Raw genomic sequence first — 57,671 nt, forward strand, 5'->3', positions numbered from 1 at the left:
TGAGAGTTCAGAGCGAGTGACAAAATTGTGTTCTAGGGATTGGGCAAGTGTGACCAGTTAATTTTCCAGTTTGGTATAACTTGATGTCGACGATTACTATCATCTTTCCATTACTTTTTATGGCGAGCTTAGGCTATTTTCTGACGGCGAAGGGGCCGTTTACTAAAGAAAGTATCGGTGGCATAAGCCTATTTACCTTTTATCTGTCCATACCGGCTTTTTTGTTCATTAATATGTACCAAGCCGATCTGGCTAAGAGTTTTGAGCTTAAAAACTTAATGGCTTTTTATCTGCCTGTGCTTGGTGTCTACGGGGTCGTTGCTGGATTATATTGCTGGCTAATGCGAGGGCGTAAAGCTTTACTCACAAGTAGTGCTGTTTATGGATTAGGATGTAGCTATTCCAACACGATTCTTGTTGGTTTGCCAGTTATCGTAGGCGCGCTGGGTGAGAAGATGATGGGCAACGTGTTTGCAATTATCACCTTTCATAGCGCCATGCTTTTTTCATTAACTTTTCTTTTGAGTTATAAGCAAAATACCTCTGGATTCAATGGATGGCAGTTTATAAAAGGCATAGTGTTAAACCCGATTGTATTGGGGATTTCTGCAGGATTACTGTTAAATTTACTCGCGATTAAAGTAGAAGATAACTTATTTAATGGGTTGCGCCTGCTCAGTGAGCCGGCTTTGGCATGTGCCTTGTTTGTGCTTGGGGCAAACCTGAGTTTTTATAAGATAACCAGTCATTGGCAATTAGCGCTTGTCGCTTCCATGGTCAAACTCTTGCTACTGCCATTTTTAGTATTTTTATGTGGATCTAAGCTGTTGTCGATCGATGGTGATAATTTAGTGGTCTTGGTTCTACTCAGTGCTTCACCTTTGGGGGTTAATGCCTATCTAGTTGCTATGCAAGTTCAAGCGCAACAGGCTGTAATCGCCAGTACCGTAGTGTTATCTACGGTACTGTCTGTATTAAGCATGAGCTTTTGGTTGGCGGTGTTACTGTAATCGATTATTAAATGTTGCTAAACAGCATTTCTAGGTCGCGACAGCTCTGCAGGAGAGAGGATATAAACATCCTCGCAATAGAAGTCTTCTGCTTGAGCCGTACGCCACCATTCATTCCATGGACCTGCAACTTTATTCTCGTTAACGAGATCATTCATTTGTAGCGGTTGGATTAAACTGCCTACCGACATTAATAGACCATAGGGAGTACGACGCTTGAGCATATGCGGCTGTAACTTTTCTGGATTGTCTAGCCCCATACTGCCGACTAATTCGAAAAAACTCTCGAGCGTGTTGTGGTGATAATTTTTGACTCGTTCGCTTTTATCTACAATATTAACCGCTCTACTGCGCGCAGGGTCTTGTGTTGCAATCCCCGTAGGACACATGTTGGTGTTGCACTGTCTCGACTGAATACAGCCTAAGGACATCATCATGGTCCTGGCCGCATTAACGGTATCTGCGCCCATCGCAATTTTTGCCAGTAGATCAAAACTTGAGGCTGTTTTTCCTGAGGCGATAATTGTGATCTTGTCTCTGAGTCCTGCACCCGTTAAGGCGTTATCAACGAAATAAATGGCCTCAAGGCACATCATGCCCAATCTATTAGTAAACTCGACAGGAGCGGCTCCTGTGCCGCCTTCTGCACCATCAACGGTAATAAAGTCTGGGGTGATCCCCGTTTCAATCATCGCTTTACATAAACCTAAAAACTCGACAGGGTTACCTACACAGAGTTTAAAGCCAACAGGTTTCCCTTCACTGAGCTGCCGTAATGTCTGAATGAAGTTAAGCAGGTCTTTTGGCGTTGTGCATTCAGGGTTTACAGCTGGAGAGACGCAATCTCTATCTTTGGGGATGTGGCGAATGGCTGCAATCTCATCGGTAATTTTAGCGGCAGGTAATACCCCTCCATGCCCCGGTTTTGCGCCTTGAGAGAGCTTTATCTCAATCATTTTAATTTGCGGGCGAGTGGCCATTGCTGTAAATGTGTCGGGGTTGAAATTACCTGCATCATCACGGCATCCAAACAAACCTGAGCCAATTTGCCAAACTAGGTCGCCATGATGTTTAAGGTGATAGGGACTCACGCCACCTTCACCGGTGTTGTGGTAACAACCCGCTTTTAATGCGCCAAGATTAAGGGATTCGATGGCATTAGCACTCAGTGAGCCAAAACTCATGGCCGAGATATTAAAGTAAGATGCTTGATAGGGCTGTAAACAATCGGGCCCACCAATTTGAATGCGTTTGTTATTTTTATCAACCTCTTTAGGGTGCAGTGATTGCCACAGACTGAGGTAGTTATCTTCTAATAAATTTCTCTGTGTGCCAAAGGCGATGGTGTCGCGCACGTTTTTTGCACGTTGGTAGACTAAAGAACGTTGTTCACGGTTAAAAGGGGTCTCTTCTGTGTCGTTAGCGATGAAGTACTGTTGGATTTCGACTCGATAAGACTCGAGAAAGTAACGCAGATAAGCGACAACAGGGTAGAGCCGGTTAAGTGTATGTGAGCTGTGGTAGATATCAAAATAACCGACAGCAGTATAGAAAAGGGTAAACATCAATACTAAGCTTGGAAACAGCCCAGTGTTGTTAAGCATATAATTGATGGCAATTAGGTTACCTAAGGTTGCAATAACCCAATAGACCTTTTGCATGATAGTCATAAAGCATTCCTTTGTTATTGACTCTAATCTAGCATTGCTATATTGAACGCGATTGGTACGATTTAAGCAAACATGTTTTAATACTTTCTAAACTAAACAAATAACGAGTATATTAGTTACCTAGAAAGGAAGTTGATTAAAAGGAGTTTATTGTGATTATTACTGAGACAGACAGGCTGATTTTGCGTTGGTTTGAGCCTAAAGATACTAAAGCTATCTTTTTGTTGAACAGTGTCCCAGAAGTCCTAACTTATATTCCTGGCGCTCCTATGACTTCAATGTCTCAAGCGACGCAGATTTTAGATAACGTTATTTTACCCAGCTATCAAGAGCGAGGCTACGGCCGCTGGGCTGTAGAGCATAAGTCGGATGGGAAAGTGATTGGATTTTGTGGCCCGACTTTTATTACTGAGTTTAACGAAGTGGAGCTGGGGTACCGATATCTACCACAATATTGGGGGCAAGGTATTGGCTTTGAGGCCGGCGCAGCGGCACTTGAACGCTTTCAGGATTACGACATTCATGAGGCTATTGCGTTAATTTTACTAGGCAATAAAGGCTCGGAAGGCGTTGCGCGTAAGGTGGGGATGAAGCAAAGAAACCGTGATAAATTTATGGGCCATAAAGTGAATGTGTTTCATAAGTTTCTATAGCGGTTACCTAAACAAAAAAACCAGCGACTAAGCTGGTTTTTGTCTCGAGGCGCAGTATTACGCGACGCCGTGGTCGCACTCATCGTTAGTACAAACACCGTATAGATATAAGCTGTGGTTAGTTAGCTTAATGTTATGCTTCATTGCGATTTCATCTTGACGACGTTCAATCATTTCGTCAGAAAATTCGATAACCTTACCGCACGATAGGCATACTAAGTGGTCATGGTGATGCTGAGACGAAAGTTCGAAAACAGCCTTGCCACTCTCAAAGTGGTGGCGAGTAACAATACCTGCATCATCAAACTGGTTAAGTACGCGATATACAGTAGCAAGACCAATCTCTTCACCAATATCCAGTAACTTCTTATAGAGATCTTCAGCACTGATGTGTTGATTCTCTGGCGCTTGCATCAATTCTAAAATTTTGACTCGTGGTAAGGTCACTTTCAAACCGGCTTTCTTTAGCGCTTGATTTCCATCTGTCATTATTGTTCTCTTGATTGCAGAACGATTAGCTATAAGTTAATCAGTTCATTTGTGGGTATTCAATCCATTATATGTGTACAAATTGAAAACTTAAACCTTTGATCTAGCAATAAAGCCTCATATGCAAATAAAAGCCATTAACTAGATATAAAACAAACAATTTAAACGTACTTTTTGTATTGTTATTGCCCATTTATACTAACGCCTAATGTCATCCACGCCGACAAAAAGGCAAGATAGTAACAAAGACTAATAATAAGGACTGTAGATGTACCAGCAGATTGTAATATTGACCGGGGCAGGGATCTCTGCTGAATCTGGGTTACGTACCTTTAGAGATCAAGATGGTTTATGGGAAGAGCATAAAATCGAAGAGGTCGCGACCCCTGAAGGCTATGCCAATAACCCATTGTTAGTTGAACGTTTCTATAACGATAGATGGCAACAGTTTCATAATGGCTCTATCGAACCCAATGCGGGCCATATTGCACTTGCTAAGCTTGAGCAAGAGTTTGAGGGCGAGTTGTTGGTGGTTACACAAAACATAGATGATTTACATGAGCGAGCAGGCTCTCGACGTCTTTTACACATGCATGGAGAGTTATCTAAAGGGCGTTGCCCACGCTCACAGCAAACCTTCGTATTAAGAGAACCTTTTGGACCAGAACATACTTGTACTTGCTGCATACCAGCTCAAAGACTCAGGCCGCATGTTGTTTGGTTTGGTGAAATGCCTTTTGGTTTAGATAGAATTCAACATGCGCTAGATACATGCGATCTGTTTATTGCGATAGGCACATCAGGAACGGTGTACCCTGCGGCAGGCTTTGTTGATACAGCTAATCACCATGGCGCACAGACGGTTGAGATTAACCTTGTGGCTGCAGATAGGCACAGCCAATTCCAATATCATTTAGAAGGGAAAGCGAGTGAAGTGGTACCTAAACTTGTGGATGATATTCTTAGTGGCAAAATAGTGAATAACCTACTTTAGCCTTAGTGCTTGGGTGTCGTATACCAATGGGTATTAATAATGTCCTCGTAATGAGGCAAGTAAAAGGTAATTGTAGATGAAACAAGATACTGATGTTGGCGGCATTGCAATCATTATGCGTGGACTGCCGGGAAGTGGTAAAAGCTATTGGGTTGAACAATATGTAAAGTCATTACCAAAGTGTGATGATAGTGGATCGGTTAAGGTTTGCTCTACAGATGAGTTTTTTTATCTTGATGGTGAGTACCACTTTAATCCAAAACAATTATCTAAATATCATCAACTTAACTTAACGCGATTTATCCACGCAATTGCTAATAAAATACCTGTGGTTATTTGCGATAATACCAATATGGCTCTATGGGAGTTTGAGGGATATTATGCAGCAGCGAAAGCGGAAGGCTATCAAGTGCAGATCCAGCAGATTGGTGAGCCAAAGGATAAGAATCATCAGCTATTATGTGCCGACCGTAACAAGCATCGGGTACCGTTAAATAGTATTATTCGCATGGCAAAAACGTTTGAAGCCTAATGATTATACATATTCTTATATCCCTTTCTTACAATTAGTATAACTCGCTCTTGTAGTCTAAATGGCGAGTTTTAGCACTTCCAATCAGTGTCATAACCGAGTTCAATTAAAGTCCTTGCCTCACAAGCGCTAAGCCCTCGCTGAGCGAACACATCTTGATACTGATTGCTTTACGTAAGCAATGTTCATAACGTTTATGATTAGGCAGGCAATAAAAAAGCCTATAGACATTCATCTATAGGCTTTTATGTTAAAGCTTAAAACTCTAAAGAGTCATAACTAAATTAATAGTTACTTCTTAGCGTTTCTTTCTTTAACTTCAGCGATAACTTTCTCAGAAACACTGTTTGGACACTGGCTGTAGTGAGCGAATTCCATAGAGAATTGGCCACGACCAGAAGTCATAGTACGTAGTGAACCGATGTAACCGAACATTTCTGAAAGCGGTACGTCAGCCTTAATACGAACACCAGTAACACCAGCGTTTTGGTCTTTGATCATACCACGACGACGGTTAAGGTCACCAATAACGTCACCAACGTTGTCATCTGGGCTGAATACGTCAACGTTCATGATAGGCTCAAGAAGTTGCGCGCCAGCTTTTGGCATAGATTGACGGAATGCGCCTTTAGCAGCGATTTCGAACGCGATAGCTGACGAGTCAACTGCGTGGAAAGCACCATCTTTAAGTTCAAGTTCAACGTCTAACACAGGGAAACCAGCAACAGTACCGGTGTTCATCATGCTAGCGAAACCTTTCTCAACTGCTGGCCAGAATTCCTTAGGAACGTTACCACCAACAACTGAAGACTTAAATGTGAAGCCAGTGTTTTGCTCACCAGGACGGATAACATAGTCAATCTTACCGAACTGACCAGAACCACCAGACTGCTTCTTATGCGTGTAGCTATCTTCGATTTCACGAGTAATAGTTTCACGGTATGCAACTTGAGGCTCACCAACAATTAGGTCAACGCCGTAAGTACGCTTAAGGATGTCTACCTTAATGTCTAGGTGAAGCTCACCCATACCTTTAAGAATAGTTTCACCTGAATCGATGTCAGTCTCTACACGGAAAGATGGATCTTCTGCAATCATTTTACCGATAGCGATACCCATTTTCTCAGAGCCGCCTTTATCTTTTGGTGTTACAGAGATAGAGATAACTGGCTCTGGGAATACCATTGCTTCAAGAGTACAAGGGTGCTTAACATCACACAAAGTGTGACCTGTTTGCACGTTCTTCATACCAACGATAGCGATGATGTCACCAGCTTGTGCGTAATCAAGCTCGTTACGCTCATCTGCTTGCATTTCACACATACGGCCGATACGTTCAGTCTTACCAGTTGCACTGTTAAGAATAGTATCACCTTTACGTAGCTGACCTGAGTAGATACGTACGAATGTTAGTGCACCGAAACGGTCATCCATGATTTTGAATGCTAGTGCTTTTAGTGGCTCATCGATAGAAACTAAAGCGAACTCACCGTTTTCGTTACCTTCTTCGTCAGTAAGAGGTTGTGGATCAACTTCAACTGGGTTTGGTAGGTAATCAACAACAGCATCAAGAAGAAGCTGCATACCTTTGTTCTTGAAAGCAGAACCACAGTATGTAGGGAAGAAGTCCATTGTACGAGTACCAGCACGGATACAACGCTTAATGTCTTCCATAGATGGCTCTTCGCCTTCCATGTAAGCTTCTAATAGGTCATCGTCTTGCTCTAGAGCAGTTTCGATTAGCATTTCACGGTATTCTTCAACAAGGTCAACCATGTCAGCAGGAACGTCTTCTACTGAGTAGTTCTCAGCTTCGCCAGTGTCATCCCATACGTATGCTTTACGAGTAAGTAGGTCAACAACACCACTGAACTCGTCTTCGATACCGATTGGCAGTACCATAACAAGTGGGTTAGCAGCTAGAACGTCTTTAGTTTGCTTAACAACACGTAAGAAGTCAGCACCCATACGGTCTAACTTGTTTACGAAGATGATACGCGCAACTTCTGAGTCGTTAGCATAACGCCAGTTAGTTTCTGATTGTGGTTCAACACCACCAGAACCACAGAATACACCGATACCACCATCAAGAACTTTAAGAGAACGGTAAACTTCTACTGTAAAGTCAACGTGACCAGGGGTGTCGATAACGTTGAAACGGTGTTCTTTCCAAAAACAACTAACAGCAGCAGACTGAATGGTAATACCACGCTCAGCTTCCTGTTCCATGAAGTCAGTTGTTGATTCGCCGTCATGCACTTCGCCCAGTTTATGGATCTTACCGGTAAGCTTTAGGATACGCTCAGTTGTAGTAGTCTTACCCGCGTCAACGTGAGCAAAGATACCAATGTTTCTGTACTTTGATAAATCAGTCATTTTTCTACTCTATTGGAGTTACGTTCTAAAATTCCGCGCAAGTATAGCAATACTTTTCAATTTATTTTATCGATTTTTATCATTCAGGGCTAAATTAAACGAAATATCATAAAAAAATCACATTTTATAGCCAAATCTAAGGTTGTTACTTCGGCTGTAAAGGCAGGGGGTTAGCTAAAAGGCATATTTATAGGCTCTTAATGTGACCAATAGTAATGACGCAATCTTGGCGTTTCAGATATTTATGCTGGTCAGTGGCACCAACTGAGCCGACCGTTACGAATTGAAACGCCAACGGTCCCAGAGCAGAGGTGTTGCGAAGCGGACATATTTATAGTTGTTGGTTACCTTAGCTTACCCATGACTGATAAACGTATTTGAGTCCTTTGGAAGATGAACTTGTTTAGCTACGACTTTCATCGCATGAGTCAATTTGCTGAGCTGGCTTGAGGTAATGCAATAGGGCGGCATGATATAGATAAGATTAGCAAAAGGTCTTATCCATACGCCTAAATCGACAAACTGCTGTTGCAGCTCTGCAGTATTAACAGTGGCATTCATCTCTAACACTCCTACGGCCCCTAATACGCGTACGTCTTTGACATTTTGGTAGTCTATAGCGCTTGCCAGTTCGTGCTTTAACTGAGTTTCAATAGCACTAACCTGTTGTTGCCAATGATTTTCACCAATAAGCTCAAGGCTGGCGATGGCCGCAGAGCACGCTAATGGGTTAGCCATGAAGGTTGGGCCGTGCATAAACACGCCGGCAGGAGAATCACTAACACCTTTAGCCACTTCATCACTGCACAGGGTTGCTGCTAAGGAAATATAACCACCAGTCAATGCTTTACCTAAACATAAAATGTCGGCTTCAATATTGCTGTGTTCGTAGGCAAATAACTTACCAGTACGACCAAAGCCGGTGGCGATTTCATCAAGAATCAGCAGCACATTATATTTGTCGCACAGTTTTCTTACCGCGGTTAAATACTCTGGGTGGTAAAAACGCATACCGCCAGCACCTTGCATAATCGGCTCGAGCAATAATGCCGCTACCTGTTGATGATTATCTTCAAACAGGTTAGAAATGTCGCTCAGTTCCTCTGGGTCAAAGTCGTCATCGAAGCGAGACTGAGGAGCTGGGGCAAACAATTGTTTGGTGACTAACTCACCAAACATGGTGTGCATGCCACCTTCTGGATCGCACACGCTCATGGCTGCAAAGGTATCACCATGATAGCCATTTTTAATGGTGAGGATTTTTTGCTTCGCTGTATGTCCTCTACCTTGCCAGTATTGCAGAGCCATTTTCATCGCCACTTCTACCGCGATTGAGCCCGAGTCCGCCAAAAATACCTTGGTTAGTTTGGGGCTAGTCATGTCGATGAGCAGTCGTGCCAACTCTACTGCAGGACGGTGGGTGATCCCGCCAAACATAACATGGCTTAATTGTGCGGTTTGCTGCTGCATTGCTGCGACTATTTTGGGATGGCTATAACCATGGACACAAGCCCACCATGAACTGGTACCGTCAATGAGTTTTGTACCATCTTGCAACTCCAGTTCAACGCCATCGGCGGCAACGACTCCAAATGCCGGCAATGCATTGGCCATGGAGGTATACGGATGCCACAAGTGCTCTTTATCAAATTGAAGATCAACACTGCTTGTAGTAGATTGAATGTTGTTGCTCATATAATAACCGTTAGTAAACCTTTTAATTAGTATGACATTGACAGGTTACGACCTGTAGGTATCCTAAGCAAGATAAATATTACGTAAAAGCCTCCACTTTATAATGGTAAGTTATTGTTTTAATGGTTAAAAGTGTGCCATTCTTTAACTGGGTTAACGGCAGTTAGCATCTTTTTTATAAACTCAGATGCTAGCAGCAAACGCAAAAGAATCAGATTAATTGAACGTGTGAGCAAAAAGGGAACTGCATGTCTGAAGTACAGCTAAGAAATAACTGGAAGCGCGAAGAGATTGAAAGCTTATTTGCACTGCCAATGAACGATCTCCTATTTCAGGCGCATAGCATCCACCGCCAAGAGTTCGATCCTAATGAAGTCCAGATCAGCCGTTTACTGTCGATTAAAACCGGTGCTTGCCCAGAAGACTGTAAGTATTGCCCGCAAAGTGCACGTTATGACACAGGTCTTGAAAAAGAGCGCTTGCTCGCCATGGAAACTGTACTAACAGAAGCTCGCAGTGCTAAAGCTGCGGGAGCATCACGTTTCTGCATGGGCGCAGCGTGGCGTAATCCTAAAGAACGCGATATGCCATACCTTAAGACCATGGTGGAAGAGGTTAAAGCATTAGGTATGGAAACCTGTATGACCCTGGGTATGTTGTCAGCTGATCAAGCCAATACGCTGGCTGATGCGGGACTGGACTATTACAACCATAACTTAGATACCTCGCCTGAATATTATGGCGATGTGATCACCACTCGCACCTATCAAAGTCGTTTAGATACCTTATCCAATGTACGTGCATCAGGCATGAAAGTATGTTCTGGTGGCATTGTTGGCATGGGCGAGAAAGCCACCGACCGAGCAGGTCTTCTTCAGCAATTGGCAAACTTAGATCAGCATCCAGATTCTGTGCCAATTAATATGTTGGTAAAAGTCGAAGGTACCCCCTTTGAAAACCTTGATGATTTAGATCCATTAGAGTTTGTCCGTACCATTGCCGTAGCGCGTATTACAATGCCCAAGTCTAGAGTGCGTCTGTCGGCAGGGCGTGAGAATATGACCGATGAACTGCAAGCGATGTGCTTTTTTGCGGGAGCAAATTCAATCTTTTACGGTTGTAAGTTGTTAACGACGGCTAATCCAGAAGAAAATGATGATATGAGTCTATTTAGACGACTGGGCCTGCATCCTGAGCAGGGCGTAGCATCAACCAAAGAACAGGATGAAGCTATGTTGGCAAAAGCCGCGGCGCAGCAAGACAAAAAAGTGTCAGCATTTTATGATGCTGGCGCGCTTTAAGTTGCTGATTAAAAAATAGTTAATAGTTACAAGATGGTTAATGGTTACAAGATAGTTAATGGTTGCCGGGTGACTAATTAACAGAGAGCATCGTCAGTGTTGGTCAGTATCGCTCAATGCTGATAGTGCTCCCTTTTTCAAAGCGATTTTATACAAGTAACGATTAAAATACACAATTACCAAAGCCTGCCGAAAATAAAGCGGTGGGTTTACTAGGCTATTTTAGCCTTTTAACTGAGCATAACAATGTCAGAAAGTTCAAAAAATCAGCCGTTAGTCGAGTCCTTGAACGCTAGAGTTATCAATAAAAATCAAGCGTTAGAACAACAAGGTCTGCTTCGAAGACGCACTAATCTTGTGCTGGACCCTAATCAGTCAAATTACTTTGAAGTGGATGCACTGCCTTATGTTAATTTCAGTAGTAATGACTATTTAGGCTTATCGACATCTTCAGAGTTAGCTGAGGCACTTTACCAAGGAGCGAAACAACACGGTGTTGGGAGTACTTCCTCGCCATTGGTCGTGGGTTATAGCGAAGCGCATTTAAAACTTGAGCAAGCCTTATGCGAAGCCACAGGACATGAAGCTGCACTGTTATTTTGTTCAGGTTTTAGCGCTAATAACGCATTAATGAAGACCTTGTTTAATGAAACGGATCTGGTGCTTGCCGATAAGTTAATCCATGCCTCAGTGATCGACGGCGTTCAGGATAGTGGTGCTAAGCTGAAGCGCTTTAGTCATAACGACATCGATAGTGCTAAGAGTCATTTAGAGCGCTTTTCGCCAAGTGCATTATTGACCGAAAGTCTATTTAGTATGGATGGTGATATTGCTCCTTTAGCTGAGTTATCGGCGCTTTGTCAACAGCATAATGCTTGGTTAATCGTCGATGATGCCCATGGTTTTGGTCTGCTAGGCGAAAACGGATTGGGTGCCACAAGGATTGCAAACGACATTAAGATTGATGCTCAGTTGGTCACCTTTGGTAAGGCCATGGGGGGGCAAGGAGCTGCAATTCTCGGAAGCCAAGCATTAATCGATTTTTTGGTGGCCAATGCCCGTCATTACATCTACTCAACAGCGTTGTCGCCAGCTCATGCCGTAGCAGCATTGGCCGCGATCAATATGATTAAGCAGCAACCCGAACGTCGGCAGAAATTGAATGACAATATTGCCTGTTTTAGAGCTGCCTGCTTAGAAAAGAATATCGAACTCTCAGACTCACAAACTGCAATTCAACCGATCTTAATCGGCGATGCCGCTAAGACAATGGCGGTGGCTAAAAGATTGAAAGAACATGGTTTCTGGTTAGGTGCGATTCGAACTCCAACCGTACCCGTCGGAAGTGCAAGATTAAGGTTAACCATAAATGCTAATCACTGTCAGCAAGATATTTTGGCGTTAGTGGATGTGTTGGCTGTTATCTTAAATGATGACTGACATTGAGCTTTCTAATATCTCATTACGCTGTCTTTAAAGGTTCTTTAAAGGCTTTTATACCGCTATTTCAATTTTATTTGATTGATTAGGATCCAATGCAGTGAATACAGGATCAAGTGAGCTTAAACACCAAGTCGCAGCGCGGTTTTCCGCCGCAGCCGCGCATTACCATAGTTACGATATACTGCAAAAAAGAACTGCTGAGCATCTGTTACGTCAAGTGACCTCAAGCTCCCGCTTATTAGATATAGGTGCCGGTCCTGGTACTTGCTTTGATCATATTCCTAGCCTTGAGCAAGTACTCTGTCTCGATATTGCCGAGGGGATGCTCAAAACGCTTAGCGAAAACTTCCCGCAGTACATACCGATTTGTGGCGATGCCCAGAGTCTTCCTTTTGCTGCAGACACGATTGGTGGCATCTATTCCAATGTGGCATTGCAATGGTGCCAAAATCTTCCTCTAGCGATTAATGAAGCTTGCAGAGTGCTTTGTCGTGATGGTGAACTGAATATGAGTATCGTAGCTGCCAATAGTTTGTATCAGTTGGCTGAACTAGGTTTTAAGGTCAATACGTTTATCGATGAAAAAACACTGCTTGCTTGTTTTGAGCAAGATGCCTGGCATATAGCAGAGTTTGAAACTCAAGCGATAACGGTTCACTTTGCCGATCTTAGAGCTATGCTGCAGTCGATTAAAGGGGTTGGGGCATCAATTGTAAAACAAGATCAAAATGTTAACTTGCCTCAGGTCACATTGAGAGGACGTAAAGATTGGCAAGCTTTGCAAGCTCAGGCAGAGTTGAGTCGAGCCCCTGAGGGCCTTCCTTTAACTTATAATATTAGCTTTATTAAAGCGCGGAAAAAGCGCTAAACGCAGCTTGGAGTTGACATGACATTTTTTGTAACGGGTACAGATACCGATTGTGGTAAGACGTTGATCTCATCTGCATTGCTAACTGCCGCTAAAGGCGAAACAGTAGGCTTTAAGCCGATAGCATCTGGCTGTGAACAAACAGAGAAAGGGCTTCGAAATAGTGATGCTTTGGCATTAATGGCTGCTTCTAGTATCAAACTTCCTTACGAGGATATTAATCCTTTTGCCTTTGAAGCAGCTATTGCGCCGCACATCGCGGCAGCAGAGAAAGGCGTTCAATTAGCGCCTAATCGTATTGAAGCTCAGCTCAAGATGGCTGAATTTGTTGGTGCTGATTTTTGCTTGATTGAAGGTGCGGGTGGCTGGCGTTTACCATTAGGAGAAGGTCACTACCTTTCAGACGTTGTGCAATCGATGAACTTGCCAGTGATCTTAGTGGTGGGTATGAAACTAGGCTGTTTAAGCCATGCATTATTAACGGCTGAAGCGATTAAGGCTGATGGTTTGAACCTTGTAGGCTGGGTAGCGAATCAAGTCGATGCCGATATGGCAAATCAACAAGAAAATCTAGCCGCGCTAAAACAGATGATGACGGCGCCTTGCTTGGGCTATGTACCGCATCTTGCTAAGCCGACCGCGGAAGCTGCTGCCAGTCATTTAGATATGAGTGTTTTGTTATAAGCTAATCGTTAATATCTAATAGTTAGTGCGATGTAACATGAATTAGCTAAAGCTTGTACGCAAAATTAACGCCCAATTGGTGGAGAAATTATGCTTCCTAATTGGGCTTATCTTTATGTTAAGAAAGATTAATCCCACGTCTCCTATAATTATCCTGCTTTACCGATTAAATTAATCTTAGATTAATGAAACCGACCTAGACTTTGCCGACTTGATATAAAAGTGGAACTCAGCCGTCTATTATTGATGCTACAAGGCATGTATTTGAAGCGATAAGACATAAATTTTGCAGTCTCCCCTTGAAATCTCGTTTTTTGGACATATTATGTCTCTTATAGAGTGTATATCAGGTACTTTGTATCCTAACAGGAGCTTAAATGAAGCGTATATTTTTACTGATTGCCACTAACATGGCGATCTTATTGGTGGCATCAATTGTGATGTCTATCTTAGGTGTTAATACCTCAACCATGGGCGGATTATTAGTATTCGCTGCAATCTTTGGTTTTGGTGGCGCCTTTATCAGCTTGGCTATCTCTAAGTGGATGGCTAAGAAAACTATGGGCTGTGAGGTTATCACAACGCCGCGTGATAACACTGAACGTTGGTTAGTGGAAACCGTTGCTCGTCAAGCAGAGCAAGCGGGCATTAAAATGCCTGAAGTGGCTATCTATCAGTCGGCAGAGTTAAATGCATTTGCAACGGGTCCTAGCAAAAACAACGCATTGGTTGCAGTGAGCAGTGGTCTGTTGTATGGCATGAGTCAAGACGAAATAGAAGCTGTATTAGCCCACGAAGTAAGCCACGTCGCTAACGGCGATATGGTGACGCTGACTCTTATTCAAGGCGTGGTGAATACATTCGTTATCTTCGCTGCACGTGTCGTGGCTGGCATCATCAATAACTTCGTCGCGAGTAATGACGAAGAGGGTGAAGGCTTAGGCATGTTTGCTTATATGGCAGTGGTTTTTGTACTGGATATGCTGTTTGGTATCTTAGCTTCAATCATTGTGGCTTACTTCTCTCGTATTCGTGAATATCGAGCCGACGAAGGTGCTGCACGTTTAGCGGGTAAAGATAAGATGATTGCGGCACTTGAGAGACTGCGCCAAGGCCCTGAAACCGGTGCAATGCCAGCGTCAATGTCAGCGCTAGGTATTAATGGTAAAAAATCGATGGCTGAGTTGATGATGAGTCATCCGCCACTAGAAAAGCGTATTGCGGCACTTAGAACTCACTAATTGAAGCATGGCTAAATCAAGGCGGTTCGAGGTTCAATCTCTCGAATCGCTTTTTTATTACCCAAAATCAACGTGATAAATAGTTAGTTATACTGCATTCCAAGAAGTAATTTGATTAAGCGCACATTTTGAGAATTTCCACAATGATATGATCTTTTACTTAAATTAGTTGCGGATTAGTTAATGCTTAGCTAAATTAACCTAAGTCGTGCTAAAAATATTGTTCGCAAGATGAAAACAACCTGACTATTAAGTTTTCACTATGCGAACATCAAATGAGGATACAATTGTGAGCAATAAACTACTAAGTGCAATTTTTGGTGCGGCATTCGCAGCACTCGCTTTATCACCAACAGCTTTCGCTGAAGGTCAAGAACTTGCCGAAATGCATGCTGAAATGGACGGTTGTGAAGCGTGTCACGCTGACGGTTCACCATCTGCAGACGGTGAATACGAGTTCCAGCAGTGCCAAGCCTGTCACGGTACTTTGGCTGAAATGGACGCCGTTCACCAGCCACATGACGGCATGCTAACGTGTGCTGATTGTCACGCGCCACATGAAATGAACGTGGGTGACAAGCCAACATGTGACAGCTGTCACGATGATGGTCGTACTGCCGAGTCGACACTTAAGTAATTTTATTTGACTTAAATTGCTAAAATGAGCCAGCCTAGAGCTGGCTTTTTTGCATAAAAATTTTGACAGTGCAGGATCAATATTGGCTCAAAAGGTTTTCTGGTGGAACCAGCATTCAAATTCTTACTAGGGTTCAGATTATAGGTAAGAAAATTTTATACAAAATCTCATCACAGCATAAAACATACAATATTTTTCATCTTACATAAGAAATGACTTGTGACTCCTTTCGTATGACAAGCTTAGTTAACACCATCGATAATAATATTTGAGGGTTTGTTATTTATTACTTTTAAAATCAATAGATTGAATGTGTTTTTGTGAAATAGTTAATTGTTGTTAATTGAGTTATCCGTAGTAGTAAAGTCTAGTTTTTATTGAGCGAATAGATATTTGGATGCAGCGCTTTTAATACTCTAGATTGATGATGGACAAGCACTTTCCCGACATAATGGCCGCGTTAATTTCATATAGTCATTAAAGGTCGGTAATTGAGTATGGATACTACTAAGATGGCGGTTAACTCCTCTAATCTTCAAATCAGCAGCATATGGCGTTATACCCCAGCGCTACTCCTTGCCTTTTTGCCTCTGGTGCACGCTCAAGACCTTAGCCAATTTGATGAACTTAATGGCTATGATAACCGCGCCTCTATCGCCCAAAGTGGTGATAGTTTAGATGCAAGTGTGAGTCAGCAAGGTGTTTCAAACCGGGCAATAGTGAGTCAGTCGGGCTTATTAACAGTGGCGGATGTGAAGCAGTTAGGGGGAAGTAACCGCGCTGGCGTTTACCAAAATGGTGCAGAAATTGAGGCAAGCATTCTTCAAAGTGGCTTCAATAACATCGCTATCTCTTCTCAGCAAGGTGCCTATTTAAATCTCGATATTAATCAACAAGGGAACAATAATTTAGCTTCAGTCCTACAAATTGGCAATGAAAGCTCGGTGACAATATACCAAAATGGTACTGGGCATGGTGTTTCAGTTGTGCAATATGGGCAGGGACAATCAGCCCAAGTCACTCAAGGTTATATTTCAAATTAAGCCAACTTCAATTGTTGTTGTGTTTATGTGAATAATTCTGTCTTTATTTGTAGTCTGGGTGTATTACAATAAAAACACACGGATGGTGATATACAGTACACACGGAGTTAGCTTATGTTCAAAGTCACACATTGGGTTTTGGTTACCCGCTCGCATTTATTTGCCGATCTTCTCAATACCAGATGGCCACAAGAGTTCTTGGTCAAACTACATCGGATCTCTCCAGAGCATTTTAATGCTGAATTATTAGAAAGTCGCATTACTATCATTTTGATTGATCTGTCGACCGTAGATGTTCAAACCGCATATCAAATTCAAAAGCGCATTGAAAAAGGCAGCAACATCGCTCGAGTCGTCTTTTTGCATTTTCCTAAACAGGTTGACGCTAAATTTCTTATCCAAGCTTCAGTGACTGCCGGGGTATTTTATTCAGATGCTTGTTTAGAAACAATTGGTGAGGGCATGGCGGATATAGTAAAAGGCAAAGTGGTTCTACCTCAGCGTTTTACAGAGAGTAACAGCCTTAATGATAGTGCTATTGATGAGGTTGAAACCTTAACGATCCGAGAGCGTGAAGTACTGCAAGTATTACGCAGTGGAAGTACCAATATTGATATTGCAAATAAACTATTTGTCAGTGAAAGCACCATAAAAACGCATCTTTATCGAGCGTTTAGAAAAATTGGTGTATCGAGCCGTGGTCAGGCAATTGCCTGGGCCCAAACCAATATGCATGAAGTGACTCAATGAGTCGGTTCTGCTTATGTTTTCTCCTTCTGTCGTCAACGTTGACGGCAGGGGAGATTGTATTAGATAAGCAGCAACCACCGCTAGCCGAAAGTACCAGCGATAAACCCCCAAAAGTTGAAACAGATCTTATCGATGGGCTTATTCTTAATCGTGCAATGACTCGATTTGGTCATCGATTTTATCGAGAATTTGTCGCAGCTTATCGGGATATTGGTGGTGTGGCTCAACATTCAGGTTTGACCGTGGTTGAACAAGCGACAGCGAGAAGCGGTAGTAAAATTAGTATTCTTCACAATAGAAGACCTATCTATATCACGGTTGTCTCTCCTGCAAGTCGAAATATCGATGAGCAAGCTTTAGCTGCTGCCGGGCGAGTAAACCAAAAATTAAAACAAAATCAAAGGCAAGCAAACTGGGCCCAATTTTTAGATCCCGATTTGGCTCCAGATGAATTTTAACAAGGAAAGTTTATGAAAAGGGTTATTAAAATTGCGGGTGGTTCATTGTTGGCGGTGCTTATGGGCTCATCCCATGCAACTCAGCTGACTTACACTCCTGTTAATCCCAACTTTGGGGGCAGTTACCTTAATGGTTCATATTTACTGTCTAATGCATCAGCTCAAAATAAACATACAGGAGGGTCGAGTTATGTGCCGCCATCGGCGCTTGACCGATTAGCGAGTTCACTAGAGTCTCGTCTGATGAGTCAGCTGTTTAATGATGCGGCAAACGGCGGTGAAGGGTACTTAAAGACTGATGATTTCGAGATCCAGGTGGTGAATCAAGATGGTGCCTTATTGGTGCATATTACCGATGTTGTCACGGGTGAAACAACAATTATCGAAGTCGGTGGCATTATCGACACTAACACTGGAGAAGGTTAATGATTAACAAGCTAACCTTATTGTTTGCCTTATGCTTTGTAAGCGCGTGCTCTACTACGAGTGAATTAGAGCAAATAGTGCCTTCATCAAGTTTAATGCCAAAAGGTGAGACTTATTACGATCTAATTGGTTTACCCGCTCCGCAAGGAAGCATGGTTGCAGCCGTTTACGACTTTAGAGATCAAACCGGTCAATACAAACCTATTCCATCGAGTAACTTTTCCACCGCGGTACCTCAAAGTGGTACAGCATTTTTAGCCCAAGCGCTGAATGACTCTAGCTGGTTTATCCCTGTTGAAAGAGAGGGGTTACAAAATTTACTGACTGAGCGAAAAATTGTGCGTGCAGGACTAAAGGGCGATGCTGCAAGTTTAAGCCAACTTAATTCTGCACAGATCTTGATGGAAGGCGGTATTGTTGCATACGACACCAATATTCGTACCGGTGGCGCTGGAGCTCGTTATTTGGGCATTGGCGCGTCAAGTCAATTTCGTGTTGATAGTATTACGGTAAATCTTAGGGCTGTAGACATACGTACAGGAAGACTGCTTAGCAGTGTCACCACAACTAAATCAGTATTGTCTAAAGAACTGACGGCAGGGGTATTTAAATTTATCGATGCTCAGGAGTTATTAGAGTCTGAAGTTGGTTATACCTCGAACGAACCCGTTAGTTTGTGTGTGGTACAGGCGATTGAAAGTGCAGTGGTGCACATGATTGCTGATGGCATTTGGAAACGAGCTTGGAACCTTGCAGATACTCAAGCTGGTTTAGAAAATTCAGTGCTTAAAAAATACTGGTTAGAGGCTCATTCGGTTGACAGAGTCCAAGCTAGGCTAAACCAAGGTTAATATAGCGATATTAAAAAAGGCGCTATGTATAGCGCCTTTTTTATGGTGTCAGTTCACGTCCAACTAAATTGTTACTCATTTATGTGTCGAATGCGTGTTATTTGAGTGGTTTCGTATTTTATATGTTCATTACTTTTAATACTGTTTAGCTTTAGATTGATTTGCAAATAGAGCTGATTATGCAGTCCATTTAGCTTGGCGCTTGCCAAGCGCTATATTGAGTTTTTATTCTTGGCTACTTATTCATTTCTCGTTCTTTGCTTAAAAACTCAAATCCACTTTTCAAGTAGCTAAAGCGATCGTCATCTGGCAGTGAGCGAACCTGTGCCAACATTAGGCCAAAAGCTGAATCAATCATCAATCTGTCAGATAGTTTCAAATAGCGATAAACGACGGGCCTGAGCACAACGGTGAAATGCCCTGTAAATTCGTTGAAGCGTTGCTCTTCAATAGCTGTGGTATTGTTCACCAGTTCACGCATACACAAAGCGGCAAGCAGAGCATTTTTATCACTAAAAGACTGATATTGTGCAGCACGGGAGTACCCGGCTCGCTTATGAACATCAGACATATTAAGTGCAATCATGCCTTTTTCTTGTACTAATTCAGTTGCGGCATCTAAGAGTGCGGTTTCTTTTTCCGTAAGCATTGTCTAATTCCTGCATATTTTTTTTCATTAGAAATCCTAAACAGCGTAAAGTCAACCACATTGTATATACATCTGTTTAATGCAGGTGCAAGTCAACACGATCCAATCATGTGATTTACTTCAGAAATCGTCCATCGCCTTGTCAATATTTTCGCGTATACTATGGCTAATAATTTCCTTTTGAGGGCAGACAAGTGGCCGAAGAAACCATATTTAGCAAAATTATTCGACGTGAAATTCCTGCAGATATCTTATATCAAGACGATCTTGTGACAGCCTTTAGAGATATCACGCCCAAAGCACCTACACATGTGTTAATTATTCCAAATCATCTGATCCCAACAACTAATGACATTAAGGCATCAGACGAAAAAGCATTAGGCCGTATGATGTCTGTGGCTGCTAAGTTGGCTCAAGAAGCGGGGATAGCTGAAGATGGCTACCGTTTAATCATGAACTGTAATCAGCATGGTGGCCAAGAGGTTTTTCACATTCATATGCATTTAGTGGGTGGCCATCCACTAGGCCCGATGTTGAGCCCGAGTGAATGAGTTCAAGCAGTCAGAGCTACTCGCTAACCGATATGGCGAGCCGATTTGTCGCGCAGCTAACTCAATGCCGTAAGCTTAAATTAAAAGTGCTAGAAGGTAGCGGAAAGCATGTTTTACTGGAGCTGCCTTACGATACACAGCTTGTTGGTTACCCTGACACGGGGGTGATCCATGGTGGTGTGATCACAACATTGATGGATACTGCAAGTGGTTGCGCGGTGGTGTGTTCAATTTTTGATAAACACCGCTTGCTTGAGATCTCTCCGACTCTCGATTTGCGTGTCGATTATATGAAGCCAGCAGCGCCGCACAAACCTGTTTACGGTTTTGCCCAGTGTTATAAATTGTCTTCAAGTGTTGCCTTTACCCGCGCTATTGCTTACCAAGATTCAATAGATGATCCCATCGCTCATGCGGTAGGCTCGTTTATGCGTATCAGCCCTGAGATGGTTGGTGAAGAGTTTAGGCAGGCATTGATGGGAGGTGCTGAATATGAATGATGAATCGTACTTTTCTATTGAACCATCGTTGGACGACAGTGCTAAGCTTGACGTTAAGGGCATCGTAAAAAAGGCCACAGAGCTAAATGACTTTGGCCATCTCTTGGAGCATGTTCCTTACGCAAAATTTATCGGAATGGCGGTAGACAGATTTGGTGATGAACTGGTTTTCAAGCTGCCAGCAAAAGATGACAACATAGGTAATCCTATCTTGCCTGCGCTACATGGCGGCGTGATTGCAGGATTTATGGAGATGTCGGCAATAGTACAATTGATGGTGTTTATGCAAACGACAAAAGTACCTAAAGTTGTTGATTTTTCAATTGATTATTTAAGGGCTGGTTACCATAAAGATAGCTTCGCCGAGTGTAAAATCACGCGCCAAGGCCGCCGAGTGGCCAATGTAAGCATTAATTGTTGGCAGACAAACCGTAAGCATTTAATTGCAACTGCAAGAGCGCACTTTTTGATTGATTAGTCGAGCTGGCTAACTTTAGTTTATTTAAGTTACGCCTATTAGCTTATGCTTAAACTCAAGCTTATTAACTCAAGCTTATTAACTCAAGCTTATTAACTCAAGCTTATTAACTCAAGCTTATTAAGTTAGGCTTATTAACTTACGTTTATTCGCTTAGGCTAATAATCGGGCATGTTAATTTAACTTGCTACTTAACTCATGGTTTGTATCAATAGCGTATGTGTTGCAGCTAAGAAGGGGATAGAGATGAAAAAGGTTTTATTGGGACTATTTACCGCATTGGTTTTCACTGCATGTGCTCCACATACTGCCGGTGTGATGGCGGGGTTAAATGGGGATGCTAGGATTGATAACAATAGCTTTGCTAAAGAGGTACAAGTAACCAATATCATGGCTCGCCCTGAAGGCGGATTCTTACGTGGTACGGGAACCATTGTCAGTCAGGTATCAACCGATTTAAGGTTGCAATATAAGTTCACCTGGTTTGATTTAAACGGAATGACAATTGACGATGAAGGCGTAAGCTGGAAATCGGTAAAGCTACACGGTAAACAGCACCTGCAAGTTAGCGCTGTGGCTCCTAATGCCACCGCAACTCGTTTTGAGCTATACGTGAGAAAAGCCTTTTCAAATTAGCCTGTCGACACTCTTGGTTAATATTGGTTAGTTAAAGTGGTAAGTTTAAGTTGTTGGCTAAAGCCTAGCGTAAACCAAGTTTATATCGCACCTGTTAAAAAAACGTCAGCTAAGCTGACGTTTTTTCATGCAAAAAGTACCTGTTTTTAAAGAAGTCTGTCATCGAGTTGTAAATTTCATGTATAATCGCGCTCGCCAAGGGGTGTTAAAGTCTATAAACCGAAAGTCGGATTTATCTGCTTTGACTGAGATGTTGAAAAACGAACCCTTTGAACCTGATCCGGCTAATACCGGCGTAGGAATGGGCCACAATTCATTTCCCGATCGCTTCTTTACTGATGCCGGATCTCAAAATTTTACTTTGAGGTCCTATGTTAAATCTAAAATCTTATTCGCCAATAGCACTTGCGGTTATTGCAGCCATCTCATCTACAAACGCCTTTGCTAATGGCGATGCATCCACCACTCACGATGATATCGAAGTCATGGTGGTGACCTCTGACTTTCGTGGTTCAGCATTAGAAACAATGCCCTCCAGCGTTACCATTATTGATCAGCAACAAATTGAAGATGAAGGTGCCCAACACTTTGAAGATATCTTAAATACGGTTGCCAATTTAAATTGGTCTGGTGGTAGCTCTAGACCTAAATATTTCCAGATCCGTGGTGTGGGCGAGCAAGAAGAATACCAGGGCGCACCTAACTCTTCGGTGGGGTTTGTTGTAGACGATATCGACCTATCTGGTTTAGGCATGGTCTCAAGCATGTATGATCTACAACAAGTAGAAGTGCTACGTGGGCCACAAGGAACTCGCTATGGCGCAAATGCCTTAGCAGGTCTAATTTATCTCAAGAGTAACGACCCTACCGATGTGTTTGAACATGGCGCAGAAGTCTCTCTTGGCGATGATAATCTACAGACTTTCAGTGGTTTCAGCTCAGGTCCTATTACAGACTCAGGTAATTTACTTTATCGTGTTTCGTTACAGCAGCATCAACAAGATGGCTATCGTGACAACCTCTACCTTGGCCGAAGTGACACCAATAATCGTGATGAGTTTACAGGCCGCGGTAAGTTACGCTGGTATGCAACCGAAGATCTAGAAATCGATTTAACTTTCCTGCACGCGAACTACGACAATGGTTATGATGCATGGACACTGGATAATAATGGTTTTGACACATTAACCGATGCTCCGGGTGTCGATAAGCAACGTACAACAGGCTCGTCACTTAAGTTCACCTATACTGGCGCCGAGAATTTTGATCTCACTTCATTAACCTCGTTGGCGCAATCAGATACGCGCCATAACTACGACGGTGACTGGGCAAACCCTGACTACTGGGAAAGTCGAGATTGCGGTGGTATTCCATGTGAGTACGAGTATAACTGGGACAAAAAAGGCGAGAGAAAAACGCTAACCCAGGAGTTTAGATTATCGTCCACAGAATCTGGACGTATTTTTTCAGATAGTACCGATTGGCTGATTGGCGTGTATGCCATGGACTTACAAGAAGATAACGACACGGTTGATACTTATAACCAGTTATCAGCCGAGTATGAAGCACAAAATTATGCATTATTTGGTCAGTTAGATTCAGACTTAGGTGCAACTTATGCATTATCTGTAGGTTTACGGGTTGAGCGTCGAGAAAGTGATTACAGTGATTCGGCAGGCGACAGTTTCGGCCCAAGCGAAACTATGTGGGGCGGACATATCGCATTAAGCAAGGCGTTAAGCGAAAACCATGAGTCCTATATCCGTGTGGCGCGTGGCTACAAAGCGGGTGGCTTTAACATGTCGCTGCCAGTTGAGTTAGCAGACAAAAAAGAGTACGACACCGAAATCCTTTATAACTATGAATTGGGTTTAAAATCGACTTGGTTTGACGGTCAGGCGAGCACCAACCTTGCTGTGTTTTATATGGATAGACAAGATCAGCAAGTTGCAGCATCACAGCAGTCAACAGTTCCGGGTGAAGAGGGTAACTTTATTTTATTTACCGAGAATGCAGGTAGTTCACACAACTACGGTGCGGAACTCGAAGGTAATTGGTATGCAACAGACAACTTGAACTTATACGGTAGCCTAGGCTGGTTAGAAACGGCTTATGGCGATTATCAATATGAAGATAAATATGGTGCTGTGGTCGATCTTTCAGGCCGAGAACTCGCCCATTCACCTAACTATACCTTTAGCATAGGTGCGACTTATCGCAGTGATAATGGTTGGTTTGCCAACGTCAACGCTAGCGGAAAGAGTGATTTCTACTACTCTGACAGTAATGAGTCAAAGTCTGATCCTTATCAAATTTTTAACGCCAAAGTGGGTTATGAAGCCGACATCTGGTCTGTGTATCTGTGGGGACGTAATCTACTTGACGAACAATATGGCGTTCGTGGTTTCTACTTCGGTAATGAACCAGATTTAGATTGGGCTGATAAGCAATATATACGCTATGGCGATCCACGCCAACTAGGTATGACATTTAACCTTAAGTTCTTGTAAGTAAGAGATCATCACGCGTGTAATTACAAGTGTGATTCAAGATTTTTAAAGCATAAGTGAAGAGTGATTAATGGTTAAGTTAATCACCCATTTACTGAATACCGATTTACTTAATATAGTCAAATTGAGCCACCATAGGGTGGCTGAGGTCAATACAATGAAATTAACAGCAGAAATTAGTTGCTACCCGCTTCAAGATAACTATTTAGACCCGATTAAATGGTTTATTGCGCGAGTGGATTCTTACGACAACATACAGCGAGTGACGAATGCAATGGCAACTCAGGTGGTTGGTGAGTATGGCGATGTGATGTCTATGCTTGCGGTTGAGATGCAAGCCGCTCATGAAAAATTTGGTAAAGCCGTATTCGTTTGTAAGTTTATTGGTGGCGAACTCAATTTAAGTCATAGCGAATAATTTTATTTAGATGAGGTGGTCTAGAGATAGGGAATGTCTTTTGGCCACTGTTGAGCTTAACAATATCTGACGATTATTTAGGGCAAGAACTTCTTGTGCTAAGTATCTTGTGTTAAATACAGGGCACCATTTATGTCTGAGTTTTGGCTAGCGTTAGTCAATAGTTTTACTGCCGCTTTTAGTGAAGCAGAAGCGTTGACGGGCTGGGAGGCTGTAGCGGTCTTACTGGCTTTGGCCTACCTTATTTTTGCGATGAAAGGTAGCATTTGGTGTTGGGCGGCAGCGTTTATCAGTACCGCGATTTATACCGTATTGTTTTGGAAAGTGTCGTTGTTGATGGAGTCCGTGCTTAATATTTACTATATGGCGATGGCTGTTTATGGCTATTGGATGTGGACTCGAGGCGGTAAAAAGCATGATGGGGTGAACATTGTTTCATGGCAGCTGAGCACGCATTTGAAATTAATAGGGCTCACGAGCTTGATTGCTGTTTTAATCGGTCATTTCATGGCAACTCAAACTCAAGCCGCTTTCCCCTATTTAGATGCTGCGACGACCTGTTTTGCGGTTATGACCACTTACTTGGTGGCAAAAAAAGTCCTAGAAAACTGGATTTATTGGTTTGTTATTGATGCGGTTTCTATTTATCTCTATGTCAGTAAAGGCTTGATGTTAACCGCCATTTTGTTTGTACTTTACCTTGGGATGGTTGTATTTGGCTACTACATGTGGCGCAATAAAATGTACGTGCAGCAAACCACGCAAGAGATTGACTTAGCGGCAGGAACCGCCTAAATGGCTCAAGGTTTAACTCAAATTCTGGCGCCTTATCTTGCGCAGTCAGGGCTGACAAATGTCAGCCTGATAGCCCCTTTGACGCAAGGCTTAAGCAATCAAAACTATTACATTCGTGGCTTACATCAGAGTAAGTCCACTGAATCTGAGTGGGTACTAAGAGTCAATAGTTGGGCGAGCTCTCAGATCTGTAATCGAGAGGACGAAGTGTTAAATTGGCAACTTGCAAGTAAGGTTCAGCTTGCACCACAAATTGTCTATGTCAGCCCCGATAAAACATTTTATTTAAGTGAGTTCTTTGCCCAGAATGAGCAAGATTGCTGGAATGACTTAATGAGTGCCAATGGGGCTCACCCAATTAGTACCACTCATAATATCTGGCCAAAAGCCGAGCAAAAGCTGCTTGAATTATTAAACGGATTAAAGCAATTGCCTCGGCCCAGTAATGTGATGACAGTTGATACACAGTGGCAGAGATACTTGGCGCGATTAACCGAAATGAACAAGCAGTTATCTCGGCTACAGGGCTCACCTAATGATGATAGATGTGCAGAGCAGGCGCTATTGATTCGTTGGCAGCAGCTTTATCAACGGCTTTTGGCTAAGTCGCATCAGATTGATACAATGCTTGATAGCCTCGGTGCTTGTGTGACTCAGCTTCAGTTTAGCCACCGAGATCTGAACCCCTATAATATTTTGCTGGTTGAAGATAAGCTTAAATGCATCGATTTTGAATATGCCTGTAGCTCACACCCTTTATGCGATCTTGCAGCCGTGATTGCCAGCCATTCTCTGTCATCAGAGCAGCGCCATTGGCTGATTGACAACTACTTAGTTGCTCACCCGAACCTAAATAACAAAGCAAGAAATGCCGTCACTGCCGCCGTCGATCTGTATTGGGTGTTTGCAGTGTGCTGGGCACTACAAATGGCATTTGATTGCTTAGTAAAAGAGGGCGAAATTACAAAGTTAGCTGATGGCGAGGGAGCCCATTTAGTCGAAGATTACTTGGACAGTGCTCAGCAATATAATGAGTTAATTGCCTGCTGTACCTAGTGGATGTTGTACTTAGTGCCAGCTAAGCTAATTTATCAGTAATAATGATGGCGGGCGCTTACATTTTTCCCTGCTTCTTAATTACCCCACACATGTTGTAACCGAGCGAATTCCTGCCGATGTTCTATGCTAGGTTAAAGACGCTAATGACTGAATATTCATATGGTGATTAAAGATAAGCCCAAACAGTTGGAACAATAGGGGAAGCAATGAGAAAAGCTGGCTTATGGATGTTACTCCTTATCTCTCTTGTGGGTTGCTCGACTAAGATGGGCTACTATTTTTTAGATTGGGCCATAGAGTGGAAACTTGCAGAATATGTCTCGTTAAACACACAGCAACAAGCCCAATTTGAATCTGCACTTAATCAGTTTTTAATCTGGCACCGAGCCGAAGAGCTTCCTTTGTACGCGAAACAGTTATCATTGCTCTCACTTGAATTTCAACAAGCAAGCCTGACACCCGCAATATGGGCTGCACAAGTTAAGCAGGTAAAGCAGCACTGGAACAGAAGCTTTGAATTTATTAACCCCTCTCTGGTACCGATTATAAGTTCTTTTACCGATGAACAAGTTAAACAAATCATTGCGCAGCTTAGAGTTGATGAAAAAGAGCTAAATCAAAAGTATTTAGGTAAAGATAGGCTGGCATTAGTCGAAATGGCTGATAAACGCATCAACAAACGTGTAAAGAAGTGGATAGGGAAGCTGACATCAAAGCAAAAGCAAGCCATACATGAATATAACCTAGGCCGTGCATCGAGCTTAGACATGTGGCTTGAATATCGGCATGAATGGATAAGGCTATTTTCACAAGCACTGAAGAATCGGCAAAACCAAGCGGCGCTATCTCACAGCCTAACCGTGTTAATCACTCAGCCAGACAGCCTTAAGTCAGACGTATATAAAGCCTCACTTGATAACAATACCGAACAATTTGGTCAATTACTTATTCGACTCAATCAGCTGGCAAGTGCTAGCCAGAAAAGATACTTTCAAAAGAAGCTGGATGCATTAATCGTTGATCTTAATGAGCTCAGCGAGGCCGATTAAGCTAACTTTACCGTTTTTGCTGAAAGATAGGCTAAGTTGTAAGGGTCTATACAGCTAAGCCGAGGATTAAATTCAAAGAGGGAACGATATGCAACTAGTTACACTTTACCAGAAATTTTTGACGCTACTAAAATGTGGCGAAGGGATAGCGCCGCTGGCCTTGCGTTTATATCTCGCGCCAGTGTTAATGCAAGCAGGTTATAACAAGCTTTCCCATTTCAGCGATACCGCTGCATGGTTTGGTAATCCCGATTGGGGATTAGGCTTACCTTTTCCTGAGGTGATGGTTGCACTTGCTGCAGGTACCGAATTTTTGGGGGGGGCATTGCTTATTTTAGGCTTGGCGACTCGCTTAATCTCGATTCCGTTAGCGTTCACTATGTTGGTCGCCGCTCTTAGTGTACATATCGAAAATGGTTGGTTAGCGATTGCCGACCCAAGCTCTTGGTTAGCGAATGATAACGTGATTGCCTCGGCTGAAAAGCTTGAGCGTGCTAAAGAGATCTTACAAGCAAATGGTAATTACGAGTGGCTAACTAGCTCAGGCAACTTTGTTATTTTGAATAACGGTATTGAGTTCGCAGTTACCTACCTGTTTATGCTGTTGGCATTGCTGTTTATGGGCGGGGGGCGTTACACAAGCCTTGATTATTATATTGCCAAGCGTAATGGGCTGGCTTAATGGGGCCTCAGGCTGTTTACATCTGTGCTCTAGCTGCTTGTTTAAATGAGTTGGTAACGTCTTTTTAACTTATATACGTTACGACCCGTTAGCAATAAATGCCGTTATGTTGAGTAAATGCTTTAATCAATCGATGATTAAACAAGGTAAATCCCACTAAATAGGTGGGATTTTTTTTGCGCAATTGATACTCTCAAAGAGTACATGTTTCTTGACCCTTTTTTTTCGTAAAAACACTATTAAGGATAATAAGTTGGACGCATTAGAATTACTCTTAACTCGTCAATCAACCCCAAGACTGACGACTCCTGCACCTAATTCACAACAACTACAAAATATCCTCGATGCTGCCACGCGAGCACCTGATCATGCGGGGTTAACGCCTTGGGAATTTATTATTGCCGAAGAAGATGGTTTGTCCCGTCTAGGGGAAGTGTTTGTAAAAGCACTGATTGAAAAGGGCGCCGACGAAGATTTTATCGAGAAAGCGAAAAACATGCCTTTGAGAGCACCAATGGTGATCACCGTGGTTGCTAAAGTGACTGAACACCCTAAAGTGCCAGCGTTTGAGCAACACCTTGCTGCAGGATGCGCAGTGATGGCCATGCAGCAAGCGGCATTTGCTCAGGGGCTAGGAGGAATTTGGCGTACCGGTGCATTTGCCTTCGATGCAAAGGTGCATCAATTATTGGGCTTACAAGCAAAAGATCAAATAGTCGGTTTTCTCTATTTAGGTACCCCGGTTATCAATGCCCCTACTAAAACCCTAAAAGATGGCATGAGTTTCGCCCGATATTTATAAATTCTTGCATCGTATGTGAGTTGAGCTAATTTCATCAAGAGTTAGCTTAAACTGAGTCTGTTACCATGCTAGCGTAGAATAATAAAAATACAGGAGGTTGTGGTGAACGCAGAAGTAAAAGAAACCAGTTTAGTTGGTGAGTATATTGTACTTGAACCTTTATCATTGGAGCATTTACCGGCGCTAAGTATCGCTGTCACAGATGGGAACTTGTGGGAAATATGGTACGCATCAGCTCCTCATCCAGACGAGATGAAAGCCTATATTACCGCGGCGTTAGAGGCAGAGGCTCGAGGAGAGGCATTAGCCTTTGCGGTTCGAGAACGTCACTCGGGTGCGATAGTCGGCTGTACACGTATTTGTAACTGGCAGCAGCAACATCGCCGCTTAGAGATAGGTTACACCTGGTACGCAAAAAGTGCACAGCGCACCGCGGTTAACACCGAAGCAAAGCTACTTATACTGTCTTACGCTTTTGAAACTCTAGACGTAATGGCGGTAGAATTTAGAACGCATATTCAAAACCAAGTGTCACGCCAAGCGATTTGCCGGTTAGGCGCTAACCAAGACGGTATTTTGCGTAATCATCAAATTTTGAGTAATGGCACTGTCAGAGACACTGTTGTGTACTCGATAATCGATGCCGAATGGCATGACGTGAAGCAAGGGTTGAAAGATAAACTGCTTGGGTATCAAGCTTCGTGAGTTAACGCGACCTAATGTTGTAATACAGAAATGTTGTAATGAAAGAAATGGCGTACAGAGCACTCATCGCTAAAATGACAGTAAAGCCAGTATTAAACTGGTTCTTTTTTAAAAGAGAACGAGTTATCTTCGCTATACTCTTGATATTCATTAAAAGCTAAAGTAGAAATGGATGCTCGAAGCTGTTTTAATGCTAAATATTAGCGACTAAAAAGAAAAGGATAACCTTCAATGTTTGCAAAAACGAATTTAGCTTTATTGATCCTCGGTGCTAGCTCACTCTCTTTTAATAGTTTCGCGGGGGAGGCTGAAGAGGCCTTTGTTGGCGAACTTGCCGATTGTGCGGCTTATTATCATATCGCTACGGAGGCAATTTCTGCGATGAATGCACCTCAGATGGCGGCGGTAGTTGAACGCTTAAAGGTGTCTGGTGAGCAAGCTAAGGAGCTTGCACAACAATTTAAAACCGAAGATGAAGTTTCTGCAGCGATAACTGCAGCGGCTGAAAAGCACCGAGCTAGTATGCCAAATGCGAAAAATTTAGGCCCACTGATGGGTAAATATAAAGAGACCTGTCAGAGCATTCTAGCCGAACCGGAGAAACGTCTCGATTATTGGACTATGGTCTCCATGTAACCATTTTCACCTTATTGGGGCTAGACTTGAGCACGTTTAGCCTCAGTAAATTACATAATTTGTGAAATGATTTTTGCTAATATCCTGTCTATTATTCAAACTCTAGCCTTCTAACTTGTGCTTTCGAAACTTGTTTTTTATAACTGCTATCCAAACTTGCTTTTTATAATTGCTTTCTAAAATTGGACACCATAATTGAAACTCTGTTTAGCGGTAGGTTTGATTCAATATTGTTGATTTAGTGGGAGTCACTCATGAATATTTATCTGCTGATTGCTGGGGGGATTACAGCCTTAACGTGTGTTGGTCATTTTACCTACGGCCGAAAACACTTTTTACAGCCAATGCAGACTGCTGCCTTTGATCCAGTGGCAAAAGTGATTATGCACTGTGTTTTTCATTATATTTCGGTATTTCTGGTGCTATCAAGCATGGTCTTACTGGCTTGTTCATTTAACGCTATTTCAGCCATGCAAAGCTTTGGCATGCTGATATTTATCGCACTCAACTTTGGCTTATTTGCAATATGGCAGATTTATATCGGATTTATGAGTAGCCTCGAAATGCCATTTAAGTATTTATTCCAGTGGGTATTTTTCGTTCCAATATCCTTGTTCACCTTAGCAGGCGCGATGTTAAGTTAACCTCGTCACTTGCCGATGGGCTATTGAGCAGTGCTCATGATAGATATCTTCTAAGTGTGTTCCTAGCTCATCTTGTTTCAGATCCATTGGTATAACCACATCATAGACTCTGGTACGAATACCTATGCAAGGCTTATTAAATAGATGCCATTCATGCGCTTTTCTAACTACTGACATTGGTTTGACGAACAGATCGAATTTGGTTATCAATATTGAAACTCCTGAGTCGCAGACATCGGAACTGGGTTTGCAAGTGCTTGCGTTTCGCTATGAACTTACGTATTTTGTATAAAGTATTTCAAATGGATTGAGATGTTCTTAGGTTAAGCAAGGAAGAAAAATGTTTCAGCATCACCCCCCATCAGCTTTTATCGCGTTAGCGCCTCATGCTCTTCTAAATGATAGATTTAATTAGTCGGCGTTTTTCAAGCTAGTCTTCACCGAAAACAATTTGTGAAAATAGTTGTCCGATAATTAATCCAATTGTATTACGATTATTTACACTTTTTTGCAGACCATCTAAACGGCCTATATCCACTTATCTGTATGATATAAGCATTTATATGATTTTCACTAATTCTGCTATATGAGAACCTTATGATTAAAGTTCATCAATTAACAAAAGAATACCCCATGGGCGAAAGCTTAGTTAAAGCGCTCAATGGGGTGAGCTTCTCAATCGCAAGAAATGAGTTTGTTGCGATTATGGGCCCGTCGGGCTCTGGTAAGTCGACATTAATGAATATTATAGGCTGCCTTGATAAGCCTACGTCGGGGAACTACAGCCTAAATGACCAGGAAGTGGCTGAGTTAGATGATGACGCCTTGTCTGCGGTGCGAAATAAAGAGATTGGTTTTGTATTTCAAAGCTTTCATCTGCTGCCGCGTTTGTCGGCCCTTCAAAATGTATTATTACCTTTAAGGTTTTCAGCTGATGCACAGCAAGATACTGACTATGCACACGAACTTCTTGAGCGAGTGGGCTTAGGATCTAGACATGACCATAGGCCAAACCAACTGTCTGGTGGCCAAAGACAGCGTGTCGCTATTGCGCGGTCTTTAGTTAATCGTCCCGCTATTTTGTTAGCCGATGAGCCGACTGGTGCACTCGATAGTAAAACGTCAGTTGAGATCATGGCGCTATTTACTGAGTTACATAAAGCGGGTCAGACCATCGTTCTCGTGACTCACGAAGAAGAAGTCGCAGCCTATGCTCAGCGTGTTATTCGTATGCGAGATGGCGACATCGTAGAAATTGAAGAAAGAGGTGACAATGCCGCTTAATACCTTGGTTAATCACCGTGTCATGATCAAAGCAAAGAGTGTGCTCCCTCGGATGGTGCTTAGCTTATCTGTTGCCATGCTGGTCAATGTGAGTGTATCAGCAACCGCTGGTGCAGAGTCGCTTGCTAGCGCCTTGTCGAGTTCTCAAACGAAAACAATAAACCAGAGCTCTGATAACTCATTAGCCTATGCTGACGTAGACTCGTTAAACAAAGCTGATTTGACGCCGCTGTTACTGACAGGACAGGTCGCCTCTGTCGTATCACAAGCTTTTGTGGTGCCAAAGGCTGGCGATACGTGGCGCTATCAAATTCAGTGGATGATGCCAGAGGGGAGCTTAGCTGAGCCTGGGCAAGTCGTGGTTATTTTCGATAAGAGTGAAATTGATAATCAAATTGAGCAGCTTGAAGCGAGCTTATTACGAGTGACTGCGCAGGAACAGAGCCAATCGATAGAGCTCAATGCGCAGTTATTACAAGCCAAATTTGAACTTAAGCAAGCCCGGCTTGAATTAGAAAAAGCGCAGTTAGATGCCGCTATTCCGGCTGACTTTATTGCGGCTAAAGATTACGCTGACAATCAATTTAATCAGCTCAAAACCGAGTCTGAATTATCCAAAAAACAGCAAGCTTTAGCCGAGATCCAAGATAAGCGCACAGCATCATTATCCCAGTTGGCGATTGATAAAAAGCGCGCTGAACTTGAGTTATCTCAAGCCTTATCGGGACTAGAGCAACTTGAGCTGCACGCCGATATTGCAGGCCCAGTACTTTATTCTCGCGATCCTTGGAGCGACAAAAAATACTCGGTGGGTGATAACGCGCAAATAGGCAGACAAGTTGCCAATATCCCCGCACTTGATGATTTAGAGGTAATTGCATGGGTCAATGAAGTCGATGTAGACCGTCTAACCATTGGCGAAACTGTCCGCCTAAGGCTCGATTCTCAATCAACAATAACCTTAAGCGGTAGTGTCGACACGATTAGTCGACAAGCCAGTAAGCAACCGGCATGGGGTAAAAGTAACTGGTTTAAATTGTCGATTAAATTTAACCGTGACGAGCGAGTTGAGATCATTCCTGGAATGAGCGTATTAATAGAAACGGGAGTGACTTCATCATGAAGATGACAGCCATTAATACATTGATGTTAGCTGCAATTCTCACAGGCTGTAGCCAATATGTAGTGACTCAAGTTGAGTCAGGGATTTTAGAGCAACAAATTGAGGTGACGGGGGAGCTCGTTTCAGCTAATACGGTGAGCTTAAGGCCGCCGGCACTGCGTCGAGTGTGGCAGTATCAGGTAAAAATGTTGGCTCCAGAGGGCAGTGAAGTCAAGCAAGGCGATAGAGTGGCTCAGCTTGATACCTCGACATTAACCCAAAGGCTTTCTGTGAAAGCAGCAAATTTGGCGACCACCATTCAAGATATCGAAACCTCGAAACTGCGTAATGCCAAAAAGTTACAAGAGCTAAAGCTTGAGCTAGCCGAAGCCAAAATGGAACAAGAAAAGAGTCAACTTAAAGTCGACATTTCAGATATAACTGTTTCGGTTATCGATCAACAAAAATACCTAAAAGATGAAGTTATCGCTAAAGACAGGGTTCAATTAATTAATCAAAAAATTGAGCTTGAAATCGAAAGCGCTGAACAGAGAATGAAAATGTTAGCTGGTGATCAGCAAAAGTTTGCCTCTGAAGTCGCCGCTCTCGAAAAGGGGATAAAGTCACTGACATTAATTGCGCCAAGAGATGGTATGGTGGTTTATGGCAATGATCAACAAGGCAATAAAGTCGCTGAAGGACAAAATATTTTCGTCGGTGACTCTGTATTAAGTATTCCCGATCTGCAACACATGCAAGTCAACATGACCATCCCTGAAGTTGAAGCTGGGCGAGTTAAGATTGGCCAAGCATTAAAAATTCGTCTCGATGCTAATCCTGAGAAAAGCTTTAACGGCAAAATAATTGAACTTGGCGCAGTGTTTAGAGTTAAAAATCAAGATGTCCCCTTGGTTATATTTGATGCTGTCGCCAGTATTGAGCAACCTGATACAGAGATGATGCGCCCAGGGATGACCGCAAAAATAAGTATCGATATCGCCAATAACAATCCTGAATTACTCTTGTCTTTAGATGCTGTGCATTATGAACGCGGCAAAGCATATGTATTAAAGCCGGGGATATTTACCGAAAGTAAACAATATGTTGGCTTAGGGGATATGGGGAAAGAGCGAGTAGCAATTACCTCAGGATTAACGGAAGGAGAGGAGGTGTTGCTGCCATGATAATCACTCATTTAACAAATAAAAGGCGCTATGTTCGTCGTGCTTTATTCGTCACTGGCTTGCTAGTCATGACAGCTTGTAGTGATCCTGCAAATAATGGTGTGTTAACCGTTGAGGTTCATCGCTCTGACTTTAAAGTTGATATTCCTGCATCGGGTGAGTTAGAGGCGAGTAACTCGACTACGGTCAATGTACCTACAGGGCTTAGAGGCCCGCAGTCTTTAGCTTGGATCATGGACAATTTCAGTACGGTTAAAACCGGTGATGTTGTTGCACGAATGGATGGGTCGCGAGAACGGTTCCGCTTAGAGATGGAGGCGCTCGATTATGATCGTCTAGGTCTCGATAGCCAGATCCAGAGCCAGCGGGATAAAACCATCGATAAGAGTTTGACTACTGATACAAAACTGACCGCGCAGGAGCAAGATTTAGCCGAACAATTTTTCAGTGACGATGAACGAGTTTATACCAAAATCGATATTATCGATCAGATGCGCAATCAAGATTACCTTGAAGCCAAAATGGACTTTTATGATTGGGGGCTGAGTCAGCATGGTTCTCAAGCCCAAGCAGAACAAGAGCTCATCAAGTTAAAGCAAAAAGGCCATCAGGCCAAGATGAACCGTTATACCGGTAATCTAAAGCAGATGGAGATTGTTGCGCCTCATGACGGCATTTTTGTCGCGCAAACGGGTTGGAATGGCAAGTTGCCCGCTGCTGGCGACATGATGTGGTCAGGTATGGCCATCGGCTTACTTCCTGACACTTCAAAGATGCAGGCTAAATTGCATGTGCTTGAATCAGAAGCCTTAGGTTTGGCTATAGGCAAGGCTGTGACGTTATATCTTGATGCATATCCAGAATTTGCAATAAACGGTACCTTAACGCAGCTCGATGCATTGGCAAAAGCTAAAGAGCAGGACAGCCCAGTTAATTATTTTGAGGTCACAGTCACTTTAGATAAAACCTTAACTGCAATTATGCAACCAGGCAGACAAGTGAATGCCATGGTACACGCACTTGATCTTAAAGATGTGATTACCGTGCCAAATCAAGCTCTGTTCCAAAAGTCAGGTGAGTATTGGGTCTATCTACAAACATCGGCTGGTTTTGCTAAGCAAAGCGTTAAACTTGGTAATCGCAGCTTGAATCGAACCGTGATCACCGAAGGCTTGAAGCAAGGGGATACCATTGCATTGACCACACCACCGAAGAGGAATCGTGTATGACCGCTAACAGAGCCTCGGTGAGCCTAGTCAAACCACTTAAAAAGGACGTTATGAATAAGTCATCTGTGCCTATTGCCGTATATTGGGAAGGGATTAAACAAGCGTTCGATGAAATGCGTCACCATAAATTACGCACTTCTTTAACTTTGCTCGGTATGATTTTTGGTGTCGGTGCGGTTATCGCTATGCTAAGTGTTGGCGAAGGGGCGGAGCGCGAAGCATTAAAAATGATTGAGTCTATGGGGGTTAAAAACTTAGTCGTTAACGCACGTAGCGCCGAAGGTGAGGCGCTTAAGTCTATACGAGAACACAGCATTGGATTAAGCCTGAGAGATATCGAAAGTGCTCGTGATACCTTGCCATTTGTTGAGAATTGGAGTGCTGAGAAGTACGTAAAAGTGTTCAGCCTGTTTAGCCTCAAAGGTCGCAGCGATGCAAAAGTGGTTGGAGTCACTCCCAGTTATTTCGAGCTGAGTTCACTGCCGCTAGGTGAGGGACGAACACTCAATGATACTGATGAAGCTTACTATCAACAGGTTGCGGTATTGGGGCCAGAAGCTGCCAGAAGTTTATTTCCTCAGGGCAATGCGATAAACAACCTGATTAAAGTAAACCATCAATGGTTTACCGTTGTTGGCGTGTTATCAGAAAAAGAGGGCTCTAAGTCTAGCATTCAAGGCGTGAAGCTTGGTGGGGAGCGTAACCAAGTCTTTATTCCATTAACGACAGCGCTTAAAAAAATGCAATTTAAGAGTTTAGAGAGTGAACTTGATGCGTTTAAGTTGGCTTTAGCTGATGGAGTAGCCCCTTCGCTTGCTGCCAAAAGTTTGCAACACCTGCTAAATAGGCGCCACGGTGGTGAGAAAGATTTTGATGTGGTGGTTCCAGCAGATCTACTGGCTCAACATCAAAAGACCCAGCAGATCTTCAATATTGTGATGGCCTGTGTTGCAGGCATTTCATTGTTGGTCGGTGGTATAGGTATTATGAATATTATGCTCGCGACTATTTTAGAGCGAACAGGCGAAATTGGTCTGTTACGTGCTTTAGGCGCTAAACGTAAGGATATTGCTCGTCAGTTCTTGATTGAGAGCATTGCTATCTCGGCGACGGGCGGCATTATTGGTATCGGAGTTGGGTTATTGCTGGCGCTAATTATCTCGTCTGCTGCTGGCTGGCCTGTAGCCTGGTCACCGTTCTCCATACTGCTGGCACTCGGTGTGTGTATGACGATTGGCGTTGGCTTTGGTTTATACCCAGCCAATAAAGCGGCTAAGCTTGACCCTATTGTTGCGCTGCAACGGGATTAAGCTGTTATCACTGTTTTTTGCTGGTTTTATAATTTTTTAGTAAAAAATGTGAGTGAAAAGCGTGAGTAAATAGCCTTGTTAAAGTCGTTCGTTAGTATTAATAACCCGCAGTTTTTATCGCGGGTTATTTTTTGTGTTTTTAATGTCAATACTGACATGGCTATGAAATTGCGGCTATTTTTGACATATTAACGTAGATGAAATCTTTATCAGAATGTTAAAAGTTTCGGCATTTGAGGATAAATTAAGCTATTGTATTGGAAGCATTAGCTAAGCTGAACCGCTGGTTATATGGCCGGTAAAATGATAACTGACAGGGACTCGACAGATTGTTCAGAAATATAATCACAAAAGATAATAACTTTTACTATATGACAGCAGCGCTAGTGGTGTTGCTGCTTAGTGCCTCATTAGTCAAAACGGTCGCTGATGGTATGCTAGAGTCCATACTTGAGGTCATTATTGCCGTTACTTTCTGGGTATGTGTGGTCAGTCTCGGGGTCGATAAGCGCTGGAAGCGCTTTATGCAGGGGCTTATCATTGTTTGGCTTTTGGCGGCGGCCGTCAAAAAATTTATGTCAGTACCACATGTTGATCTCTTTATGCTTGGCCTTATGTTTGTCTTTTTCTGGGGCACTTTTAGCTCTATCGCTCAGCAAATCCTATTTTCTGGTTCAGTTGATGGCAACAAGGTCGTCGGCTCTATTGCGCTTTTTTTACTGCTAGGCTTGATGTGGGCTTTAGTATATCTCTTAATTTTAGCATTATCGCCTCACGCTTTTTCAGGTATTGAGCATAGTGTTTGGGGACAAAATTTTTCACAAATGGCTTATTTTAGCTTTGTCACGTTAACCACTTTAGGTTATGGCGATATCAGCCCTAATACGCCTTTTGCACAAGTTGCGGTATATATGGAGGCGATTGCAGGCGTGTTTTATATGGCAATTGTCGTTGCAAGTTTAGTGAGCGCTGGATTAGCTCAAAAAGAAACACAACAGGAAGGTTAATATGGAAAACCCTATGCAGCATACCCAAAGTAAGTTGTTCATCAACAATATGATGGAATCGGCAATAAGGATTGGCTTACTGTTTATTCTGGTTGTTTGGACTTTAGATATCATCAAGCCATTTATTATCCCTGTACTTTGGGGAGCTATTATTGCAGTTGCCCTTATGCCAATGACGCAAAAGCTTGAAAAGGCATTAAAAGGGCGCCGAGGGCTTGCATCAACGATTCTCGCTTTGGCAGGAATACTGTTGCTTATTGCACCCTTCTGGATTGTTTCAAGCTCAATTTTCGATGGGGTGTCACACATCATTACAGTGCTACAGTCTGGTGAAGTTGATATTCCTGGGCCAACACAAAAAATTGCAGACATTCCGCTTATAGGCGATAAACTTTATGATATTTGGGCATTATTTGCGACTAATTTAGAGAAGGCGGTACTGCACTTTTTACCCCAAATTAAAACAGGCGTCAGTGCAGCGGCGGGTATGCTAGGTAGTAGCTTAGGGTCTTTAGTGATGTTTATCATTTCACTGGCCATTGCTGGTGGCTTTATGGCGCATGCCGAGAAATCTGCAGCAGCAGTCAGCACCGTGGCGGTAAAAGTAGTAGGTAAGCACGGTGAAGAGTGGACAAGTTTAACTGCAGCCACGATCCGTAGTGTATTACTGGGTGTGGTTGGCGTTGCGTTTATTCAAAGTATTTTAATTGGCTCTGCATTATTTACCTTTAGTATTCCTGCTGCGGGAATATTTACCTTTATTGTGTTTATTCTCGGTATCGCGCAACTGCCACCACTGTTAGTGGTATTGCCGCTTATTTTCTATGTATTTTCAACTCATGATTCAACCCCTGCTACCATCTTTACTGTTTGGGTATTGATTGCAGGCGTTTCTGATAGTTTCCTAAAACCTATGCTGATGGGACGTGGGGTCGATGTGCCAATGCCGGTCATTCTTATCGGCGCGATTGGCGGTATGATCACCGCTGGGATCATAGGTTTGTTCTTAGGGGCGGTAATCTTGGCTATTTGGTATGAGTTATTTATAACTTGGCTCAAAACCGAAGAGGGACAAGCCCCAGATGCTCAACCCGTTACAGATCCTGACGCTAAACCTGTGAGTGCGCCAGCTTATGGCGGGGCTGATGAATAAACTTCGTCCGTAACAAGTAAAGGGTGCCATAGTGCACCCTTTTTATTTTGGTTAACGGATCTAAGATAGTAATATGTAAATCGGTATAAGATATTGAAGCAGAAATTTTTTTCTGATTAAATTTATGTTAGGGAACAAGTGAGTGAATAATTTTAAATCTGCGTTATGGCGCTGGTTTGAACAAGCCTTGATAACGCAAGAGAGTATGCCCAAGGCCTTATCCTTAGCGTGCCAAACTCCAACGAGGGGGCAATGGCAAGCGTTAACCAATGTGTTGCTCACTTGGCTATCTGGATTATTTCTAGGTGCTGGAGTGGTCTTTTTTGTGGCCGCTAACTGGCAATCTATGGGTAAACTTGCGCGTTTTGCTGTGGTTGAGGGCGCATTGATAGTTACTTTGCTTATTTATCTTGTGCAGCACCTTCGGGCAAGAAAGCGAGGTGCAGGGTTAGGCTTTGGCTATACTGCGGCAAATGCGGTGTTATTGGCCGCCGCCATTATTATCGGCAGCCTTTTGGCTTTGGTTGGGCAAACCTATCAAACGGGAGCTGATCCGTGGCAGTTGTTTGCACTTTGGGCATTGTTTGTTTTACCGCTAGCTTGGGTCGCTGGATCTGAGCTGTTATGGCTGCTATTGGGTTTACTCGTTAATCTGACTTTGGTTCTTTATTACCAGACTTTTCCGGGCATGATTGCGCATTTATTCATTTTCAATTTATCTTTAAAGGCACTATTTTTACTTAACCTATTACTGCATTTCTGTTGTTTGTTGCTCAGTGGCAAGCTTGGATTATTTAACCGGGGCTCGCTATGTGAACAACATTTACAGCATAACCAAAGCTTAGGCTATAAGCCCAATCGATATGACGCGCCAGTGTTTCAACAACTCAGCATACTAATCAGTGTGGTCTGTATTACAGCATTAGCCATTGAGACTCTATTCGATTGGGGCAACGGTTTATGGTTCTTTGGCTATGTTGCTTTTATTGGTGCGGGCTATGTTCTCTATAACTTTGTGCTTAAAGATATCTTTGTACTCGCTATTGGCAGCTTTAGTCTTGTTGCCGTTGTTAATAGTCTACTTACCCGTTTAGTCCTAGAGGGCAACGATCCTATAGGCCTATTTTTAGTGCTTGGACTGAGCATTATCGGCTCCACAACGGCAGTGACTCTGTGGCTCAAACAGTGTCATCAGGCTTTTAGCGTAGAAGGGCTGTCTTGATGCTAGATAAATTATTCGCCGGTCGGTTTGTGGCTCAAGACGTATTAGCCCAAGGTAAACTTTGGGCTGAGTTGAATGCACTTGGCTTAATTGAGGGAAAGTTATCCACTAACGGGGGGAGTACTCAATCAGACTTACCTTCATTAACGCCCAATAGCCCTTGGTATATACAATTGATGCAGTCGCTGGCTGCCTGGGTGGCCTCGCTATTTATATTAGCTTTTACCATCAGTTTTTTCAGCCTGTTCTTCGATGATCTTGATACCACTTTTGCGACTATTATTGGTCTATTTTACAGCGGTCTGGCTATATTGGTTTATCGTTTAAGCCCCTCGCAGCTGTTTTTAAATCAGATGGCATTAGCACTCAGTTTGTGTGGATTATTATCTCTAGGTTATGGCATAACAGGTTGGTTTAGCGACGATTTTGGACTAGGTTGGTTTTTAGCATTCGGCTCCATATTGATGCTTAACTGGCTTTTAGTTGAGCACTATAGCCATCAATGTGTCATGAGCTTTGGTGTGCTAGCTTGTGTGATTGGTATTGGCTATGAGTTACAGCTACTGGAATTAATGCCAGTCATCATCAACCTAATGTTTGTCGGGCTTTGGCTAACTCACGCTAACACGGGGCAGCATTTTGCCAGAATGAGCGCTATGGGTTATATGTTGGCGTTGTGGATGGTGTTAATTCAACTGCCGTTAATGATTGGGCATACGAGTATCGCCCTAGAAAATGCGTTTCCTGTGCTAGCGAATTGGGCGAATGCCTTGTCGGTCAGTACGATACTCATTATTACCATGGCTTTGCTGATTAACATTTTTGGCTCGTTATCACTATCTCTCAATAGCAAACAAGGGCTCATTAGTATGCTGGTTATGGTATTACTCGCGGCGCTCTCTATCCCGATGGTGGGTCTGTTAAGTGCAGTGCTTATCTTGATTGTTGGCTTCTATGTTGGAGAAAGACTTATTTTCTCCCTTGGACTGCTGGGGATCGTAAGTTTTGTCGCTTGGTACTATTACAGCATGCAAGTCACGCTGCTGGAGAAATCGATTTGGCTATTGGCACTGGGGGTCATATTGCTAGTGGCTAAGCTACTCTTGGGTAAAATATTACCTAATACTGAGTCGGGTAGTAATGCATAAAGCGGTTTATAAGCGTGCTGGTTCAGAATCGTTAAACATGCTGTATAAAAGTTGTATAAGAGAGTGTTATGACCGAAAAAACTAACATCATCAAGCTAAAGAATCCAATGACTGTTTATCTCGTCATTGCGACAATTTGTGCAGTATTGGCCGTTGTTAATTGGGATATATACCAGAAAGAGCAGCAATTAGCCCAGGGTAAAGTGGTTCGTTTTGCGCTCGCTCCAGTGGACCCTCGCTCCTTAATGCAGGGGGATTATATGGCATTGAACTATGCCATCGCGGCCAAGTTCAGGCCATTAGTTAAGGTTGAGAATGGAGACGGTTTACTGCAGGTCAAGCTTGACCAAAATCAAGTGGCGCAATTAGTGTCGGTTGATAAAGCTCAGGATACGATTGATGAAGTGGTTAATATTCAATATCGTGTGCGTCACAATCAAATCAAATTTGCTAGCAATGCGTTCTTTTTCGAAGAGGGACAAGCAAAGCGATTTGACTCTGCTAAATATGGCCAGTTTAGGGTAAGCGAGCAGGGGGCTTTACTGTTAGAGTCCCTGCTAGACAAAAATTTTAAACCAATTTAAGCCGCTTTAAACTAGAGGAAAGTTAAGCCCATAGCTTTGATGGGCATTACTTTGATGAGTATTACTTGTTATGAGTATAGCTTGTTACTGGTGTAGCACTCTTAGTGCTTACGATTAAGCAGGCTTGGCACACACAGTGATTTTAAACCGCTCATCAGCATTGACTAATCCGCTTAGGGGCTCGTGCGGCGATAAGTTGAACTCTTGCAAACCGTTAAACGCTTTGTCGCTTTGCTGATAATCAACCTGACATCTAAGATTGAGTAACCCTGCTGAATCAATAAAGCTGCTTTCAACGGTGATAGAGCCATATTCGATACTAAATGTTTGTACCTCTCCCACATAAAAACAGCGGCTCTGTGAAATGAGCTGCTGAGCATTGTATGTTAACGTCAAATTAAGTTGTACATATACGCGACTGGATAAATCAAACTTAGCTTGCTTATTACGGTTAAGAGAAGAAATATACAAACCACCGAGAGGACTACTCATCTGTTAAGTACCTATTTTTTAAATTAGCTTTTGTATTAGCATTATAAATTAGCTTTTTGGCTCAGGTAGCACGGCTGGAGTGCTATCTCTGTACGTTAGGTAATTATCCCAAATTTCATGCGTACGCAGCTTAGTTAGCTTTGTTTGGCATGAAATGGCCATAACGCCGCGAATAGTGCCCTCACGCCACTGAGTGTATACCGCGTCACAGTGGGATGTTAAATACTGTTGCCAGTCTAGTTGCGCAGCTTTAATTGCGCTAATTAGCTCTGCATCGTAACTGTTGTGCTCATAAGCTTTAGCTAAGTAGGTTTGCATCTCAATGTTAGCTGTATCGAGCTCCTGTGCCGCACATTGATTTATCTCGATTGTCGAGTAAGCACTGTCGCAATCAATCTCATTTGCTAGGGCGGTAACAGAGAACAAGATTAAGAGTGAGTAGCCTAAAATAGTGTTTTTTTTCAAGTGTTTTAGCCCATTTTATATAAATTTAATTGGTAATGGTTTAGCTTATATCTGCTCAATGCATAGACAATAACGTTAAAGCTAGCCTTTGCTCCTGTTTTGCAAGTTCTTTGAAATTGATTTCTGTGTTTATTAATGACTCTTGGCCTTGATGGATAACAACATCTCTGGCGCCAGCGCCTATAGCCATTTCTCGAAATGCTCTAATTTCTATCATAGTTAAGCCCCCCTCTGTTTTTTCCATTGGATGGATAATGATTATAGGAGCGGGAGATAGGAGTTTTTTGCCAGCGAGTTGGTTAATTATCTCCTTGAGTAATCGTTCAGCAACAAAGAAATCATTGAGAAGTGCTCTAGGATGAGAAAAAGGGTTCAATGGATTAACGTAAGCCTTATTACCAAAAGCGGTCACAATCTTTGCTCCGTTTTTACTCGACTCTACTTGTAGGTGCGGCTGTTCATCAAATACGCCATTGGTTTCAATATCAACAACCCGGATACGGTTCTCCCATATCTGGACATATAATGTCGGACTCAATTTATCGATTAAGCGACGGATCATGATGTTATGCTTCCTTGGCGACTAAGGCTCTCATTTACGGGCTAATACTTTATACTAATTATAATGTGGCTAACTACTTACTTTTTATATAAATATTCATTATCTTACCAGATAGGTACGCCAAAGATTAAACCTGCGAAAAACCATGTGGTTAAATGAGTTATAGCTGCTGTAAAGTAAAGGGCTTACCGATAAAATCCATAAAATGCGCATCGGGAAACCATTTGGCAAAATGCCGAGGACTAAAAAGGTGTGAAATTTTGCTTAATTAGGAATTGATTTTTTGCACGTTAGCCAAAAAATGCAGAAAAAGGGCAAGCGCATACACAAGGCTATACTCTGCAGCAGGGTTTACGCTAAGCTGCTAAACCGTTAGGCCGCTATAGTATAACGGCCGCTTTACGGAGCCTCTTATTTCTTAATCCACTTGCCAGATTGGTTTTGAATATAATGGCCTTTTTTGCTTGCTTGAATCGCTTTCTCTGCGGCGAGCTTTGCGACATCATTAACAGAAATATTGTTCTGCTTTGCTATTTTTTCATAGTGTGCTTTACGTTTTGCGTTCACCGAGCTTGTAACGGCTTTTGCCTCAGCCGAGACAATGACCACACCTAAATAGCCATTGGTTTGTTCTCCTACTAGACCCTGAGCTTTGGCATCTTGCAGTGAGATTGCAAAGGCATTAAAGCTGAGTATTAGGCTTGTAACAAGCACAAGTAATTTTGACTTCATGGCGTTCTCCTTTATTTCCTTTGCTTAAAACAGTTCGTCGTTGGTTAAGAGTTGATCTAACTGTTTGTCGACCTTGATTTTAATCTCATGTTCAATCTTTACGTTGAGATTGATGACAATGGGTTTATCTGGCGGCTCAATCTTAACCGTCGGGCTGCAACCAACTAGAGCATATAGCGCGAGCACTAGGCTTAATAACAATTTCGGACTATGCAATGTTTTCATTGGCTTATCCTTTTCCTTAACGGGTTGGGCTAATTTGAGGTTTTAATCAGTATAGCGCTACATACAGGTTTTTAATCAGTTATAACTCTTTGAATATTTATGATTATTTAACTGCGCGTTCAATCTGGTTCTGTAAATTGTCACCTATCTGTAAACTTCTGAGCAACTGTATCATGTTCTCCTCTTGAGAGTAGTTGAAGTGGATAGGTCGTTCAATACCCTGGCTACGTCCTTTTACATTCACTTTCAATTTAGCATCGCCTTGAGCGTCCATATCGAAACTACTTGAGAGTTCTGAGTAGTTAAGGTGTTCTAGTGCTGAGAAAGCAAACTCTAGGTAGGGTTGGCTTTGGCGCATCTTCTCAACGGCGGGATTATTACCTATAGCGATATAGCCGCCTGGGGGGCGCGCAGCGAGTCTTCCTCCGCTGATACTGGCTTTACCTTTTTCGATGCTGACGGGGAGCACGCCATCAAAAATACCGTCAGCGGAAATACCGACTAAAGGGTGAATGGCTAATACCTTAGTTAAATCAATATGCTGTAAAACAAAATAGGCTGATGATGGTTTTCTAAGGTTTAATTGAAACTGTGGGATAAGCAGTTGGCCACCGAGTAAATCTCCTTGGGCAGTCAGCCTGACAGAGGCTTGCTTCACGCCTAAAAGTAGTTGTGCAAGCGCTAAATTTTGCTTGCTGTTTGTGCTTGTTGGCTGGGGGGCAACATCTGATCCAGTACTGAAAGAGACTGCGGCTTCAGCTTTGATATCGGTGATCATTACGCCAGGATTAAAGGCCAGCAGCGACAGTTTTATATTGTCGCAAGCAAATGAGCTTGCATGCTTTTTCGCGCTATTTTGTTGCCAACGATACTGGCATTGCGTATCCATATTGCCCCCATCGAAGGGCAGGTTGTAAAGGCTGCCTTTGATATCGTTAACCTTTGGGTCAATCACCATGTTGAACGCCAGCTGCTGGTTCTTTTTAAGCTGATAATGCATAACCAGCTCAGTATTACCTTGGATGTCTAGCGTGTCAGGTAAACTGTCTGTTTGGCTTAAAAAAGCCAGAATTGGGGCGAATTTACTACTAAATTGCCAATCTCCGCTTAAGTTAAAGCGAGTCAAATTGCTTAATTGCGGCACAAACTGATGCTGACTAGTGAAGAAAAGATCATTAATCTGCCAGTTTTCATCGCTACTTAACCGCTGCTGATTTAGTGTCAGCTGCTGGCTTAATTCAACGGTGTCGAGCTGAACCAGTTTTTGCTTGATGCGGCGTTGATTAAGTTGGTTGGCATTGTTATTTTTTGTCTGACTGACAGGGCTATAGCCAGACTTGTCGAGACTAAGTTGTGTAAGGGTTAAGCTTATTTGATTATGTAGTTGCTGGGTTAGCAGCTCGCGAGTAAACGATAAATTTTTAGCGTTACTATTTTTATAGTTAGCACTTTCGTTATTACTGGCGTTAGCCGTTGTAAATGTTAGCGGCATAGGTTGTTTAAGTGCAAAATCAAGATGATCAAGTCGAAGCTTATATTGCTCTTCACGCGTATTGCTTAGCTGCAGGTCACCGTCAATACCAGTGACTTGATAGCTAAGCGCTGGAAAGGTGAAGTGGGTGACTCCCTGCTGATAACGGTATTCGATAGGGGAGTTAATTGAGAGTTTAGTTTGCTCAATATGGCTACTGAGCACTGCAGGCTTAGCTTGTGAAATAGCTTGTGGTGTAGCGTCTAATGCTGATCCAGCGTTAACAGCTAACTTTGGGCTGACTATTGTTATGCCATTGGTGATTTGTGCCGCGTTACTTGCGACCTTAATACTGTAACTAGTCTGTTGATTAGACTTAGCAGCGGTCATTTCCCCCTGCATTGTCAATGACGCCTTGCCTATCTTAATCTGGTAGGGGAGTTCTCTGAGCTTAGGCCACAATTGGTTAAGAGTAATGCTTTGGTCATGTTTAACCTCAAGTTGCCAATCGGCGCTCAGTCGGTAATCACCAGCGGTAGAAGTAGCAGTTGATACCGAGTTAGAGCCAAGCAGTTGATAGCCGAGCTGCGAAACGAATATTTTCGCATCTAAGCGGCTGTCTTTTATCGATAGTGATAGTGCAGGTATTTTTAGCTGCGGCGCAGCTGGCGATGGTTGTCCTATCTGATAGCTCAAGCCTTCGTCAACGCTAAGTAACAGACTTAGACCTTTATGTTTGTTTAAGGTGTTATAGCTTAACTCTTGATACAAATTGCTCAGCGCTTGTTCGAACGGTTTGTCATTGAGCAGATGTAATAGCTGCTCATGTTGCTCCAGGCTAAGTGGCAGTTTAAAAGGCATGACCGTTAAAATCGGTGTGCCAATATGGCCAGTTATATCAAAGTTAAGTGTGCCTAAGCTTTCTTGGCTCTGTTGTTCAGCACTAAGGTTATAACTGACAGGTTGCAATGTGACATCAGCAAGATTATATAAAACTAATTTTGTGCCGCGCAGACTGTGCTCAGAGGTTAAGATTGCGGTTGTTAAATCCAGTTTCAGTGTTGAGTCCAAAGTGGCATCAAAGCTGATATTTTTGTCGTCTATTGACTGGGTCAGTCGATACAACGGCGATAATAGACTTGTAGGTTGCGCGCTATGGTGTGTTTTAGCTTGTTTTGCATAAAGCATTTTCTCTGTTGCTGCTAAGCGGCGACTAAATGATTGCAGCAGTGTTAAGTCAATACTAGAGGTCGCACGCCATTGCTCAGTGGTTAGCTTGGCTGACAGGCTAAGTAGAGGCTGATTATCTAGCACAATTTGGCTTTTAAGTTCGCCTTGCTTGTTTAAGCTCAGATTATTTAGCTCAATGATTGGGGCGTTAGCTTTTGCTCCTTGCAAAGCGATGCGTGTTTGTGTGAGCTCAATATCGGGAAAGGCGTCAAAGTTAAGGCCAATTGTCGGTCCTGCTTCATTATCAGTTTGTCTTGAGACTGATAAGGCATTTAGCGCAAGTTTTACATCTATTTCTTCTACAGATAATGCCAACAGATCGCTAACTTTCAAAGCCCAGGGTTTGGTTTTTTTATCAAATAAGATATTGAGGTCGGTAATTTTTATATCAGTGCTATCAACCGTCAATTCTGTGCTCGATACATGCCAATGAGTTAAGCTTTTTGGGTTAAAGCTAAGTTGATTTATTTGGGTGTTATAAGGCGCTAGAAACTGGTTTGCTAAATCTATGGTGACTCTTTCGTAATTGCACAATACGACCCCACCAAGGATAGCAGCAAGCGTAACTATGGTTAAGAGTAAGATACCTGTATATCGTGCGGCTTTATGTCGCCAGCTTTTCAGTCCTGCCTGTTGCACTTGAAAGGTTCCATCTGTCGTTGGCTAAAGGCGATATTTGCCTGCTCGCTTTCAGTATAGTCTGAGGATTCTAACATCTTAACTCTAGAGCTGAATAGGCGATGACTGAGAATTAAAAACACTCGCTTTTAGTTGTATAACCGACTTAAAACATAAGGGAGAGACTTATGCAGACAACTTATATCTGACCTAGTCATTTATAGATTTTAAAGGTCATGTGTAATGGTCACTGTGCAGTGTCTGAGTCTGAGGTGAATATGAACTCAATAGGCTTATTAACTCAGTGAGAGCTACGGACTCATTAAGAAGTATAAGTAAGAGAGAAGATCTGTGATTAGACCTTCTCATGCTAAACGTTTACGCTTTCCAAGCGATATGGGTTGTCAATGTATGGCTCTCGTTAGGCGCCAATATCACTTTATCTTCTAATACATTTGCCGCTTCTAGACACACCATCGTTAGGTAGTCATCACTATTGAAACGAGATAAACGCTCAGACTTCTCTATCCAAGGGTTCCAAAGCACGGCGCTCTTGCTGTTTTCGCGGCGCACTTCAATTACACCATCTGGTGTATGTAATTCTTGGCAATCACTTAAATCTGTATAAACCCGGTCAGTTTCACGGGTAAAATCAACGCTATCACCTTCTTGTGGGAAGGGGCCTTTAGCAAATTCAATATACTTAGACGCACTAAAGCCTGTCGCTTTTAATTGGTGAATATCGCTGATTGGAAAATAGCTGTGCAACGCCTGAGTTAGACTGACATCATAATCACTATGGTTGGTGTTGATGAGACTGACACTGAGCGTGTCGCTTAGGGTAAACAGCATCGTTACGTCAGTATCGTGAGGCCAAAACTGTTTATCCTCCTCGCTAATTTTCAAGGTGAACTTTAAATCAACGAGTTGATTTCGCATCTTAACTGACTCCAGAGACCAGATGCGGGTACGAGCAAACCCGTGCTGTGGAAAGTCTGGGTTATCACTCATACCAAACCAAGGCCAACACACTGGAATACCGCCCCTAATACCATTACCAGGTTCATAGTCGTCGGCGCTAGACACCCAAAGTAATGGCTTTTTGCCTACAGGCTCAAAGTAATCAATTTGCGCCCCTTGCATAAAAATCCTGGCCTTACACAAAGGCGTATTGACGTCGACATATTCTAGTCCGTTAGCATGTTTTTTGGTGGTGACCGAACCCATGGGGAGTTGTCCTTTCATAGCGTTAGCACGAATAATTGATTCAGCTTACCCGTTTTTCAATTTAGAGATAAGCCTTCTTTTGACTGTATTTACGGTAATGCTGTTCTCTTGTACAAACAAAGTCAGATTATTGCTGAGTTTTTGTGCAAACTTAGTTATGGTGGTCAGAGCACTGACCATTACTCATAACTATTAATAAGAGATGAAAGGGACTACATTATGCCTATTTATCAAGCGCCAATACGTGACTATCAGTTTGTTCTTGGCGAACTTCTCAATGTTTATCAACAAGAAAACCTAACTGGCTTTGATGAATTTGACCCGGAATTGATTGATGCCGTTCTGCAAGGCGTCGCAGACTTTACCACCGATATTATGCTTCCATTAAATGGCAGTGGGGATGTGGAAGGTTGCCGCTTAGTTGATGGTAAAGTGGTCACACCTAAAGGCTTTATTGATGCTTATCAGCAATATGTTGACAACGGTTGGGCAACTCTCACCTGTGATCCTGAGTATGGTGGCCAAGGTTTACCCGAGGTGGTTGGCGTTTTCGCCACTGAAATGAAAACGGCTACCAATATGGCATTTGCTATGTACCCAGGCCTTACTCATGGGGCTTATGCTGCGATACATGCTCATGGTAGTGAGGCGTTAAAAGCTAAATATTTAGAAAAACTAGTCAGTGGTGAATGGACCGGCACCATGAATCTAACTGAATCCCATGCTGGTACTGACTTAGCACTGCTGCGAACTAAAGCGTTGCCTGTTGGCAATGATAGCTACTCGATCACTGGTGAAAAGATATTTATCTCATCTGGCGATCATGATTTAACCGACAATATTGTGCATCTGGTATTAGCCAGGCTTCCCGATGCTCCTGAGGGGGTTAAAGGGATCTCCTTGTTTGTGGTGCCAAAAGTGCTAATTAATGATGACGGTAGCCTAGGTGAGAACAATAGCCTTTGCGTCGCCAGTTTAGAGCATAAAATGGGGATCCATGGTAACTCGACCTGTGTGATGAATTTTGATGGCGCTATTGGTGAACTCGTCGGCGAGCCGCACCAAGGGCTTCGCGCTATGTTCACCATGATGAATCAGGCAAGACTCGGAGTCGGTGTACAAGGTTTGGGCGTATCTGAAATCGCTTATCAAAATGCATTAGCTTATGCCAAAGATCGTATTCAAGGGCGAGCATTAAGTGGCCCTAACCAGCCAGAACAGGCAGCAGACTCTATCTTGGTGCATGGTGATGTACGTCGAATGTTATTGTCACAAAAAGCCTTTAACGAAGGTACTCGAGCATTGATGGGGCAGCAAGCACTTTGGCTTGATGAAGCCGAGAGACACCAAGACCCAGAGCAAGCTAAAGCGGCGTCAAAGCTAGCGGCATTGTTTACTCCAATAGTGAAAGGTTTTGTTACTGACCAAGGTTTTAAGGCGTGTGTTGACGCTCAACAAGTCTTTGGCGGGCACGGTTATATTCACGAATGGGGCATGGAGCAGTTTGTGCGTGATAGCCGTATTGCGATGATCTATGAAGGCACCAATGGTGTGCAGGCGCTTGATCTTGTCGGGCGAAAAATACTATCAGATAAAGGCGCCACCTTGCAGGCATGGTCTGAGCAGGTTGAAGGCCTTATTCAGCACAATATGTCTAATGATGCGATGAAGCCTTATATTACCAGCTTGATGGATGCAGCGGGCGATCTTGAAAAAGCCACGGGCTACATAGCCGCGAATGCGCCAAAAAATCCCGATATAATTGGCGCGGCGTCTATGGCTTATATGCAAATTTTGGGTATAACAGCGTTAGCATGGATGTGGACTCGAACAGCCGAAAAGGCGTTACAAGCTTTAGCCAGTGGTACTGATGAAAGTATATTTTATCAAGATAAGTTGAGCACAGCGCAATTTTATATGAACTACTGGGCAGTGCAGACTCGGAGCTTACGTAAGCAAATTCAAGCGGCAAGTGAAGGTATTATGGCCTTTGATGACAGTGCTTTTTAACGCGTAAAATGGCTTTAACGGAGCACTCCTGACTGCCATAGCGGGAAGGAGTGTTTTCGATATCAAGGTCTAGATTGAATAACCTCACAATAATACCAATCAGTATAAGAAGTTGATCTACTCAGAACGTTTTTTGGAAAACTAATTCAAGGCGAATAACTGAAAGAATGGTTGCTCCCTTGTGAAGTTGTTCAACGCAGAAGTAGGCAGCTAAAAACGCTCCAGAATGGCGAGTTTTAGCGGCTCTGATACTGTGAATCTTATGGAACAAGAGGGATCTTAAACGTAGAATTAATATGCTCTTCACTCGTTGCCTTGTCTCAGTGCCGCTAAACTCTCGCTGAGCGACCAAATCTTTATACTGATTGGTATAACCAATCCTCATCCCTTCGCCGTACATTAGTTTGTCAAAAAATACGCTAAGTCGATCACCTTTTATTGGGCTTGCGATAGAGATTGAGATAGTAACTGAGATTGTGATTGCGATAGTGACTGCGATTAGACAACAGCACCTCTACTGCGCTAATCTTGCCGCACTTTACCGACTGCACTTTTCAATTGATTGCAAAATTCACAATTGATTGCAGTATTCACAACAGTATTTAGCAGCGATGGCTGTATTCATTTAATAGGATAAACATGCAGTATAAATGGGTACTTTTTGACGCAGACGAGACCTTGTTTCACTTTGATGCTTTTCAAGGCTTACAATTAATGTTCTCCCGTTTTGATGTGGATTTTACTCGTCAAGACTTCCTTCAGTATCAAACGGTAAATCAACCGCTTTGGGTTGACTATCAAGACGGTAAGTTAACCGCTCAAGAGTTGCAGAATATTCGTTTTGAATCATGGGCAGACAAGCTCACCGTTTCAACACAAAGACTCAATAATGATTTTCTTGCTGCAATGGCTGAAATTTGTCAGCTGCTACCAGGTGCTCAAGCGTTAATTGACTCGCTAACGGGGCGCGTCAATATGGGGATTATTACCAATGGATTTACCCAATTACAAACCATACGTTTAGAAAAAGTGGGCTTAGCGGATCGTTTTTCGCCTTTGGTGATCTCTGAAGAGGTTGGCGTAGCTAAACCGGATGTGGGGATCTTTAATCATGCATTGCAGTTGATGGGCAATCCCGATAAGGACTCTGTACTGATGGTGGGTGATAACCCGCATTCAGATATCTTAGGCGGCATTAATGCGGGTCTTCATACCTGTTGGCTTAATAGCAATGGAGCAGAGAAGCCTGACGGTATTAACCCGCATTATCAAGTGGGCTCTTTGTGCGAGCTTCGCCAGATATTAGCGACAAAGCTGGTGGCTTAAAGCTTATTAACGCGTTAGCTTTGCTTTTCAAAATGCAGCAGCCGGTTATTAGCAGGCATGGGGTAATCAGTGATTAACACTAGCCCCTGTTTTGCTGCGAGTTCAATAATCCACTCAATATCTCGAATTGCGCTTTGTGGGTTTTGCTCAAATAACCACTGATCGAAGTTGCGATTACTGTCGCTGCTGTATTGTCTGTGATAGTTAAACGGGCCATAAACGCAAAATTGTCCGTTAAGCGCCAAATGCTTCCCTAGTCCGTCAAATAAATCTTCGACCATAGACTTAGCCATAATATGCAAGGTATTAGCGGTAAACACCGCATCAATCTGGCCATTTTCGAGTTTATCTATTGGCCAATTTTCTGTGACATCAAGTACCAAGGGAGCGTGTAAATTGTCGCTTGGCTCTTGGGTTAACCAGGCATTGATCCCCGCGTGATAACAGAGTTGATCGCTGGTTTGCCAGGTGACATGGGGCAAGAGCTTGGCAAAGTAGACTGCATGCTGCCCCGTGCCACTACCAATTTCGAGTACTTGACTGGCTTGGCTAAAGCTATGCTCTAACACTGCACCTATAGCTGTTTTATTGTTTTCACAAGATTGAGAGTAAGGTAATGAGCTCACTGTTGATGCTTTATTATCGAATTAGGCTTACTGTTTTACCGCGTCTATTAACTAAATTCAATGATTTGCTTAAGAAAGCGCTCTACTCAATAAATCATGCTGTTAACACGTAATATCCCCCGCAATAACCCTTAGGCGTTGTAGATAAAAAGCGTTAATATCTAAGCACAATTTTGAGGTTAACAGGCATTATTTTGGCTATAGAACAAAATGAGATCGTTTCACTCTTGAGTGAACTTGAGTGCAGAACTAATTTTTCAATCAAGAAAGTTACCGAGTACATGCTTCCTAAGTTGAAAGAACCGTTTTATCTGTATGTGGATGGCAAGCAAGCACAACTGGTGATCCGTCCCGCTTATGAAGTGTTTAAAGCTGACTTTAGCGCGATTGAAGGCGTGAATGTCAAAGACCAATATTGTCATTACTCTGAGATGACGCGATTTCCTAAACGAGTGCAAAAGAGCGTGAATGGTATTCACTACGGGTTAGCCTTTAGCTTTGGCTCTAAAGACGCTCTAAAAGCCTTTATTAAGAAACTGATAGCGATTAATCAAGGTCAGTAATCGTTAAAGCGGGAAAGGAGACTGCGTTGAGAAAAACCGATAAAAAAATTGATAACACGATTCGCATTATCCTGACTCAGGTTTGTGAGGCCGCTAAGGAGCAAGTTGCAGGGTTTATGTGGGTGACTCACCAAGTTAATTTTGCAAAAATGCCAGACAGCTTGATGATAAGCTTTATATTTGAGTCACAAAGCTTATTGGATAGGGCGATCAGCAGCGGTGAGACTGCACGAATACAGACATTGACCCAAAAGCTCTTGCAAGCAGAGGGTATAAGCTTGAACAAAGTCAATAAACAGTGCCGGTTTCACGTTGCGCCCGCTAAATAAAGCATGCTTATTGCGTGTTAGCAGTCGTTCGTTGAAGTATTAGTAAACGTATTCGCAGTCGTTCGTTAAAGTATTAGCAAACGTATTAACTTACGCATTAGCTTGGCTGCCCAACTTTGCATTCGCACTTATTTCAGCCGTTGCATTATCTTTTTTAGACCAGATACACCAATGGATGTTTGACTCCGTATGGAATGTTTAGAAACATTCTTATACTAAAATCTATATCTGCAGTTAACTTATTATGGTTTACACTGTTACATAATAAGTGATGAATAGGACAAGGAGTCGAATAGACATGGAGCCTAATAAGGTAAGGTCTCAAGAATCGATGCATGATTCTGATATTGAAGCGCTTTTATCTGACTTGAATCATAAGAGACTGAAGTTTTTTGCGTTAATGGTTGCAATTGTCGCAGGCATTCCTGCAGGGTTTTATGGTGCGCGCTGGGTCTACCAATTGTTTTTTCCCGCAAACTAGTGGCTGGCTTAAGTTAAAAGCTTAAGCATTTGTTTCAGTCTAAAAGAAGCGCCCAGTTATTGAATATAAAAAACCCTACTTATCGCTAAGTAGGATTTTTAGTATATTAGAGCTTTTATTTAAGTTTTAATTTACTTTAAAGGCGCCTTATTCACTTTGCGTTAGCTACTTTGCATTAACTACTTGGCTTTAGCCGCGCAGTTGAACTCACCGCTGTAGTCAAAGTTAAAGTGGAACTTAGTAAAGCCTTCAGTACCCGCTTTAGTTTCTTGTTCTTTTTCTGTAGAAAGACCAGTGATGCCGTTGTCTACACAGCGGAACGCTTCATCTAGTGTTGCAGATGCAAACCAAACGCCACCTTTTGCTTGTGCTTCTGGTGCTACAAGCTTAAACACTTCAGCATTCGGGAATGCCAATGATGCATCACCTTGGTTGTCTGCTAGCGAGTCTTCTAGATAGTATTGCACTAACTCACGGTTATTAAATGCCGCTTCTTCTTTAACTAGAACGGCTTTATCAACACCTGGCATTTTCACGTTAGACGCGCGGTAGTTGTTAGTAATGACATAGATTTCTGCATCATCAGCAATTTCAACGCCGTTATAAGTTAGGCTGTCAATCTGCTCACTAGTGGTAGTCTCATACTCAAAGCCATTAATCTTGATGTACTTTGATTCGTTTTCTACGTTTACAGTGTACTTCAGTAGGCCTTCACCAGCTTGGCTGAAACCACCAAAGAATACGTCAAAGTTATAGCCTGGGAATGATTCATTTAGGAAGCGTTCATCAGCTGCTAAAGGTAGGCTGTTGTATGCGTTTGAGTTAACCCACTCAATCCAGTTCTTCATATCAGAACCCGTCATCTTCAATACAGCTGGTGTATTGTTATCAAATACATAGATATCAGCAACAGATGCGTTAGTTAGCTCGCCTTCTTGGATGTTGGTAAAGTCTTGTGGACCGTTACGACCAGACTTAAATGGTGCAGAAACTGACAAGAAGATAGCGTCGTCAGCAGCATCTTTAAACTCACCTTCTGCTTTCCACTTCATTAACTGGTGCAGTTGCGCTTCGTTAACAACCTGAATAGATAAATCAGGTACCACTTGCGGGAAGAAACTGTTCATGTTCACATCGATTGAAGCAATAGATGTAGACATGTAATCAATTGTGCCTTGGTGCTCTTTAGCCACTAAGTCTTCGATGATTGGGTCAGAGCTATTTGGTACTAGTGAACGAAGCTCTGAAGTTGACTGAGTATGGTCAACGCTCCAGCTTTCGCCGTTATCTTTAGTTGTTAGGGTTAAGTCGATAACACCTAACTTAGCGCCCCAGAAACCAGGCATAACAGCTGGAACACCATTAATTAGACCAAGCTTAGCATCGACACCTTCGATTTCGCCGTATTCACCCGTGGTATTTGGGAATTCACGGTGATCGTGGCCAAACATGATTGCATCAATACCATCGACATAGGCAAGGTGTAATGTTGCGTTTTCAGCAAACTCATTGTCATTGTCATTTAGACCTGAGTGAGGAATCGCAACAATAATGTCTGCGCCTTCAGTTTTCATCTTAGGCACATAATGTTCAGCAGTTTTCTTGATGTCAGACACCATCACATTACATTTAAGTAATGATGCATCCCAGCCCATAATGTTTGGCGGGGTAAAGCCAATTACACCCACTTTAATTAAGTAAGACTCGCCGTTACTGCTCTTAAATTCACGATCTAAGATCACATATGGCTCATACTTATGCTCAGCTTGGTCGTAGAACTCTTCAGTAATGCGAACTTCACACTCTTGTGCAGCATTGCTTACTTTCTCTAGCGAGTTATCAACTTTCCATACGTTAGCACTCACATAAGGGAAGTCTGAACCTTTAAGTGACTCATCAAGGAACTCTAGGCCGTAGTTAAACTCATGGTTACCCAAGTTAGCGGCATCGTATTGCAATTCATTCATTGCTTTGTAAACAGGGTGAGTATTTTCTTTAACGTGCTCAGTACCCAGCGACGCCATATAGTCGCCCATTGGGCTACCTTGGATTAAATCACCATTATCAAACAGCATGCTGTTTTGAACTTCATCACGCGTTGCTTCGATAACCAAAGATGTACGTGCTAAGCCCCATTCAGGTAACTTAGTTTCGTTGACTTCTTCGCTGACAAAGTAATTGTACGGCATCACGTTGGTGTGGATGTCAGTCGTCTCCATCAGGCGAACGCTGATGGTATTGTCTTTATTATTGTCATCATCATTATCGAGCCAATCACAGCCAGTGAGTCCCAGTGATGAAGCGATAACAACGGCTAGCACTTTCTTATTTAACATATCCATAACTCTTATATTTGTTTAGACCCCGAGAAGGAGTGCTCCTTCCCAAAAAACTAATAGGTTTATTTTTGGCATAACTCACTATTAGCGGGGTCAGAGTATAAAGATAATTGATGAGAGATTTGTGATCTTGACTGGGTTTCCCTTGTATCAATTTGTTGCGCTATGTTCTACTGGTTAGTTGGTTTAAGGGTGGTGTAAATGTCTATTTTTCCGGGTATTCTTAGATGTTGTAGCTGGCGTAAATAATGGCGAACGACATTTTTATGGCACAAAAAAAGACACGCTAAATACGTGTCTTTTTATTGAGCATTAACGCGTTACTTAGCTAAAAAACCACGGCTGCGTAGCAGTGGGTCAATGCCCGCTTCTTTACCACGGAACTGCTTGTACAGTTGCATCGGATCCTCGCTGCCACCTTGAGAAAGAATGTTATTTCTAAATGCATCGGCAGTGGCTTTATCGAAAATACCATTCTCTTTAAAGGCCTCAAACGCATCGGCGCCTAAAATATCAG

Annotated in this window: 60 protein-coding genes and 1 riboswitch (1 of these 61 running past the window's edge); of the genes, 44 read left to right on the top strand and 16 right to left on the bottom strand. The window is 42.7% G+C overall.

What is annotated here, in order from left to right; genetic code table 11:
* The first annotated feature begins 83 nt into the window (after positions 1-83).
* Positions 84-1,010, top strand: coding sequence for an AEC family transporter (locus ACVBJC_RS16265; RefSeq protein WP_447161956.1), 927 nt, complete (start codon positions 84-86; stop codon positions 1,008-1,010).
* A 17-nt stretch (positions 1,011-1,027) separates the two neighbouring features.
* Here ACVBJC_RS16265 and ACVBJC_RS16270 read toward each other — a convergent pair whose 3' ends face one another.
* Entirely contained in the window at positions 1,028-2,680 is a 1,653-nt protein-coding gene (locus ACVBJC_RS16270) for an FMN-binding glutamate synthase family protein (protein WP_447161957.1), read from the bottom strand.
* Between the two features lie 152 nt (positions 2,681-2,832).
* Between ACVBJC_RS16270 and ACVBJC_RS16275 the strand changes: the two genes are divergently transcribed.
* Positions 2,833-3,333 (top strand): GNAT family N-acetyltransferase, encoded by a 501-nt coding sequence (locus ACVBJC_RS16275; RefSeq protein ID WP_447161958.1) that lies wholly within the window; start codon positions 2,833-2,835, stop codon positions 3,331-3,333.
* 57 nt (positions 3,334-3,390) lie between these two features.
* Here ACVBJC_RS16275 and fur read toward each other — a convergent pair whose 3' ends face one another.
* Positions 3,391-3,822 carry a ferric iron uptake transcriptional regulator gene (fur, locus tag ACVBJC_RS16280; protein ID WP_447161959.1) on the bottom strand — a complete coding sequence of 144 codons (432 nt, stop codon included), beginning with the start codon at positions 3,820-3,822 and terminating at the stop codon, positions 3,391-3,393.
* A gap of 268 nt (positions 3,823-4,090) precedes the next feature.
* On the opposite strand from fur, the gene cobB reads away from it, so the two are divergent.
* Positions 4,091-4,816, top strand: coding sequence for a Sir2 family NAD+-dependent deacetylase (gene cobB, locus ACVBJC_RS16285; RefSeq protein ID WP_447161960.1), 726 nt, complete (start codon positions 4,091-4,093; stop codon positions 4,814-4,816).
* Between the two features lie 76 nt (positions 4,817-4,892).
* Positions 4,893-5,348 carry an AAA family ATPase gene (locus ACVBJC_RS16290; protein WP_447161961.1) on the top strand — a complete coding sequence of 152 codons (456 nt, stop codon included), beginning with the start codon at positions 4,893-4,895 and terminating at the stop codon, positions 5,346-5,348.
* Positions 5,349-5,639: 291 nt separating this feature from the next.
* On the opposite strand, the gene fusA is transcribed toward ACVBJC_RS16290, so the two are convergent.
* Together fusA and bioA are read right to left on the bottom strand one after the other, a co-directional pair.
* On the bottom strand, positions 5,640-7,724 hold the full coding sequence (fusA, locus tag ACVBJC_RS16295) for an elongation factor G (protein WP_447161962.1): 2,085 nt from the start codon (positions 7,722-7,724) through the stop codon (positions 5,640-5,642).
* Positions 7,725-8,078: 354 nt separating this feature from the next.
* Positions 8,079-9,419, bottom strand: coding sequence for an adenosylmethionine--8-amino-7-oxononanoate transaminase (gene bioA, locus ACVBJC_RS16300; RefSeq protein ID WP_447161963.1), 1,341 nt, complete (start codon positions 9,417-9,419; stop codon positions 8,079-8,081).
* A gap of 248 nt (positions 9,420-9,667) precedes the next feature.
* On the opposite strand from bioA, the gene bioB reads away from it, so the two are divergent.
* From bioB to ACVBJC_RS16355, 11 genes are all read left to right on the top strand, one after another.
* Positions 9,668-10,720 (top strand): biotin synthase BioB, encoded by a 1,053-nt coding sequence (gene bioB, locus ACVBJC_RS16305; RefSeq protein ID WP_447161964.1) that lies wholly within the window; start codon positions 9,668-9,670, stop codon positions 10,718-10,720.
* A gap of 246 nt (positions 10,721-10,966) precedes the next feature.
* Positions 10,967-12,160: an 8-amino-7-oxononanoate synthase gene (locus ACVBJC_RS16310; RefSeq protein ID WP_447161965.1), complete on the top strand. Its 1,194-nt coding sequence runs from the start codon at positions 10,967-10,969 to the stop codon at positions 12,158-12,160.
* Positions 12,161-12,260: 100 nt separating this feature from the next.
* Positions 12,261-13,031 carry a methyltransferase domain-containing protein gene (locus ACVBJC_RS16315; protein ID WP_447161966.1) on the top strand — a complete coding sequence of 257 codons (771 nt, stop codon included), beginning with the start codon at positions 12,261-12,263 and terminating at the stop codon, positions 13,029-13,031.
* An 18-nt stretch (positions 13,032-13,049) separates the two neighbouring features.
* Positions 13,050-13,715, top strand: a complete 666-nt coding sequence (gene bioD, locus ACVBJC_RS16320; RefSeq protein ID WP_447161967.1) for a dethiobiotin synthase — start codon at positions 13,050-13,052, stop codon at positions 13,713-13,715.
* Positions 13,716-14,092: 377 nt separating this feature from the next.
* Positions 14,093-14,956 carry a protease HtpX gene (gene htpX, locus ACVBJC_RS16325; RefSeq protein WP_447161968.1) on the top strand — a complete coding sequence of 288 codons (864 nt, stop codon included), beginning with the start codon at positions 14,093-14,095 and terminating at the stop codon, positions 14,954-14,956.
* Positions 14,957-15,245: 289 nt separating this feature from the next.
* Positions 15,246-15,593, top strand: coding sequence for a tetraheme c-type cytochrome CctA (cctA, locus tag ACVBJC_RS16330; RefSeq protein ID WP_447161969.1), 348 nt, complete (start codon positions 15,246-15,248; stop codon positions 15,591-15,593).
* Positions 15,594-16,090: 497 nt separating this feature from the next.
* Positions 16,091-16,636, top strand: a complete 546-nt coding sequence (locus ACVBJC_RS16335; protein ID WP_447161970.1) for a curlin — start codon at positions 16,091-16,093, stop codon at positions 16,634-16,636.
* 114 nt (positions 16,637-16,750) lie between these two features.
* Positions 16,751-17,386 (top strand): LuxR C-terminal-related transcriptional regulator, encoded by a 636-nt coding sequence (locus tag ACVBJC_RS16340; protein ID WP_447161971.1) that lies wholly within the window; start codon positions 16,751-16,753, stop codon positions 17,384-17,386.
* Positions 17,383-17,844, top strand: coding sequence for a curli production assembly/transport protein CsgE (locus ACVBJC_RS16345; protein WP_447161972.1), 462 nt, complete (start codon positions 17,383-17,385; stop codon positions 17,842-17,844). Before ACVBJC_RS16340 ends, ACVBJC_RS16345 begins: the two co-directional genes overlap by 4 nt.
* Before the next feature lie 12 nt (positions 17,845-17,856).
* Positions 17,857-18,270, top strand: coding sequence for a curli assembly protein CsgF (locus tag ACVBJC_RS16350; protein WP_447161973.1), 414 nt, complete (start codon positions 17,857-17,859; stop codon positions 18,268-18,270).
* Positions 18,270-19,121 carry a CsgG/HfaB family protein gene (locus ACVBJC_RS16355; protein WP_447161974.1) on the top strand — a complete coding sequence of 284 codons (852 nt, stop codon included), beginning with the start codon at positions 18,270-18,272 and terminating at the stop codon, positions 19,119-19,121. The genes ACVBJC_RS16350 and ACVBJC_RS16355 overlap by 1 nt, the downstream gene beginning before the upstream one ends.
* Positions 19,122-19,356: 235 nt before the next feature.
* Here ACVBJC_RS16355 and ACVBJC_RS16360 read toward each other — a convergent pair whose 3' ends face one another.
* The gene (locus ACVBJC_RS16360) at positions 19,357-19,770 is read right to left on the bottom strand and encodes a helix-turn-helix domain-containing protein (protein WP_447161975.1); all 414 of its coding nucleotides are present in this window, start codon (positions 19,768-19,770) and stop codon (positions 19,357-19,359) included.
* 194 nt (positions 19,771-19,964) lie between these two features.
* Between ACVBJC_RS16360 and hinT the strand changes: the two genes are divergently transcribed.
* The 14 genes from hinT to ACVBJC_RS16430 all read left to right on the top strand — a co-directional run bounded on the left by hinT (position 19,965) and on the right by ACVBJC_RS16430 (position 31,235).
* A complete protein-coding gene (hinT, locus tag ACVBJC_RS16365) occupies positions 19,965-20,321 on the top strand; it encodes a purine nucleoside phosphoramidase (RefSeq protein WP_447161976.1) in 357 nt (118 codons plus the stop codon).
* Positions 20,318-20,821: a PaaI family thioesterase gene (locus tag ACVBJC_RS16370; protein WP_447161977.1), complete on the top strand. Its 504-nt coding sequence runs from the start codon at positions 20,318-20,320 to the stop codon at positions 20,819-20,821. The genes hinT and ACVBJC_RS16370 overlap by 4 nt, the downstream gene beginning before the upstream one ends.
* Positions 20,814-21,299, top strand: coding sequence for a PaaI family thioesterase (locus ACVBJC_RS16375; protein ID WP_447161978.1), 486 nt, complete (start codon positions 20,814-20,816; stop codon positions 21,297-21,299). Before ACVBJC_RS16370 ends, ACVBJC_RS16375 begins: the two co-directional genes overlap by 8 nt.
* Before the next feature lie 246 nt (positions 21,300-21,545).
* Positions 21,546-21,935 carry a YcfL family protein gene (locus ACVBJC_RS16380; RefSeq protein ID WP_447161979.1) on the top strand — a complete coding sequence of 130 codons (390 nt, stop codon included), beginning with the start codon at positions 21,546-21,548 and terminating at the stop codon, positions 21,933-21,935.
* Between the two features lie 188 nt (positions 21,936-22,123).
* Positions 22,124-22,254: riboswitch (TPP riboswitch) on the top strand.
* A gap of 52 nt (positions 22,255-22,306) precedes the next feature.
* The gene (locus ACVBJC_RS16385) at positions 22,307-24,445 is read left to right on the top strand and encodes a TonB-dependent receptor (protein WP_447161980.1); all 2,139 of its coding nucleotides are present in this window, start codon (positions 22,307-22,309) and stop codon (positions 24,443-24,445) included.
* A 157-nt stretch (positions 24,446-24,602) separates the two neighbouring features.
* Positions 24,603-24,863, top strand: a complete 261-nt coding sequence (locus ACVBJC_RS16390) for a hypothetical protein (protein ID WP_447161981.1) — start codon at positions 24,603-24,605, stop codon at positions 24,861-24,863.
* 132 nt (positions 24,864-24,995) lie between these two features.
* Positions 24,996-25,658, top strand: a complete 663-nt coding sequence (gene pnuC, locus ACVBJC_RS16395; protein ID WP_447161982.1) for a nicotinamide riboside transporter PnuC — start codon at positions 24,996-24,998, stop codon at positions 25,656-25,658.
* Positions 25,659-26,714 (top strand): phosphotransferase, encoded by a 1,056-nt coding sequence (locus ACVBJC_RS16400; protein WP_447161983.1) that lies wholly within the window; start codon positions 25,659-25,661, stop codon positions 26,712-26,714.
* A 209-nt stretch (positions 26,715-26,923) separates the two neighbouring features.
* Entirely contained in the window at positions 26,924-27,766 is an 843-nt protein-coding gene (locus ACVBJC_RS16405; RefSeq protein WP_447161984.1) for a DUF6279 family lipoprotein, read from the top strand.
* 88 nt (positions 27,767-27,854) lie between these two features.
* Positions 27,855-28,448 carry an HvfX family Cu-binding RiPP maturation protein gene (locus ACVBJC_RS16410; protein WP_447161985.1) on the top strand — a complete coding sequence of 198 codons (594 nt, stop codon included), beginning with the start codon at positions 27,855-27,857 and terminating at the stop codon, positions 28,446-28,448.
* A 253-nt stretch (positions 28,449-28,701) separates the two neighbouring features.
* Complete coding sequence (locus tag ACVBJC_RS16415) at positions 28,702-29,250, top strand: NAD(P)H nitroreductase (protein WP_447161986.1); 549 nt, start codon at positions 28,702-28,704, stop codon at positions 29,248-29,250.
* Between the two features lie 102 nt (positions 29,251-29,352).
* A complete protein-coding gene (locus tag ACVBJC_RS16420) occupies positions 29,353-29,955 on the top strand; it encodes a GNAT family N-acetyltransferase (protein ID WP_447161987.1) in 603 nt (200 codons plus the stop codon).
* 231 nt (positions 29,956-30,186) lie between these two features.
* Positions 30,187-30,591, top strand: a complete 405-nt coding sequence (locus ACVBJC_RS16425) for a hypothetical protein (protein WP_447161988.1) — start codon at positions 30,187-30,189, stop codon at positions 30,589-30,591.
* A 254-nt stretch (positions 30,592-30,845) separates the two neighbouring features.
* Positions 30,846-31,235, top strand: a complete 390-nt coding sequence (locus ACVBJC_RS16430; RefSeq protein ID WP_447161989.1) for a hypothetical protein — start codon at positions 30,846-30,848, stop codon at positions 31,233-31,235.
* Here the strand turns inward: ACVBJC_RS16430 and ACVBJC_RS16435 are convergent.
* The gene (locus ACVBJC_RS16435) at positions 31,227-31,445 is read right to left on the bottom strand and encodes a DUF7661 family protein (RefSeq protein WP_447161990.1); all 219 of its coding nucleotides are present in this window, start codon (positions 31,443-31,445) and stop codon (positions 31,227-31,229) included. The two genes, ACVBJC_RS16430 and ACVBJC_RS16435, sit on opposite strands and share 9 nt — an antisense overlap.
* Positions 31,446-31,832: 387 nt before the next feature.
* Between ACVBJC_RS16435 and ACVBJC_RS16440 the strand changes: the two genes are divergently transcribed.
* From ACVBJC_RS16440 to ACVBJC_RS16485, 10 genes are all read left to right on the top strand, one after another.
* Positions 31,833-32,519 carry an ABC transporter ATP-binding protein gene (locus ACVBJC_RS16440; RefSeq protein ID WP_447161991.1) on the top strand — a complete coding sequence of 229 codons (687 nt, stop codon included), beginning with the start codon at positions 31,833-31,835 and terminating at the stop codon, positions 32,517-32,519.
* Positions 32,509-33,642 (top strand): HlyD family secretion protein, encoded by a 1,134-nt coding sequence (locus tag ACVBJC_RS16445; RefSeq protein WP_447161992.1) that lies wholly within the window; start codon positions 32,509-32,511, stop codon positions 33,640-33,642. The genes ACVBJC_RS16440 and ACVBJC_RS16445 overlap by 11 nt, the downstream gene beginning before the upstream one ends.
* Positions 33,639-34,805, top strand: coding sequence for an efflux RND transporter periplasmic adaptor subunit (locus tag ACVBJC_RS16450; RefSeq protein WP_447161993.1), 1,167 nt, complete (start codon positions 33,639-33,641; stop codon positions 34,803-34,805). The genes ACVBJC_RS16445 and ACVBJC_RS16450 overlap by 4 nt, the downstream gene beginning before the upstream one ends.
* Before the next feature lie 68 nt (positions 34,806-34,873).
* Positions 34,874-36,034 carry an efflux RND transporter periplasmic adaptor subunit gene (locus ACVBJC_RS16455; protein WP_447162019.1) on the top strand — a complete coding sequence of 387 codons (1,161 nt, stop codon included), beginning with the start codon at positions 34,874-34,876 and terminating at the stop codon, positions 36,032-36,034.
* Positions 36,035-36,084: 50 nt separating this feature from the next.
* Positions 36,085-37,344: an ABC transporter permease gene (locus ACVBJC_RS16460; RefSeq protein ID WP_447162020.1), complete on the top strand. Its 1,260-nt coding sequence runs from the start codon at positions 36,085-36,087 to the stop codon at positions 37,342-37,344.
* 329 nt (positions 37,345-37,673) lie between these two features.
* Positions 37,674-38,351, top strand: coding sequence for a potassium channel family protein (locus tag ACVBJC_RS16465; protein WP_447161994.1), 678 nt, complete (start codon positions 37,674-37,676; stop codon positions 38,349-38,351).
* Position 38,352: 1 nt separating this feature from the next.
* Positions 38,353-39,504 (top strand): AI-2E family transporter, encoded by a 1,152-nt coding sequence (locus ACVBJC_RS16470; protein WP_447161995.1) that lies wholly within the window; start codon positions 38,353-38,355, stop codon positions 39,502-39,504.
* A 142-nt stretch (positions 39,505-39,646) separates the two neighbouring features.
* Positions 39,647-40,726, top strand: a complete 1,080-nt coding sequence (locus tag ACVBJC_RS16475; RefSeq protein WP_447161996.1) for a DUF2157 domain-containing protein — start codon at positions 39,647-39,649, stop codon at positions 40,724-40,726.
* Complete coding sequence (locus ACVBJC_RS16480; protein ID WP_447161997.1) at positions 40,726-41,874, top strand: DUF4401 domain-containing protein; 1,149 nt, start codon at positions 40,726-40,728, stop codon at positions 41,872-41,874. Before ACVBJC_RS16475 ends, ACVBJC_RS16480 begins: the two co-directional genes overlap by 1 nt.
* A gap of 68 nt (positions 41,875-41,942) precedes the next feature.
* Complete coding sequence (locus ACVBJC_RS16485; RefSeq protein ID WP_447161998.1) at positions 41,943-42,458, top strand: GDYXXLXY domain-containing protein; 516 nt, start codon at positions 41,943-41,945, stop codon at positions 42,456-42,458.
* A gap of 114 nt (positions 42,459-42,572) precedes the next feature.
* Here the strand turns inward: ACVBJC_RS16485 and ACVBJC_RS16490 are convergent, their stop codons facing one another.
* From ACVBJC_RS16490 to ACVBJC_RS16520, 7 genes are all read right to left on the bottom strand, one after another.
* On the bottom strand, positions 42,573-42,950 hold the full coding sequence (locus ACVBJC_RS16490; protein ID WP_447161999.1) for a hypothetical protein: 378 nt from the start codon (positions 42,948-42,950) through the stop codon (positions 42,573-42,575).
* A 48-nt stretch (positions 42,951-42,998) separates the two neighbouring features.
* The gene (locus ACVBJC_RS16495; protein WP_447162000.1) at positions 42,999-43,415 is read right to left on the bottom strand and encodes a lysozyme inhibitor LprI family protein; all 417 of its coding nucleotides are present in this window, start codon (positions 43,413-43,415) and stop codon (positions 42,999-43,001) included.
* A 55-nt stretch (positions 43,416-43,470) separates the two neighbouring features.
* Positions 43,471-43,977 (bottom strand): rod shape-determining protein MreB, encoded by a 507-nt coding sequence (locus tag ACVBJC_RS16500; RefSeq protein WP_447162001.1) that lies wholly within the window; start codon positions 43,975-43,977, stop codon positions 43,471-43,473.
* Between the two features lie 411 nt (positions 43,978-44,388).
* The gene (locus ACVBJC_RS16505; RefSeq protein WP_447162002.1) at positions 44,389-44,709 is read right to left on the bottom strand and encodes a YdbL family protein; all 321 of its coding nucleotides are present in this window, start codon (positions 44,707-44,709) and stop codon (positions 44,389-44,391) included.
* A gap of 24 nt (positions 44,710-44,733) precedes the next feature.
* A complete protein-coding gene (locus ACVBJC_RS16510) occupies positions 44,734-44,934 on the bottom strand; it encodes a YnbE family lipoprotein (RefSeq protein WP_447162003.1) in 201 nt (66 codons plus the stop codon).
* Between the two features lie 103 nt (positions 44,935-45,037).
* Positions 45,038-48,274 (bottom strand): YdbH domain-containing protein, encoded by a 3,237-nt coding sequence (locus ACVBJC_RS16515; RefSeq protein WP_447162004.1) that lies wholly within the window; start codon positions 48,272-48,274, stop codon positions 45,038-45,040.
* Between the two features lie 357 nt (positions 48,275-48,631).
* Complete coding sequence (locus tag ACVBJC_RS16520; protein WP_447162005.1) at positions 48,632-49,480, bottom strand: D-hexose-6-phosphate mutarotase; 849 nt, start codon at positions 49,478-49,480, stop codon at positions 48,632-48,634.
* Between the two features lie 219 nt (positions 49,481-49,699).
* On the opposite strand from ACVBJC_RS16520, the gene ACVBJC_RS16525 reads away from it, so the two are divergent.
* Complete coding sequence (locus tag ACVBJC_RS16525; protein ID WP_447162006.1) at positions 49,700-51,490, top strand: acyl-CoA dehydrogenase C-terminal domain-containing protein; 1,791 nt, start codon at positions 49,700-49,702, stop codon at positions 51,488-51,490.
* Positions 51,491-52,129: 639 nt separating this feature from the next.
* The gene (gene yjjG, locus ACVBJC_RS16530) at positions 52,130-52,816 is read left to right on the top strand and encodes a pyrimidine 5'-nucleotidase (protein ID WP_447162007.1); all 687 of its coding nucleotides are present in this window, start codon (positions 52,130-52,132) and stop codon (positions 52,814-52,816) included.
* Positions 52,817-52,830: 14 nt separating this feature from the next.
* Here the strand turns inward: yjjG and ACVBJC_RS16535 are convergent, their stop codons facing one another.
* Complete coding sequence (locus tag ACVBJC_RS16535) at positions 52,831-53,442, bottom strand: DUF938 domain-containing protein (RefSeq protein ID WP_447162008.1); 612 nt, start codon at positions 53,440-53,442, stop codon at positions 52,831-52,833.
* A 194-nt stretch (positions 53,443-53,636) separates the two neighbouring features.
* Here ACVBJC_RS16535 and ACVBJC_RS16540 point away from each other — a divergent pair, with 194 nt between their 5' ends.
* The 3 genes from ACVBJC_RS16540 to ACVBJC_RS16550 all read left to right on the top strand — a co-directional run bounded on the left by ACVBJC_RS16540 (position 53,637) and on the right by ACVBJC_RS16550 (position 54,815).
* Positions 53,637-54,005: a hypothetical protein gene (locus ACVBJC_RS16540; protein WP_447162009.1), complete on the top strand. Its 369-nt coding sequence runs from the start codon at positions 53,637-53,639 to the stop codon at positions 54,003-54,005.
* Positions 54,006-54,031: 26 nt separating this feature from the next.
* Complete coding sequence (locus ACVBJC_RS16545; protein WP_447162010.1) at positions 54,032-54,334, top strand: Fis family transcriptional regulator; 303 nt, start codon at positions 54,032-54,034, stop codon at positions 54,332-54,334.
* Positions 54,335-54,632: 298 nt separating this feature from the next.
* Positions 54,633-54,815 carry a hypothetical protein gene (locus tag ACVBJC_RS16550; RefSeq protein ID WP_447162011.1) on the top strand — a complete coding sequence of 61 codons (183 nt, stop codon included), beginning with the start codon at positions 54,633-54,635 and terminating at the stop codon, positions 54,813-54,815.
* A 179-nt stretch (positions 54,816-54,994) separates the two neighbouring features.
* On the opposite strand, the gene ACVBJC_RS16555 is transcribed toward ACVBJC_RS16550, so the two are convergent.
* Both ACVBJC_RS16555 and ACVBJC_RS16560 read right to left on the bottom strand, forming a co-directional pair.
* A complete protein-coding gene (locus ACVBJC_RS16555; RefSeq protein WP_447162012.1) occupies positions 54,995-57,151 on the bottom strand; it encodes a bifunctional 2',3'-cyclic-nucleotide 2'-phosphodiesterase/3'-nucleotidase in 2,157 nt (718 codons plus the stop codon).
* 323 nt (positions 57,152-57,474) lie between these two features.
* Positions 57,475-57,671, bottom strand: the end of a protein-coding gene (locus tag ACVBJC_RS16560) for a M3 family metallopeptidase (RefSeq protein WP_447162013.1). 1,993 nt of this gene lie beyond the right edge of the window; 197 of the gene's 2,190 nt are visible here — the last part of the coding sequence; the start codon falls outside the window, past its right edge; the stop codon is at positions 57,475-57,477.

It is taken from the genome of Shewanella sp. 0m-6 (assembly GCF_052977325.1).

Coding starts and splice junctions, on each gene's coding strand:
- ACVBJC_RS16335 (WP_447161970.1), top strand. CDS start 16,091: ATGGATACTACTAAGATGGCGGTTAACTCCTCTAATCTTCAAATCAGC.
- bioB (WP_447161964.1), top strand. CDS start 9,668: ATGTCTGAAGTACAGCTAAGAAATAACTGGAAGCGCGAAGAGATTGAA.
- ACVBJC_RS16340 (WP_447161971.1), top strand. CDS start 16,751: ATGTTCAAAGTCACACATTGGGTTTTGGTTACCCGCTCGCATTTATTT.
- htpX (WP_447161968.1), top strand. CDS start 14,093: ATGAAGCGTATATTTTTACTGATTGCCACTAACATGGCGATCTTATTG.
- ACVBJC_RS16445 (WP_447161992.1), top strand. CDS start 32,509: ATGCCGCTTAATACCTTGGTTAATCACCGTGTCATGATCAAAGCAAAG.
- bioA (WP_447161963.1), bottom strand. CDS start 9,419: ATGAGCAACAACATTCAATCTACTACAAGCAGTGTTGATCTTCAATTT.
- ACVBJC_RS16460 (WP_447162020.1), top strand. CDS start 36,085: ATGAATAAGTCATCTGTGCCTATTGCCGTATATTGGGAAGGGATTAAA.
- ACVBJC_RS16310 (WP_447161965.1), top strand. CDS start 10,967: ATGTCAGAAAGTTCAAAAAATCAGCCGTTAGTCGAGTCCTTGAACGCT.
- ACVBJC_RS16385 (WP_447161980.1), top strand. CDS start 22,307: ATGTTAAATCTAAAATCTTATTCGCCAATAGCACTTGCGGTTATTGCA.
- ACVBJC_RS16425 (WP_447161988.1), top strand. CDS start 30,187: ATGTTTGCAAAAACGAATTTAGCTTTATTGATCCTCGGTGCTAGCTCA.
- ACVBJC_RS16480 (WP_447161997.1), top strand. CDS start 40,726: ATGCTAGATAAATTATTCGCCGGTCGGTTTGTGGCTCAAGACGTATTA.
- ACVBJC_RS16555 (WP_447162012.1), bottom strand. CDS start 57,151: ATGTTAAATAAGAAAGTGCTAGCCGTTGTTATCGCTTCATCACTGGGA.
- ACVBJC_RS16355 (WP_447161974.1), top strand. CDS start 18,270: ATGATTAACAAGCTAACCTTATTGTTTGCCTTATGCTTTGTAAGCGCG.
- bioD (WP_447161967.1), top strand. CDS start 13,050: ATGACATTTTTTGTAACGGGTACAGATACCGATTGTGGTAAGACGTTG.
- ACVBJC_RS16345 (WP_447161972.1), top strand. CDS start 17,383: ATGAGTCGGTTCTGCTTATGTTTTCTCCTTCTGTCGTCAACGTTGACG.
- pnuC (WP_447161982.1), top strand. CDS start 24,996: ATGTCTGAGTTTTGGCTAGCGTTAGTCAATAGTTTTACTGCCGCTTTT.
- ACVBJC_RS16430 (WP_447161989.1), top strand. CDS start 30,846: ATGAATATTTATCTGCTGATTGCTGGGGGGATTACAGCCTTAACGTGT.
- fusA (WP_447161962.1), bottom strand. CDS start 7,724: ATGACTGATTTATCAAAGTACAGAAACATTGGTATCTTTGCTCACGTT.
- ACVBJC_RS16380 (WP_447161979.1), top strand. CDS start 21,546: ATGAAAAAGGTTTTATTGGGACTATTTACCGCATTGGTTTTCACTGCA.
- ACVBJC_RS16510 (WP_447162003.1), bottom strand. CDS start 44,934: ATGAAAACATTGCATAGTCCGAAATTGTTATTAAGCCTAGTGCTCGCG.
- cobB (WP_447161960.1), top strand. CDS start 4,091: ATGTACCAGCAGATTGTAATATTGACCGGGGCAGGGATCTCTGCTGAA.
- ACVBJC_RS16470 (WP_447161995.1), top strand. CDS start 38,353: ATGGAAAACCCTATGCAGCATACCCAAAGTAAGTTGTTCATCAACAAT.
- yjjG (WP_447162007.1), top strand. CDS start 52,130: ATGCAGTATAAATGGGTACTTTTTGACGCAGACGAGACCTTGTTTCAC.
- ACVBJC_RS16410 (WP_447161985.1), top strand. CDS start 27,855: ATGCAACTAGTTACACTTTACCAGAAATTTTTGACGCTACTAAAATGT.
- ACVBJC_RS16270 (WP_447161957.1), bottom strand. CDS start 2,680: ATGACTATCATGCAAAAGGTCTATTGGGTTATTGCAACCTTAGGTAAC.
- ACVBJC_RS16500 (WP_447162001.1), bottom strand. CDS start 43,977: ATGATCCGTCGCTTAATCGATAAATTGAGTCCGACATTATATGTCCAG.
- ACVBJC_RS16400 (WP_447161983.1), top strand. CDS start 25,659: ATGGCTCAAGGTTTAACTCAAATTCTGGCGCCTTATCTTGCGCAGTCA.
- ACVBJC_RS16505 (WP_447162002.1), bottom strand. CDS start 44,709: ATGAAGTCAAAATTACTTGTGCTTGTTACAAGCCTAATACTCAGCTTT.
- ACVBJC_RS16520 (WP_447162005.1), bottom strand. CDS start 49,480: ATGGGTTCGGTCACCACCAAAAAACATGCTAACGGACTAGAATATGTC.
- ACVBJC_RS16360 (WP_447161975.1), bottom strand. CDS start 19,770: ATGCTTACGGAAAAAGAAACCGCACTCTTAGATGCCGCAACTGAATTA.
- ACVBJC_RS16350 (WP_447161973.1), top strand. CDS start 17,857: ATGAAAAGGGTTATTAAAATTGCGGGTGGTTCATTGTTGGCGGTGCTT.
- ACVBJC_RS16455 (WP_447162019.1), top strand. CDS start 34,874: ATGACAGCTTGTAGTGATCCTGCAAATAATGGTGTGTTAACCGTTGAG.
- ACVBJC_RS16490 (WP_447161999.1), bottom strand. CDS start 42,950: ATGAGTAGTCCTCTCGGTGGTTTGTATATTTCTTCTCTTAACCGTAAT.
- ACVBJC_RS16375 (WP_447161978.1), top strand. CDS start 20,814: ATGAATGATGAATCGTACTTTTCTATTGAACCATCGTTGGACGACAGT.
- ACVBJC_RS16550 (WP_447162011.1), top strand. CDS start 54,633: ATGGAGCCTAATAAGGTAAGGTCTCAAGAATCGATGCATGATTCTGAT.
- ACVBJC_RS16525 (WP_447162006.1), top strand. CDS start 49,700: ATGCCTATTTATCAAGCGCCAATACGTGACTATCAGTTTGTTCTTGGC.
- ACVBJC_RS16290 (WP_447161961.1), top strand. CDS start 4,893: ATGAAACAAGATACTGATGTTGGCGGCATTGCAATCATTATGCGTGGA.
- ACVBJC_RS16440 (WP_447161991.1), top strand. CDS start 31,833: ATGATTAAAGTTCATCAATTAACAAAAGAATACCCCATGGGCGAAAGC.
- ACVBJC_RS16390 (WP_447161981.1), top strand. CDS start 24,603: ATGAAATTAACAGCAGAAATTAGTTGCTACCCGCTTCAAGATAACTAT.
- fur (WP_447161959.1), bottom strand. CDS start 3,822: ATGACAGATGGAAATCAAGCGCTAAAGAAAGCCGGTTTGAAAGTGACC.
- ACVBJC_RS16370 (WP_447161977.1), top strand. CDS start 20,318: ATGAGTTCAAGCAGTCAGAGCTACTCGCTAACCGATATGGCGAGCCGA.
- ACVBJC_RS16405 (WP_447161984.1), top strand. CDS start 26,924: ATGAGAAAAGCTGGCTTATGGATGTTACTCCTTATCTCTCTTGTGGGT.
- ACVBJC_RS16450 (WP_447161993.1), top strand. CDS start 33,639: ATGAAGATGACAGCCATTAATACATTGATGTTAGCTGCAATTCTCACA.
- ACVBJC_RS16485 (WP_447161998.1), top strand. CDS start 41,943: ATGACCGAAAAAACTAACATCATCAAGCTAAAGAATCCAATGACTGTT.
- ACVBJC_RS16265 (WP_447161956.1), top strand. CDS start 84: ATGTCGACGATTACTATCATCTTTCCATTACTTTTTATGGCGAGCTTA.